The following is a 57,671-nucleotide window of genomic DNA, read 5'->3' as shown; positions in this document are numbered from 1 at the left end:
AATAAAGCCATAATAAAGTTGCAAGTAAAAACTTGCTGTTTTATAAATTATATAAACTCTTTCTTTTTCATTTCTCTTCCATAAAACAACTGACTCCCCCTCAGTTGTTTTATTTTTTTATTCACCTATAATTTTCACCTATTACGGTGTAGTTGAGGCAAAAGGCGTGTAAATCTCAATCCTTTTAATCAGATATAACCCATTATCCGGATAGGTACTACAAATATAACCCTATCACTACCGCTCATTATAATTAAAGGATAAGAACCTATGAATCACTCGAAATCTTTTTTCCATCATGAATCGCTTAAATTAAACTATCACTCAATCCTGTGACAATACTAGGACTCCGCATAAGAATCAATCCTAAATCATTCCTCCCATGACGAAAACATTCTATCTGAATTCTGAATCCTTGAGATCAAGGTTAATAAAAATATCCTGTTTCCTGTGTACCCTATGATGCCGTGTAGGACCTTAAAAATCTAGATTTATTTAATGCTTACTACTCTTTGATTGAATCCCCTCTTTAGTTAAAGGAGATCCCTTAAACTAAAACTAAAAAAAACTCCCATTCACTTATGAATTAGGAGTTCGTATCCATTTTCTTGTCTGGCAACTCTCGCATCACAGTGGTAAAGTTCAATAACTGTTCATTACCCTTGTGATTCCTCAGTTCTTTTCATTTTCCACCTATGATAACCGCCCGTTGTTGCCTTTCCTTTAATTCTCGATAAATAAAAAAAAAAACACCCCGAAGGATGTTAATTGGCTATTTGGAGCGGGTGAAGAGAATCGAACTCTCACAGTCAGCTTGGAAGGCTGAAGTTCTACCATTAAACTACACCCGCATTTATTTATGGCCTAGCGACGTCCTACTCTCGCACTTGCGTACTACCCTCGGCGCTAAGGAGCTTAACTTCTGTGTTCGGTATGGGAACAGGTGTGCCCTCCTTGCCCTTATCACTAGACCTTCTGTCAGATTTCATCAATCTCACAAAACTAGATATCTTCTGCTTACTTCTTCTTGTCCGGCAACTCTCGCATCACAGTGGTAAAGTTCAATAACTGTTCATCACCTTCGTGATTCCTCAGTTCTTTTCACTTTCTGCCTGTGATAACCGCTCGTTTTTGCCTTTCCTATTTAGTTAAGTCCTCGATCGATTAGTATCAGTCCGCTTCATCTGTCACCAAACTTCCACTCCTGACCTATCTACCTCGTCGTCTTCAAGGGATCTTACTTCTTTCGAATGGGAAATCTCATCTTGAGGGGGGCTTCACGCTTAGATGCTTTCAGCGTTTATCCCTTCCACACGTAGCTACCCAGCTATGCTCCTGGCAGAACAACTGGTACACCAGCGGTGTGTCCATCCCGGTCCTCTCGTACTAAGGACAGCTCCTCTCAAATTTCCTACGCCCACGACGGATAGGGACCGAACTGTCTCACGACGTTCTGAACCCAGCTCGCGTACCGCTTTAATGGGCGAACAGCCCAACCCTTGGGACCGACTACAGCCCCAGGATGCGATGAGCCGACATCGAGGTGCCAAACCTCCCCGTCGATGTGAACTCTTGGGGGAGATCAGCCTGTTATCCCCGGGGTAGCTTTTATCCGTTGAGCGACGGCCCTTCCATTCGGTACCGCCGGATCACTAAGCCCGACTTTCGTCCCTGCTCGACTTGTTGGTCTCGCAGTCAAGCTCCCTTCTGCCTTTACACTCTTCGAATGATTTCCAACCATTCTGAGGGAACCTTTGGGCGCCTCCGTTACTCTTTGGGAGGCGACCGCCCCAGTCAAACTGCCCACCTGACACTGTCCCCTGACCAGCTCATGGCCACGGGTTAGAACCCCAGTAACACAAGGGTAGTATCCCAACAGCGACTCCTCCAAGACTGGCGTCCTGGTCTCTTCGTCTCCTACCTATCCTGTACATGTGTCACCAGTGCTCAATATCAAGCTACAGTAAAGCTCCACGGGGTCTTTCCGTCCTGTCGCGGGTAACCTGCATCTTCACAGGTACTATGATTTCACCGAGTCTCTTGTTGAGACAGCGCCCAGATCGTTACGCCTTTCGTGCGGGTCGGAACTTACCCGACAAGGAATTTCGCTACCTTAGGACCGTTATAGTTACGGCCGCCGTTTACTGGGGCTTCAATTCAAAGCTTCGCTTGCGCTAACCTCTCCTCTTAACCTTCCAGCACCGGGCAGGCGTCAGCCCCTATACATCACCTTGCGGTTTAGCAGAGACCTGTGTTTTTGATAAACAGTCGCCTGGGCCTTTTCACTGCGGCTTGCTTTCACAAGCACCCCTTCTCCCGAAGTTACGGGGTCATTTTGCCGAGTTCCTTAACAAGAGTTCTCTCGCTCATCTTAGGATTCTCTCCTCGCCTACCTGTGTCGGTTATCGGTACGGGCACCTAATAAATTATCCCTAGAAGCTTTTCTTGGAAGCGTGACATCAGCTGACTTCACCCTTTCGGGCTTTCGGCATCACAGCTCAATGTTTCGCCATGCGGATTTGCCTACATGACCACCTCACTGCTTACACGTGAATCCATTCACACGCTCAACTTAGCCTTCTCCGTCACTCCTTCAGTTTATTAAGTGGTACAGGAATCTCTACCTGTTGTCCATCGGCTACGCCTTTCGGCCTCACCTTAGGTCCCGACTTACCCAGGGCGGACGAGCCTTCCCCTGGAAACCTTAGGCTTTCGATGGATAGGATTCTCACCTATCTTTCGCTACTCACACCGGCATTCTCACTTCTAACCGCTCCACAGCTCCTTCCGGTACTGCTTCTGTGCTGTTAGAACGCTCTCCTACCACTGACACTTCGTGTCAATCCGCAGCTTCGGCGGTCCGTTTAGCCCCGGTACATTTTCGGCGCAGAGTCACTCGACTAGTGAGCTATTACGCACTCTTTAAAGGATGGCTGCTTCTAAGCCAACCTCCTAGTTGTCTGTGCATCTCCACATCCTTTTCCACTTAACGGACACTTGGGGGCCTTAGCTGGCGGTCTGGGCTCTTTCCCTTTTGACCATGGACCTTATCACCCACAGTCTGACTCCCGATCATATCTATCTGGCATTCGGAGTTTGATTGAGATCAGTACCCCGAGGTGGGGCCATCACCCATTCAGTGCTCTACCTCCAGTAGACTCTTATCGAGGCTAGCCCTAAAGCTATTTCGGAGAGAACCAGCTATATCCGTGTTCGATTGGAATTTCACCCCTAGCCACAAGTCATCCAAGCACTTTTCAACGTGCCCTGGTTCGGCCCTCCAGTCAGTGTTACCTGACCTTCAGCCTGCTCATGGCTAGCTCACACGGTTTCGGGTCTACAACATCGTACTCCTCGCCCTATTCAGACTCGCTTTCGCTTCGGCTCCGTCTCTTCAACTTAACCTTGCACGATATCGTAACTCGCCGGTTCATTCTACAAAAGGCACGCCATCACCCTTTAACGGGCTCTGACTAGTTGTAGGCACACGGTTTCAGGTTCTCTTTCACTCCCCTTCCGGGGTTCTTTTCACCTTTCCCTCACGGTACTGGTTCACTATCGGTCACTAGGTAGTATTTAGCCTTACGAGATGGTCCTCGTTGCTTCCGACGGGATTTCTCGTGTCCCGCCGTACTCAGGATCCCTTCCCTGCTTCACACAATTTCACCTACGGGACTCTCACCCCCTCCGGTTGGCCTTCCCAGACCATTCGGCTATCATGTTCAGTCATTTCTGAAGGTCCTTCTACCCCGGATTACTCCGGTTTGGGCTCCTCCCTGTTCGCTCGCCGCTACTTGGGGAATCGATGTTTCTTTCTTTTCCTCCAGGTACTTAGATGTTTCAGTTCCCTGGGTCTGTCTCCTCTATGGCTATTGATTCACCATACGGTGCTAGCGTATGACCACTAGCGGGTTTCCCCATTCGGATATCCCCGGCTCTTTGCTTACTTACAGCTCCCCGAGGCGTTTCGCCGTTTGTCGCGTCCTTCTTCGACTCCTAGTGCCTAGGCATCCTCCGTGCGCCCTTTATTACTTAACTTTTCTTCTTCAGAAGATATCTAGTTTTCAAAGATCAATTCTAGGAAAATCGAAATTCTCCCAAAACTAAACAGAACGTCTCTTTCTCCATAGAAAGGAGGTGATCCATCCCCACCTTCCGGTAGGGATACCTTGTTACGACTTCACCCCAATCATCTACCCCACCTTAGGCAGCTCCCTCCTTGCGGTTAGGCCACTGACTTCGGGTGTTGTAAACTCTCGTGGTGTGACGGGCGGTGTGTACAAGACCCGGGAACGTATTCACCGCGACATTCTGATTCGCGATTACTAGCGATTCCAACTTCATGTAGGCGAGTTGCAGCCTACAATCCGAACTGAGATTGGCTTTATGAGGTTTGCTCCACGTCACCGCTTCGCTTCTCTTTGTACCAACCATTGTAGCACGTGTGTAGCCCAGGTCATAAGGGGCATGATGATTTGACGTCATCCCCACCTTCCTCCAGTTTGTCACTGGCAGTCTCGTTAGAGTCCCCATCTCACTGCTGGCAACTAACGACAGGGGTTGCGCTCGTTGCGGGACTTAACCCAACATCTCACGACACGAGCTGACGACAACCATGCACCACCTGTATCCATTGTCCCCGAAGGGAACCCTCTATCTCTAGAGGCGTCAATGGTATGTCAAGACCTGGTAAGGTTCTTCGCGTTGCTTCGAATTAAACCACATGCTCCACCGCTTGTGCGGGTCCCCGTCAATTCCTTTGAGTTTCAGTCTTGCGACCGTACTCCCCAGGCGGAGTGCTTAATGCGTTAACTTCAGCACTGAGGTTCGACCCCCAACACTTAGCACTCATCGTTTACGGCGTGGACTACCAGGGTATCTAATCCTGTTTGCTCCCCACGCTTTCGCGCCTCAGTGTCAGTTGCAGACCAGGAAGCCGCCTTCGCCACTGGTGTTCCTCCATATCTCTACGCATTTCACCGCTACACATGGAATTCCACTTCCCTCTTCTGCACTCAAGTCAACCAGTTTCCAATGACCCTCCACGGTTAAGCCGTGGGCTTTCACATCAGACTTAATTAACCACCTGCGCGCTCTTTACGCCCAATAATTCCGGATAACGCTTGCCACCTACGTATTACCGCGGCTGCTGGCACGTAGTTAGCCGTGGCTTTCTCATAAGGTACCGTCAATTGATAGTCATTTCCTCCTATCACCTTTCTTCCCTTATAACAGAATTTTACAACCCGAAGGCCTTCTTCATTCACGCGGCGTTGCTCGGTCAGGCTTTCGCCCATTGCCGAAGATTCCCTACTGCTGCCTCCCGCAGGAGTCTGGGCCGTGTCTCAGTCCCAGTGTGGCCGTTCACCCTCTCAGGTCGGCTACGCATCGTCGCCTTGGTAGGCCTTTACCCCACCAACTAGCTAATGCGCCGCAGGCTCATCCATCAGTGATGCCAGGAGCATCTTTAAACTTTCGTCCTATCCGGTATTAGCGATCGTTTCCAATCGTTATCCCCGTCTGATGGGTAGATCACCTACGTGTTACTCACCCGTTCGCCGCTTCCCACCGAAGTGGTTCGCTCGACTTGCATGTATTAGGCACGCCGCCAGCGTTCATCCTGAGCCAGGATCAAACTCTCCATATTAGTTTTATTTCCTTAGCTTGCGAAATTTCTTTCGCTTAATGATTCTTGACGTTCTGTTTAGTTTTCAAAGAACTTCTTTCGCCTCTTGGCGACTTCTTTATCTTACCACATTCGACTTTTTCTGTCAAATGTTTTTTATCTTTTTAGTAAGAATTTGTGTCCGCCTCTCTTGGCGACTTTTCTATTTTATCAGGTTTAACTTCTTTTGTCAAACACTTTTTAACTTTTTTTGTTTTCTTTTCCATCGCCCTTTTAGCGACTCATTTATAATACCATTCCACTCATTTAATGTCAAACAGTTTTTTGATATTTTTTAAAATTATCTTCTCTCTCATAAAAAATGCACCAAACGTGTTATAAAAGCTAACACACTTAGTGCACGATATCAATTCTTTTTAACCGTAGGAATATTTTCTACCTTCCTTACATGATTAAGCTCTAACTAATTTTGCTACACACTCAATGTGCGCTGTCTGAGGGAACATGTCAACGGGTTGAACAACTTCCAATTTATAGCCTCCATCTATAAGAACACGCAAGTCTCTAGCAAGTGTCGAGGAGTCACAAGATACATAAACAATACGATCAGGGGCCGCCTCTAACATTGTATCTAATAATGATCGATCACACCCCTTACGTGGAGGGTCAACAACGATAACGTCAGGTACAATCCCGTTCTCAATCCATGCAGGAATAATTTCTTCAGACTTTCCTACAGCAAATTGGGTATTTTCAAAACCATTTAACCGGGCATTCATTTTCGCATCTTCAATTGCCTCAGGAATAATTTCAACACCATACACCTGTTTAGCATGCTGCGCTAAGAATAAGGTAATTGTACCAATTCCACAATATGCATCAAAGACAATCTCATTCCCCGATAATTGGGCATATTCAACAGCTTTTGAATACAATGTCTCCGTTTGAATCGGATTGACTTGATAAAAAGAACGCGGTGAAATAGCAAAACGAATTCCATTCATTTCATCATAAATATAAGGTTCCCCATATAAAATACGTGTCTCGTCTCCAAAAATAACATTCGTGACTTTAGGATTCACATTTTGAGCGATACTTTTAATCTTAGGGTATTTACTCACTAGCCTTTGAATAAGCAACTCACTATTTGGAATTTCATGCGTTCTTGTCACGAGCGTTACCATGATTTCTTCCGTTTTAAATCCTACGCGTACAATAACATGACGTAAAACTCCAAGGTTTAATGATTCATTATACGGATCAATCTCTAATTCCTGACACAATTGTCTCATTGTTTCTACAATTTGATCTGAGATATCTGTTTGGATTAAACACGACTGCATATTAATTATTTCATGGCTCCGTTTTTGATAGAATCCCGCTACCACTTTTCCATCCGCATACCCAAATGGAACCTGCGTCTTATTACGGTATCGACTAGGATTTTGCATTCCGATTGTCGGTAATACATTTGCATCTTCAATATGACCTATTCTTTTTAAATGATTAACCACTGTGTCATGCTTCATTTTAAGTTGTCCTTCATAACTTAAATGTTGAACTTGACATCCACCACATTGCTTGTATATTCCACATTCTGGTTTAACACGTTCCCCGCTCGTTACAAAATAATCAACTGCACGGCCAAAGGCATACGTTTTTTTTACTAATGTCACCTTCATATTGATTTCTTCACCGACAAGTGCATTAGCGACAAACACTGGAAATCCATCGACACGCGCTACACCTAATCCATCATGCGTTAAACTTTCAATCTTTACATCATAGTACTCATTTTTTTGAACCGGCACTATCTTCTTCGTCATTTCTATCACCTATACCTCTCGTTGTCATAAGAAGAGGGAGACGTATTGTCTCCCCCCCCTATTTATTGCCATACAAATGATTGCGTATTTTTATCATAGGCTCCCCAACTTGGATAATCGGAAATTTCCGTTGGTTTGATTGCCTGATCAACTTCTAAATAAGGAATATCACCTAAGGCTTCTTCTTCCTCCGCCGTCAAAACTGTCAACGCCTCAATGCGGGCATCAAAAGCTTCCTTTTCTTCTTTATAACGGTATTCATATTCACCTGTCTTCTTGTTGTAATCTTTTGGCATGACTTTAATGTTATTTTTAGCACGGTCGATGTTTTCCTGTGTTGGATATTCTTCAGCATGAGCAACGATTTGTTCGACGATATCTAATCGGTGTTGCTTATAATATTCCAATTCTTGCTCGCGGTTGGCATCAGTTAATGCTTTTACATCTCCAGTCGATACGACTAATTGAAATGAATACTCCTGTGATTTATCCCCAATCTCATCTAACATTTTTGTGGCTGTTGCCTCTGCCGCCGCTCGTGCAGTCTCAACATCTACTCCATCATTTACCTGAACGTTTACGTAAACAACGGGCCCTTGAACAGTTACCTTTACTTCATTAACCCCTGATTGCTGCGCCCCTTTTTCCTCAGCAGCCGCTATAACAGAGTCGCTAATTGACTCTAAATTTTCCGTACGGTACCCATACACCGGACGTCCCGCTACGGATAACGGATCTAAATAAAAATATTTTAAAAGATGAAATCCGAATAAAACTGTCAGTACTGCTAAAATACCGATATAGCTATAAAGTATTACCCGTTTTTTCGGTAATTTGGGTCCCTTAGTCGGTTCCTTAACTTCTTCCTTTGCCATACAGTCACTTCCTTTACTGTTTATTCACTCATTTTAAATATTCTTTATTATACCATTAAAATCCTGTAAAACCTAGTCAGATTAACATTCAGCAAAATGTTTTGCTAGTCCCCCCTGAGCCGTTTCACGATATTTCGCCATTAAATCAAGCCCTGTCTCTTTCATCGTTTGCATCACTTGATCTAATGTAATGGTATGATAACCATCGGTTAACATCGCATATTTAGCTGCATCATAGGCACGCTTTGCCGCAACCGCATTACGTTCAATGCATGGAACTTGAACATACCCATAGACAGGGTCACATGTCATTCCTAAATGATGTTCTAATCCAATCTCAGCTGCATATTCACAATGTAAATTAGAGGCACCTTTTAGAAAGGCAACCGCCGCCGCTGCCATTGAACAAGCTGATCCTACTTCCCCCTGGCATCCAACCTCAGCCCCGGAGATAGACGCATTTGTTTTAATTAAATTTCCTACCAGTCCCGCAACCGCTAATGCATCAATTAATTGTTCATCCGTATATCCTTCCTCTTCTTGTAAGGCAAATAAAACGCCTGGAATAACACCTGATGCTCCACACGTTGGGGCCGTTACAACAACATCTCCACATGCATTTTGCTCTGAGACAGCCAATGCATAAGAATAAATTAAAATAGATAATTCTCCCTTATTTGCCTTTGCCTGTTCATAAAAATTTTTCGCGCGACGTGGATAATTTAGTTTCCCCGGCAAAGTCCCCTCAGCAACTAGACCATTCATCAGTGTTTCACGCATTATTTTAAGAATTTCTCCTAGATACTCCTTAATGTCTGGTTCATATTGATAAACATAATCTGATAACGTCCAATTATTTTTTCTACAAACTTCTAACACCTCATTCATGCTCGAATGTGGATAAATAGTTGGGACTTCATCTCGAGCCTGACCCTCTTCAATGATCGATCCCCCACCAATTGAGTAAACAGTCCATGAACCTAATTCTTTCTCGTTCTCATCATACGCAATAAACTTCATCGCATTCGGATGAAAGGGACGAAAATCTTCTGGCTTCCACGTTATTTTAACTGGTTTAGGCTCCATCGTTTTTATAATAATATAATCCGTTAAATGACCCTCACCTGTTGCAGCTAAACTACCGTATAAAATGGCCTCAAAAGACGCCGCTTCCTTATAACGATTCATAAACACCTTTGCCGCTCGTGCGGGTCCCATTGTATGAGAACTAGATGGCCCATTCCCTACTTTATATAATTCACGTAAACTTTCCATACTTTTACCTCACTCCTTAACTCACTTAAACACTCAGATAAACTTATTATGAACCTAACTCAATTTTTAATTCTAACATCGCATCTCGAAGCGTTGCTGCTGTTTCAAAATCAAGTGCTTTCGCTGCTTCTTTCATTTCACGCTCTAATTTTTTCATTAATTTTTCTTTTTCTTTACGAGACATCTTCGTATCATATTTAGCCTCTTTTTCTACAACCTCTGTTGCACGAATAAGATCTCGAACATCCTTATGGACAGTCATTGGAATAATACCATGATCCTCGTTGTATTTTTCCTGAATCTCACGACGTCGCGCTGTCTCATCCATGGCGCGTCGCATTGACCCTGTTATTTTATCTGCATATAAAATAACACGTCCTTGTGCGTTACGGGCAGCACGTCCAATTGTTTGAATAAGGGAACGGTCACTACGTAAAAATCCCTCTTTATCCGCATCTAAAATCGCAACTAAAGAAACTTCAGGAATGTCAAGCCCCTCTCGTAAAAGGTTAATTCCAACTAGCACATCATAAGTTCCAATACGTAAATCGCGAATAATTTCAATACGTTCAAGTGTTTTTATTTCTGAATGTAAATAAGCCACTTTAATTCCTAATTCTTTTAAATAATTTGTTAACTCTTCAGACATCTTAATCGTTAACGTCGTCACAAGAACGCGTTCGTTTTTCTCTATACGCTTATAAATTTCACTGACTAAATGATCGATTTGCCCTCGACTTGGATGCAATTCAATAACCGGATCCAATAATCCAGTTGGTCTAATAATTTGCTCAATAACCTTATCCGTGCGGGCCAGTTCATAGTCACCCGGCGTCGCCGATACGTAAATGGCCTGATGAATTTTATCCTCAAACTCATTAAATTGTAATGGGCGGTTATCTAACGCTGATGGCAATCGGAATCCGTGATTAACTAACGTCTCTTTACGAGCGCGATCCCCATTGTACATTCCCCTTACCTGTGGCAACGTCACGTGCGACTCATCGGCCACTAACAACCAATCCTCAGGGAAAAAATCAAGTAGACAATAAGGTGTTGCTCCACGTTCACGTAACGACAATGGACCCGAGTAGTTTTCCACACCTGAACAGAATCCCATTTCAGCCATCATTTCTAAATCATATCTTGTTCGTTGCTCAATCCGTTGAGCCTCGAGTAACTTACCCTCTGATTCAAAATACTTCACTTGTTGCTCAAGTTCTTCTTCAATATTTTTTAACGCAATCTTCATTCGCTCTTCTCCGGTTACGAAGTGTGACGCTGGGAAGATGACAACATGTTTACGTTCACTTAAGACTTCCCCTGTTATCGTATCAATTTCGCGAATACGGTCAACTTCTTCCCCAAAAAACTCTATTCGGATTGCATTCTTTTCAGTTGCAATCGGTAAAATTTCTACAATATCGCCACGAACCCTAAATGTTCCCCGGTGAAAATCAATGTCATTTCGTTGATATTGGATTCGAACTAATTCATTCAACAAATCATTTCGTTCCATCTCCATTCCTACACGAATAGATACCATCATCTTTTTATACTCTTCAGGGTCCCCAATCCCGTAAATACATGAAACTGAAGCAACGACAATAACATCATTACGTTCTAAAAGCGCTGCTGTTGCAGAGTGACGTAGCTTATCAATTTCATCATTGGTCTTGGCATCCTTTTCGATAAACGTATCCGATGAAGGAACATAGGCCTCCGGTTGATAATAATCATAGTAACTCACAAAGTATTCGACTGCATTATTCGGAAAAAACTCTTTTAACTCACTATAAAGTTGTCCGGCTAACGTCTTATTATGAGCCAAAACAAGGGTTGGTTTATTTACCTGTTGTACGACATTCGCAATTGTAAATGTTTTCCCTGTCCCAGTTGCACCTAATAAAACCTGTTCCTTAACACCGGACTCTATATTTTCTACTAATGATTTAATTGCCTGTGGTTGATCGCCGGATGGCGAATACTTTGAGACAATTTCAAACTTACCCTTTTTCATAAAAAGTCACCTCGCATGAACTCATTATACCACCTTTTTCAACTAAGAACTAAAGTAATTCTATGGACCTTACATTTAAATACAATCAATTTCTCCTCTTTCCAAATAAAAAAGAGGGGTCTCCCCCTCTCTATTAAGTATTCTGTAAAACTTCTAATGCCTTTTTAAATTGTGTATCAAATGCCTTATCTCTAATTTTATCTCTTAAGGCTAATGTTAATTGACTCGCCGTCTTATTATCAATGATACCTGTTTCTGCTATATTATTATCCTTTTGAAACTGTTTCACTGCTGATACTGTCGAATCATCAAAATATCCATCCGTTCGGTCAACTGAATAACCGAGCGTATTTAAAATATTTTGTGCATTTGCGATGGCCGGGTTTACTTGATCAAACTCCAACTCTTTTCCATTCTCGAGATACACTTGATAATAATTATAAAATTCAGGTGCTTCAACTTCAACGGTTGGGGTTACCCCTTTTTCATTAATCCAATTATTATCTGGTGTTTTCCATACTTGGGTCGTAATCTTAAGTGATGAATGATCATCAAGTGGCATCGATACCTGCACAGTTCCCTTTCCATATGATGTTGTTCCGACTACCTCATATCCACCCGCTTCTTTCATCGCGGCAGAAAAGATTTCAGAGGCTGATGCGCTTCCCTCATTAATTAAGGTAACAACCGGATAGTTCTTACCTTCACTTTCCGTTTCATAACTCACTGAACTTCCATCTCGCGATTCAATCGTTGTAATCACTTTACCCGGCGGTAAAATATAATCGACCATCTCGACCACGCTCGTTAAATATCCTCCGGAATTATTTCTTAAATCAACAATGAGGCCTGTCATCCCTTGCCCCTCTAATTCCTCAATTGCGGTTTTAAATTCCTGTGCTGTATTTTCACCGAATGTTGTAATTTGAAGATATCCAATTGCCTGACCCTCTTCTGTGATTAACTCAGATTTAACTGTCTCTTGATCAATGGCCTTACGCGTTACCTCAATATAAATTAAATCAGGATTATCATTGCGAGATATTCCCAAAGTTACTGTTGAGTTCACAGGGCCTTTAATCTTATTCGTGACTTCCTGCAACGTTTGACCCACTACATTTTCGCCATCCACTTCAACAACTAAGTCATTCGCTAATATTCCAGCCTCATCCGCCGGCGAATCAGGGAATGGTGAAACAATCATTGTATACCCATTGACAGTGGTCACCTCACACCCAATTCCTGAATAAGTATCCTCTAAATGCTCCACAAAATTTTCGTAATCCGTCATCGTAAAATAAGTTGAATGTGGGTCGTCTAAGGCATTAATCATTCCTGAGATGGCTCCGTCAATTAACGCCTGACTATCGCCCTCATAAAAATAATGATAGGATTTGAGTGCCTCATATACCTGATTAATTGAAGCAATCTCCCCATAATTAGACGGTGAGATAATAGAATCTGATTTCTTCTCTGGAAAAATCAATGACAATAACAAAGTCACCACTGCACCTAAACAAAAGCTTCCAATCAGTAGAAACCCGTTTTTATGCTTCATATCATCACTCCTTTTTTTATTTCATAATCTCTATCCTGTAATCATCTTTCATATGTGAAATTCGTCGGATGTTTTAGTATAACTCCTATTTTACCAATTTTTATATTCTTTGTCATTCCAAGAAAATAGGATAAATTCACAAATCCTGCAATTCAAACCATTTACCCATTTTTTCTAACCCTTGTAATCACTTCAAGTTTATGGATGCATTCTAACTGTTCAGTCAATCATTTAATGAAGATTAAGCATCCTTATCTAATCAAAACTGGATGTTCCTATGAAAAGTCGCTTTTTACTTATATAGTATGGAACAATTTATAAATTTATTTCATTTTAAAGATGATTTATTACAAATGACTACGTTCGATCCCTCATCGATTAAATAAAAAAAGTACCTCATTGAGAAATAGGCGTCGTCTTTTTGAACGCTCTATATTCTCAATTCAAGGGTACCTTTTTATCTCACAACTTTGGCGAAAATAATCGTCATAATCTTATACTAACATCTGGCACGCCATTAAAGCCCCTACCATGATGATGGGAAATTAATATATTTTCTTGGGTTAACGGCATGTGGATAATTATAATATCCTTCATACATTTCAAAATGTAAATGCGCTCCAAAGGAATTTCCTGTATTCCCCATCGTTCCTAATTGGGTTCCTCGTGCAACTTGTTGCCCAACTGAAACATACGGTGCTGAGTGCATGTGAGCATATACAGTTGTCATTGTTTTCCCATTGATATTGTGAGTAATCATTACGTGATTTCCATATGCACTATGCCAACCTGCACGAATAACAGTTCCCGCTTGTGCAGCATACACCGGCGTTGATGTATCCCCATAGTTGGCTAAGTCAATTCCCGTATGGTTACTATAACACATAAATTCGCAACTTACATATCCACGGGCCAATGGAATCATAAACCCTGATCCCGTAACAACCCCACCACTTGAAGAACTGCCATTACTTGAAGAGTTTCCTGATGATACAGGAGGCGGTGGTGTCTGCTCTAAAATTTTCTTCTGCTCTTCAGCAATTTCAATAATTTCTGAAGCTGATAAACGTTCACTTTCTAATTCTTGCATTTGTTTAGCCAAGTCACGTTTTTGTTGCTCTAACTTTTGTTGATAAGCGTCTAACGTTTCACGTTCCTTCTCTAGCGAATCCTTGCTTTCAGCTAACTCCTGTTGTTGAACCTTCAAAGTCGCAAGTAACGCTTGCTGCTGACTGACTAAAAGACTTAGTTCATCCATCGATTGAGCATCGCTTTGTGCAAAGTGATTAATGACACGTAATTGGCGAATAAAATCAACTAAACTGTTAGATTCAGATAACATCTGTAACACTAAATTTCCACGTGAAAATCTCTGTGACATATGCATTCTTTGCGCCACAACTTTTTTTAAGGCTTCCACCTCTTCATCTAATCTTTTAGCTTCCTCTTCACCTGACTTAATTTCAGTTTCTTTTTGGGAGATTTTCTTCTCAAATTCAGAAATAGCACTTTCTGTTTGTGAGATTTTCTGAACAGTTGTCCCCATATCCCCCTCAACAATCTCTATTTCATCTTGAAGTTTGGATTCTCTGCCCTTAATTTCAGAAATTTGGTCTTGCGCCTCACTAATAATAGCATTACATTCTTCCTTCGTTTTACACGATTTCGATGCCTCTACTATTGTGGGCATCGTAGGAATCAATCCCAACGCTAAAGACAGGCACAATCCCATTTTTATAAATGGCTTCTTCATCTCCTATATCCCTCCTTTTTCAATAACTCTATCTATTAAATTTTTAAAGAATACTTGATGACTGCGAAGAAACTACCAAGTAGACTGATGACGATTGACATTAATCCGACAATTGTTCCTAATTCATAAACAGTTGGGAACGGTGTAGCCATTTGAAGCATTGGAATAACTAGTACTCCTCCAAAAATATGATATAAAAATTGGTAACCATACATCGTTAGCAAAATAGGAACGACAGCCCCTAAAACACCGATAATAACACCTTCAATTAAAAACGGAACCGTCACATGAGCAACTGATGCACCTACTAGCTTCATAATTTTCAATTCATTTTGACGTGCATAAATCGTTAATTTAATTGTATTTTGAATTAAAAATACTGCTAATACGAGTAAAATCAAAACAATAACTGATAACGTTTGACGGATGATTGTTGTAATATTGGTAAAAGCAGATAACTCTGATTCTTCACCGTAATTCACGTATCCAACACCATCAATTTCCTTAATTGCCTTCGCTACCTCGTCAACATTTTTCACATCGTCAACCGAAACAATGCCTGTATCGGGTAATGGATTTCCATCACTTGTATTTTCAAAAAAGTCTGCTAACTCAGGATCATTCTCACCGATTCGCTCAATAAACTCCGTGTATTCTTCCTCTTTGGTTATATGATTAACTTCCGAAACGTGCGCTTGAGACTGTATTGCTTGAATCGAGGAAGCAATTTGCTCATCCGTCGCATCTTGAGAAAATTCAATAAAGATCTTAATTTCGTTTTCAACCTGTTCTGTAAAATTTTTAGTATTGTAAGCGAACAGAACGAAAAAAGAACATAAGCTAAGAGTAATAGTTAACGTTACAATTGATGAAATGGACATAAATAAGTTATTCCAAATATTTTTAAATCCATCGCGAATGTAGCGAAAAATTTGTCTAATTATTTTCATAATATCCCCTCACTTCATCGCTAAATATAGTCCCATGATCGATCGTCACTACACGACAATCTTGGCCAAATATTAATTCATGGTCATGAGTTGCCATGATGACCGTCTTTCCTTGCTTGTTTAACTCTTTCAGAATATTAACAATTTGTATTGAATTGTCTGGATCTAAATTTCCCGTTGGTTCATCAGCAATAATAATATCTGGATTATTCGCAATAGCGCGTGCAATCGCTACACGTTGTTGCTCTCCTCCTGACAATTGGTTAGGATAAAATAATAATTTTCCCTCAAGACCAACTAACGTTAATGCATCGAGTGCCTTTTGGCGAACCTCCTCCTTAGGAAGGCCAATAGCCTCTAAGGCGAACGCTACATTTTGATAAACGGTCATTTTTTTTAATAATTTAAAGTCTTGAAAGACGACACCTATTTGCCGACGCAATTTAGGAATTTTAAAGCGACTTAGACGAGTAATTTCAATTCCATTAACCTTAATTTCTCCACCTGTAGCTTTTTCCTGACAATTAATCATTTTTAAAAAAGAAGATTTCCCGGCACCACTCGGTCCAATGACGAATAAAAACTCGCCTGATTCGATTTGAATATTTATATTATGAAGTCCGATAACTCCATTTGCATACTTTTTACTAACGTTTGTAAATTCGATCATTATCTTCCCACCTATCTCTAAACGTCTTTTTTCATTATAGCACAACTATCTGACAGTTTCATTTTCAATACGCCAATTCCCAACAAATACTATCCTAACCATTGCCCCATATTTCATCCCTAATCGATTTCCATTTTAACATAATCGCATTTATCTTAATATAAAATGTCGAATAATTGATTTATATTTCATCCTTTTTTACACCCTTTATACATAATACTTAATTATTTACATAAAAAAAGTGGAGGGTCACCTGATAGGTGGCCTTCCACTTTTTAATTAGGATAAACTAAATGTTTATCTTCAATTTGGTTTAATGTATTTTCTAAAAATGCGTTTGCTTCATATTTAGCGGCCGGTAAATTCATATCTAAATAATTACCACAATCTCTAGCACTTGCTCCCGGAACTTCCCCTTCATAATTCGCAATAAAATTAAAAGTTTCTGTAATAAGGTTAACCACGTCACGTGAATCTAAATCACCTTTTAAAATTAAATAAAAACCTGTTCGGCACCCCATAGGCCCAAAATAAATCGTTTGATCCGCTGCTTGCGGATGATTTCTTAAGAAGGTAGCAGCTAAATGTTCAATCGTATGAATTTCAGCCGTATTCATGACAGGTTCTCGATTCGGAAGTTTAGTTCGAATATCAAATGTTGTAATAACCTCTTCTCCAACGACATCTTTTCGTGATACATAAATTCCACGTAATAAATCTTCATGATTGACTGTAAAGCTCGGAATTTTTTTCATAAACGGTTCACTCCTCTTAAAGTTAATCTAACGTGCCCTTATTATACACTCTACCGTTTTTTATAACCATCCCAAAATGCACTTATCCACAAAATACCACTGTTATAAACTTTTTCTTAAATACGCATCAATAAATCCATCTAAATCCCCATCCATAACTGCTTGTACATTTCCAACTTCATATGAAGTACGGTGGTCTTTTACTAATGAATAAGGATGAAAAACATAGGAACGGATCTGACTTCCCCATCCAATATCTTTCACCTCACCACGAATTTTTGCTAACTCCGCTTCTTGTTCCTCTAGTTTTCGTTGATAAAGCTTAGACTTTAACATCTCCATGGCAGCTTCACGATTTTTAATCTGTGAACGTTGATTTTGACAGGTCACAATTGTATTCGTTGGTAAGTGGGTAATTCGAACAGCAGAATCTGTTGTATTAATATGTTGTCCTCCAGCCCCACTTGCACGGTAAGTATCTATTTTTAAATCCTCGCTACGAATTTCAATATCAATATCACCAGAAAACTCAGGCATTACATCACACGAACAAAAAGAGGTATGTCTACGTCCACCTGAATCAAAAGGTGAAATACGTACTAAACGATGAACCCCACGTTCCGCCTTGAAGTACCCAAATGCATTTGTTCCTTTAATTTTGATCGTCACACTTTTAATTCCCGCTTCTTCTCCTACTAAGTAATCTAAAACTTCCACTTTAAATCCTTTTCGTTCAGCATAGCGTGTATACATACGATAAAGCATCTCTGCCCAATCTTGAGATTCTGTTCCTCCAGCACCTGGATGTAACTCTAAAATAGCATTATTACCATCATATGGGCCACTCAATAAAATTTCCAATTCAAAGGCGTTCAATTTTTCACTCACCTCATGAATTTGTGCCTCAAGTTCTGACTGTAAATCCTCATCGGCCTCTTCTAAAATTAACTCAAAAGCAATTCCAAGCTCTTCTACTTCCGATTGTAAATTATAAAACGAAGAAATCTTCTCCTTCAATGCATTAGCCGCATTAATAACCTCTTGCGCCTTTCTTCGATCGTCCCAGAAACCAACCTCTTGCATTGTTTGTTCATATTCTTTTATTTGATTCTCTTTTTCAGCTACGTTTAATGACTCTTTAAACTGTAAAATGCGCTCAGACATTTTCTTTATTTCAGATCGTATTTCATGAATTTCCATTCTAATCACCTCTTTTTATTCGCTATAATCTCACTTTTACGCGCTAAGAAGCAGTGACTTTTAATATGATCAAAAATCACTGCTCCCCCGATATACGTTATATACGATACTTGTCTTATCAACTACTCATTTTGACCGCAACAATGCTTATATTTTTTCCCACTTCCACACGAGCATTCTTCATTACGACCTACCTTTTTAGACACGCGTGTCAATGGACGTTTCTTCTCATCTTTTGGTGCATTAGTCGCCGTTGGCTTAGCTACCTCTTCGCGTTGTAAATTTTGACGAATTTCAGCTCGAATAATATAGCGTGTTACGTCATCCTCAATACGTTCAATTAAACGATTGAACATTTCAAATCCTTCACTTTGATATTCATGTAATGGATTAATTTGCCCATATGAGCGTAAATGAATTCCCTGACGTAAGGCGTCCATCGCATCGATATGATTCATCCAATGAGTATCCACTACACGTAACACAATAACCTTTTGGAATTCATGGAAAACAGACGCATCAATCGATTTTTCTTTTAGGCGATAATCTTCTTTTACAAGATTAGTCACATATTCAATTAATTGCTCCTCTGTTTTCCCTTCAATAGCTGCACGTGTTACTTTATTAACAGGGAAGAAGTTAGTATTTAGATAAACAAGTAATCCTTCGTAATTATACTCTTGTTCTCCCTTTGACTTCTCGTGCTCAGAGTGTGAGAAGTTATGAACTAATCGTGTAACCGATGAGTTTACCATTCCAAAAATAATATCGGTTAAATCTTCTGTTTCTAGAATATCTTGACGTTGTCCATAGATAACCTCACGTTGACGGCGAATGACATCATCATATTCTAGTAAGTTTTTACGCATATCATAGTTATTACCTTCTACGCGTTTTTGTGCCGATTCTACTGCCTTTGTAACCATTTTGCTCTCAATTGGCTCATTTTCATCCATACCCAATTTATCCACCATTGCATGCATACGATCTGATCCAAATCGGCGCATTAATTCATCTTGGAATGACAGATAAAAGCGAGTATATCCAGGATCTCCTTGACGCCCCGAGCGTCCACGCAATTGGTTATCAATACGACGAGATTCATGGCGCTCCGTCCCAATAACGGCCAATCCACCTAATTCCTTAACTTCATCTGTTAATTTAATATCCGTTCCTCGACCCGCCATATTGGTTGCAATCGTGACAGACCCTTTCTTCCCTGCATCCATAATAATTTCTGCTTCGCGTTCATGATTCTTCGCATTTAAAACGTTGTGCGGAATTCCCTTACGCTTTAATAACTGTGAAATATACTCCGATGTCTCGACCGCTACAGTTCCAAGTAAAACTGGCTGTCCCTTTTTATGGCGTTCGATTACATCTGCAACAACGGCATTAAACTTAGCATTCATATCCTTATAAACTAAATCTGGTGCATCTAAACGGGCAATCGGACGATTAGTCGGAATTTCCACGACCATCATATTATAAATATTTCGGAACTCTTCCTCTTCTGTCTTCGCTGTCCCTGTCATTCCTGATAACTTACTATATAATCTGAAAAGATTTTGGAACGTAATTGTTGCTAACGTCGATGTTTCTTGCTTAATTGAAACTCCCTCTTTTGCTTGAATGGCCTGATGTAAACCTTCAGAGTAGGCACGTCCCTTCATTAAACGACCTGTAAACTGGTCAACAATCACAATTTCGTCCTCTTGGATAACATAATCCACATCGCGCGCCATAATGTAATTTGCCTTTAATGCATTATTGATATGATGTAACAACACTGCATGTTTAATATCGTATAAATTATCAATTCGGAAAGCTTTTTCCGCCTTCTCAATTCCTCCCTCATTTAATTGGATATTTTTCGTTTTAATATCAATTGTATAGTCTTCTTCGTCCTTTAAACCTTTAACAAAATGGTCAGCGTGTACGTATAAATTAGCCGTACGTTTCTGCCCACCTGAAATAATTAATGGTGTACGTGCCTCATCAATTAAGATTGAGTCTACCTCATCCACAATGGCATAATTTAATTTACGTTGTACCATTTGCTTTGCATACAACACCATGTGATCACGTAAATAGTCAAAACCTAGTTCATTGTTTGTTGAGTAAGTAATATCACATGCATATTGCGCCTTTTTCTCTTCTGAAGTCATCCCCGTTAAATTTAAACCAACCGTTAAGCCCAGCCATCGATAAAGCTCTCCCATCTCGCGCGCATCACGGCTTGCTAAATATTCATTTACCGTAATAATATGAACACCTTTTCCATCTAATGCATTTAAGTACGCAGGCATAGTTGAGGTTAATGTTTTTCCTTCCCCCGTTTTCATCTCGGCGATATTTCCACCATGTAAGGCAATCCCACCAATAATCTGAACCTTATAAGGAGTCATTCCTAAAACGCGTGTTGACGCCTCACGAACAACCGCAAATGCCTCAACTAATAAATCATCTAACGTTTCTCCCTTTTCAATTCGTTCTTTAAACTCTAAAGTTTTATGTTTTAATTGCTCGTCTGTTAGACCTTGCATATGAGGTTCTAACGCAATGACCGCATCCGCTATTTTATCCGCACGCTTTAATACTTTTACACTTGGATCTAACATTTTCTTGATTGCCGAAATCATCATCATCGCTCCTTGTCTATGTCTTACTAGGCTTATACTAGCTAATACTCTGTTATTAACATAATGTTACCACTTTTGACTAAACATGTACACAAAAAAACCTGTTCGGAACATAACTTTACCTAATTTTTGTCATTTCATTCGGGAGATTTTCTCTAAAACCCTACATCCCCACAGAATCTATCATTTTTCACAAGCATAAAAAAAGACTACCGCGTAAGATAGTCTTTTTTGTTAATTCACTATTATTAATTATTCGTCTCAATCACAGCGTATTTTCCATCATTACGACGATAAACGACACAAACAGCATCAACAGCCATATCACGATAGACATAGAAGTCATGTCCTAATAATTCTAATTGCATAATTGCTTCTTCAACGTCCATTGGTTTTAAATGAACATTTTTAACTTTGTACGGTACTTCATCTTCTTCGTTATAAACCGTATCCGGATCATCAATAGTAATGAAGTAATCGCTAATACCCTCACGTTCACGAATTTTTTTGTTTGCTTTTGTTTTGTGACGACGAATTTGACGTTCTAATTTATCCACAACAAGATCAATCGCTGCATATAAATCATCACTTTCTTCCTCTGCTCGTAGGATGAACTGATTCCCTGGAATAGTCACTTCTACTTTCTGAATCACATCATAGATTTTAATATACACGCGAGCCTCTAAATCCGGATTTGTAGGTAAGAATCGTTGTAAGCTTCCCACTTTTTCCTCGATATAATTTTTAATAGCATCTGTTGCGTTGAAACGATTAGCTCCCCTAATTTGAATTCTCATTAGAATCACTCCTATCTATCTGATGTACCTCTATTATAATATAAATCCTTCATTTAAGAAAGCGTTTTCCGTATTTTGTCGAACACTTAAGTGCTTCCTCAAACGTGGAAAATAACAGTGTGAGATATGACTCAACTATTAAAAAGAGATTCATTTCATTTTAAGCAAAACAAAACAATTATATACCAGTAAAGCGCTTATAAAAATCTATAATCGGTTACTTTTTAATAAACTTTAATCGTCCGTTCATCCTGTTCGGTTGATAACACTAATCTAATTTGTCCAATTTGAATTTTAGAAAAAAATTTTTCTAGCTGTTCTAATAATACATCGCTCCACGGATAGGGACCCTCCCCTGACATGTCTAAAATCGTAACCGATTTATAACTTCTAAACTGCTTTCTAATCTCCTTGACATATTGGGGAATAAAAAGTTGTAGTAACACTAAATCTCCCTGATCCAGTCGTTCAAGAACAGATAGGAGCCATTCATTTTGTTCAAAAAGACAATGATTTTCCCCAATTTTTAGATTCCGTTTACACTTAGAGCATAGACACGGATCGTTAAGCGCAAAAATATCTTGAAGATTATGAATCGTTATTAATTGAAAACAGACGAGACACCTCATTTATAATCCTCCTTTAATAACTTCTGCCTTCTCGCATGGTTATTCATCTCACGAATCTGGCGTCGTGCAGACTCCATTGCCAAAGTAATTCCATAATGAAAAAATACGATTTCACCGTGTGGGTACATAGGATTTCTGCCAACACGCCCACTAATCTGAACAAGTGCACTCTCTTCGAACACCTCATGTTCTGTCGAAAAAATGGCCACATCAATATTTGCAATTGTTACCCCTCTTTCTAAAATCATCGTCGTAATCAAAAATTGACCCTTTCCCTCTTTAAAGTTTTTAACTTTTGCTAATCTATTTTCATCGCTTGAAAAAACAAACTCTACTTCTAATGCAAAACACTTCCTTATAGCCTCCTGTAAAAGGTACCCCATTTCAATTGTTGGAACAAATAACAATGCGCGTCTATTTAACATTAACTGTTTATTAAACCACTTTTTAATCACGCGTGGTAATCTCCTTTTCTTTAAAAAACGTGAAAGGTTTCCTGAGAAGCAGTATTTAGGAATATCTAATGCATGTAAATGATATCGAGCTGGAATTAAACAACATTTTAATCGTCCTCTTTTAATTAGCCTCTGATCCGTCTTAGAGGGGGTCGCCGACAAATAAATCGTTGCACACCCCGTTTTACATGCCTTTTGGGCTAATCTTGGTAACATCTCATCAAATGTATAAGGAAAGGCATCCACCTCATCGATAATTAGTAAATCAAATGCCTGATAAAATCGAATTAACTGATGCGTCGTCGTTACAACAATATCCCCATAGATATTTTTCTCCTCAGAATTTCCATGAAGCCCTACTACACGTGCATATGGAAAAGCTCGTTTAATTCGAGGAATCAAATCAACAACAACATCGGCACGTGGAATAGCCCAACATACACGCTTTTTTTGCAACAACGCCAATGAAATTGTCTCGAACATCATTTCAGTTTTTCCAGCACCACAAACCGCCCAAATCATTCCAATTCCTGAAGAGTTCAATATTCCTTTTGCAAAATCAGATGCTCGTTGTTGTAAAAAGGATAACTGGAAATCTTGATTTAATATCTCCGATTTTTCTGTAATTGGAGCAGGTACGATTGAACGATATAGATATTGTGCATCATCGATCATTTTAAAATCCAAACACTGTCTACAGTATTTAACCGGCTTCTCTTTATAGATAAAGGTCGCAAACCAATCCTCTGATTGATTTAAACAACGTTCACAACGTTTTCCCTGAATCCCTTTGACTCTGACAACTTCACTTTCTTTAATAATCCCCTGTTTAAATAATTCTAAATATTCATCCTCTAACCATTCCCGACCACTGACATCTATCATGAAAACACCTCCATCATACAATACGATGAGTAGAGACAAAATCCTTTTTTAAAATTTATAATAATAAAAAAAACTCCCATTCACTTATGAATTAGGAGTTCGCATCCATTTTCTTGTCTGGCAACTCTCTCATCACAGTGGTAAAGTTCAATAACCGTTCATTACCCTTGTGATTCCTCAGTTCTTTTCACTTTCTGCCTGTGGTAACCGCTCGTTGTTGCCTTTCCTTTAATTCTCGATAAATAAAAAAACACCCCGAAGGATGTTAATTGGCTATTTGGAGCGGGTGAAGAGAATCGAACTCTCACAGTCAGCTTGGAAGGCTGAAGTTCTACCATTAAACTACACCCGCATTTTTTTCGGCCTAGCGACGTCCTACTCTCGCACTTGCGTACTACCCTCGGCGCTAAGGAGCTTAACTTCTGTGTTCGGTATGGGAACAGGTGTGCCCTCCTTGCCCTTATCACTAGACCTTCTGTCAGATCTTATCAATCTCACAAAACTAGATATCTTCTGCTTACTTCCTCTTGTCCGGCAACTCTCGCATCACAGTGGTAAAGTTCAATAACTGTTCATCACCTTCGTGATTCCTCAGTTCTTTTCACTTTCTGCCTGTGATAACCGCTCGTTTTTGCCTTTCCTATTTAGTTAAGTCCTCGATCGATTAGTATCAGTCCGCTTCATCTGTCACCAAACTTCCACTCCTGACCTATCTACCTCGTCGTCTTCAAGGGATCTTACTTCTTTCGAATGGGAAATCTCATCTTGAGGGGGGCTTCACGCTTAGATGCTTTCAGCGTTTATCCCTTCCACACGTAGCTACCCAGCTATGCTCCTGGCAGAACAACTGGTACACCAGCGGTGTGTCCATCCCGGTCCTCTCGTACTAAGGACAGCTCCTCTCAAATTTCCTACGCCCACGACGGATAGGGACCGAACTGTCTCACGACGTTCTGAACCCAGCTCGCGTACCGCTTTAATGGGCGAACAGCCCAACCCTTGGGACCGACTACAGCCCCAGGATGCGATGAGCCGACATCGAGGTGCCAAACCTCCCCGTCGATGTGAACTCTTGGGGGAGATCAGCCTGTTATCCCCGGGGTAGCTTTTATCCGTTGAGCGACGGCCCTTCCATTCGGTACCGCCGGATCACTAAGCCCGACTTTCGTCCCTGCTCGACTTGTAGGTCTCGCAGTCAAGCTCCCTTCTGCCTTTACACTCTTCGAATGATTTCCAACCATTCTGAGGGAACCTTTGGGCGCCTCCGTTACTCTTTGGGAGGCGACCGCCCCAGTCAAACTGCCCACCTGACACTGTCCCCTGACCAGCTCATGGCCACGGGTTAGAACCCCAGTAACACAAGGGTAGTATCCCAACAGCGACTCCTCCAAGACTGGCGTCCTGGTCTCTTCGTCTCCTACCTATCCTGTACATGTGTCACCAGTGCTCAATATCAAGCTACAGTAAAGCTCCACGGGGTCTTTCCGTCCTGTCGCGGGTAACCTGCATCTTCACAGGTACTATGATTTCACCGAGTCTCTTGTTGAGACAGCGCCCAGATCGTTACGCCTTTCGTGCGGGTCGGAACTTACCCGACAAGGAATTTCGCTACCTTAGGACCGTTATAGTTACGGCCGCCGTTTACTGGGGCTTCAATTCAAAGCTTCGCTTGCGCTAACCTCTCCTCTTAACCTTCCAGCACCGGGCAGGCGTCAGCCCCTATACATCACCTTGCGGTTTAGCAGAGACCTGTGTTTTTGATAAACAGTCGCCTGGGCCTTTTCACTGCGGCTTGCTTTCACAAGCACCCCTTCTCCCGAAGTTACGGGGTCATTTTGCCGAGTTCCTTAACAAGAGTTCTCTCGCTCATCTTAGGATTCTCTCCTCGCCTACCTGTGTCGGTTATCGGTACGGGCACCTAATAAATTATCCCTAGAAGCTTTTCTTGGAAGCGTGACATCAGCTGACTTCACCCTTTCGGGCTTTCGGCATCACAGCTCAATGTTTCGCCATGCGGATTTGCCTACATGACCACCTCACTGCTTACACGTGAATCCATTCACACGCTCAACTTAGCCTTCTCCGTCACTCCTTCAGTTTATTAAGTGGTACAGGAATCTCTACCTGTTGTCCATCGGCTATGCCTTTCGGCCTCACCTTAGGTCCCGACTTACCCAGGGCGGACGAGCCTTCCCCTGGAAACCTTAGGCTTTCGATGGATAGGATTCTCACCTATCTTTCGCTACTCACACCGGCATTCTCACTTCTAACCGCTCCACAGCTCCTTCCGGTACTGCTTCTGTGCTGTTAGAACGCTCTCCTACCACTGACACTTCGTGTCAATCCGCAGCTTCGGCGGTCCGTTTAGCCCCGGTACATTTTCGGCGCAGAGTCACTCGACTAGTGAGCTATTACGCACTCTTTAAAGGATGGCTGCTTCTAAGCCAACCTCCTAGTTGTCTGTGCATCTCCACATCCTTTTCCACTTAACGGACACTTGGGGGCCTTAGCTGGCGGTCTGGGCTCTTTCCCTTTTGACCATGGACCTTATCACCCACAGTCTGACTCCCGATCATATCTATCTGGCATTCGGAGTTTGATTGAGATCAGTACCCCGAGGTGGGGCCATCACCCATTCAGTGCTCTACCTCCAGTAGACTCTTATCGAGGCTAGCCCTAAAGCTATTTCGGAGAGAACCAGCTATATCCGTGTTCGATTGGAATTTCACCCCTAGCCACAAGTCATCCAAGCACTTTTCAACGTGCCCTGGTTCGGCCCTCCAGTCAGTGTTACCTGACCTTCAGCCTGCTCATGGCTAGCTCACACGGTTTCGGGTCTACAACATCGTACTCCTCGCCCTATTCAGACTCGCTTTCGCTTCGGCTCCGTCTCTTCAACTTAACCTTGCACGATATCGTAACTCGCCGGTTCATTCTACAAAAGGCACGCCATCACCCTTTAACGGGCTCTGACTAGTTGTAGGCACACGGTTTCAGGTTCTCTTTCACTCCCCTTCCGGGGTTCTTTTCACCTTTCCCTCACGGTACTGGTTCACTATCGGTCACTAGGTAGTATTTAGCCTTACGAGATGGTCCTCGTTGCTTCCGACGGGATTTCTCGTGTCCCGCCGTACTCAGGATCCCTTCCCTGCTTCACACAATTTCACCTACGGGACTCTCACCCCCTCCGGTTGGCCTTCCCAGACCATTCGGCTATCATGTTCAGTCATTTCTGAAGGTCCTTCTACCCCGGATTACTCCGGTTTGGGCTCCTCCCTGTTCGCTCGCCGCTACTTGGGGAATCGATGTTTCTTTCTTTTCCTCCAGGTACTTAGATGTTTCAGTTCCCTGGGTCTGTCTCCTCTATGGCTATTGATTCACCATACGGTGCTAGCGTATGACCACTAGCGGGTTTCCCCATTCGGATATCCCCGGCTCTTTGCTTACTTACAGCTCCCCGAGGCGTTTCGCCGTTTGTCGCGTCCTTCTTCGACTCCTAGTGCCTAGGCATCCTCCGTGCGCCCTTTATTACTTAACTTTTCTTCTTCAGAAGATATCTAGTTTTCAAAGATCAATTCTAGGAAAATCGAAATTCTCCCAAAACTAAACAGAACGTCTCTTTCTCCATAGAAAGGAGGTGATCCATCCCCACCTTCCGGTAGGGATACCTTGTTACGACTTCACCCCAATCATCTACCCCACCTTAGGCAGCTCCCTCCTTGCGGTTAGGCCACTGACTTCGGGTGTTGTAAACTCTCGTGGTGTGACGGGCGGTGTGTACAAGACCCGGGAACGTATTCACCGCGACATTCTGATTCGCGATTACTAGCGATTCCAACTTCATGTAGGCGAGTTGCAGTCTACAATCCGAACTGAGATTGGCTTTATGAGGTTTGCTCCACGTCACCGCTTCGCTTCTCTTTGTACCAACCATTGTAGCACGTGTGTAGCCCAGGTCATAAGGGGCATGATGATTTGACGTCATCCCCACCTTCCTCCAGTTTGTCACTGGCAGTCTCGTTAGAGTCCCCATCTTACTGCTGGCAACTAACGACAGGGGTTGCGCTCGTTGCGGGACTTAACCCAACATCTCACGACACGAGCTGACGACAACCATGCACCACCTGTATCCATTGTCCCCGAAGGGAACCCTCTATCTCTAGAGGCGTCAATGGTATGTCAAGACCTGGTAAGGTTCTTCGCGTTGCTTCGAATTAAACCACATGCTCCACCGCTTGTGCGGGTCCCCGTCAATTCCTTTGAGTTTCAGTCTTGCGACCGTACTCCCCAGGCGGAGTGCTTAATGCGTTAACTTCAGCACTGAGGTTCGACCCCCAACACTTAGCACTCATCGTTTACGGCGTGGACTACCAGGGTATCTAATCCTGTTTGCTCCCCACGCTTTCGCGCCTCAGTGTCAGTTGCAGACCAGGAAGCCGCCTTCGCCACTGGTGTTCCTCCATATCTCTACGCATTTCACCGCTACACATGGAATTCCACTTCCCTCTTCTGCACTCAAGTCAACCAGTTTCCAATGACCCTCCACGGTTAAGCCGTGGGCTTTCACATCAGACTTAATTAACCACCTGCGCGCTCTTTACGCCCAATAATTCCGGATAACGCTTGCCACCTACGTATTACCGCGGCTGCTGGCACGTAGTTAGCCGTGGCTTTCTCATAAGGTACCGTCAATTGATAGTCATTTCCTCCTATCACCTTTCTTCCCTTATAACAGAATTTTACAACCCGAAGGCCTTCTTCATTCACGCGGCGTTGCTCGGTCAGGCTTTCGCCCATTGCCGAAGATTCCCTACTGCTGCCTCCCGTAGGAGTCTGGGCCGTGTCTCAGTCCCAGTGTGGCCGTTCACCCTCTCAGGTCGGCTACGCATCGTCGCCTTGGTAGGCCTTTACCCCACCAACTAGCTAATGCGCCGCAGGCTCATCCATCAGTGATGCCAGGAGCATCTTTAAACTTTCGTCCTATCCGGTATTAGCGATCGTTTCCAATCGTTGTCCCCGTCTGATGGGCAGATCACCTACGTGTTACTCACCCGTTCGCCGCTTCCCACCGAAGTGGTTCGCTCGACTTGCATGTATTAGGCACGCCGCCAGCGTTCATCCTGAGCCAGGATCAAACTCTCCATAATTGTTTGTTTCCTTAGCTTGCGAAATTTCTTTCGCTCATGATTCTTGACGTTCTGTTTAGTTTTCAAAGAACTTCTCTCGCCTTTTGACGACTTCTTTATCTTACCGCATTCGACTTTTTCTGTCAAATGTTTTTTTATCTTTTTTTGTAAGATTTCTTGTCTACCTCTCTTGGCGACTCGTCTATAATAGCATTCTAGAACTTTATTGTCAATCAGTTTTTATAAAAAACATAAATATTATACTAGTATTTTTTCTAAAGACCTTTCTTTTGTTAAATGGATTCTTCATCTTATGATTAACAAAATGCCCTACGGACTAGACAAGAAACCTAACCGTAGGGCACCTCTTATTCGTTATGATTAATCATGTTTTACCCAACCGATTGCCACTGCACCTGGTCCTCCATGGACAGCTACAACTAAAGAAATTGGGTAAATTTTAATTGTATGATTTGGATAGACTGCTTGTAACTCTGTTTGAACAAGTTTAGCCCCTTCCTCATTACCGATATGCATGACAACTAGTTGATAATCTTCGGTTAATTGTGCTTCCTTTCCAATTTCAACTAATCGTTTAAGCGACTTTTTAAAAGTACGAATCTTCTCAATCGCCTGTAACGTTCCATCCGGCTTCATTTGACAGATCGGTTTAATCTGTAAAAGACTTCCAAGAGCCGCCTCAACGTTAGACAGACGCCCTCCCTTACGTAGGTTAGTTAAATCATAAATTGATGCATAAAATTCACTATTTTCACGCATCATTTCTAGATAACTAAGAATTTCAGAGACACTTGCCCCTTCTTTTGCCTTTTTAGCGGCATTTACTGCAAGCATTCCTTGGGTATATGTCACGGTACGTGAATCAAAAACATGAATATGCTCCGGATTTACCATTTCAGCACATGTCTTAGCAGTTTGATGACTTCCGCTTAATTGACTTGAAATATTAATGTGGATGATATCCTCATAACCTTGTGCAAATAATGATTCATATAATTCTATTGTTGCTCCTGGTGATGGTTGTGAAGTCGTAGGTAAACCATCATAGTTTTCACAACGCTCCATAAACTGTTCTACCGACATATCTTTAAACTCTCGATATGATTCTGTGCCAAAAACGATTGAAATATAATTTACATGTATATCAAATTCTTTTAACTCTTCTACAGGAATACATCCCGTACTATCTGAAACGATTGCTATTTTAGTCATATCTTTTTACCTCCCAAATAATTACCATTAAATTTCGTAATGATCAGGCATCCAGCAAGCTCCTACTCCGCCTCTTCCAAAATGGATGGCCATTACAGGACCAATTTCATTTCCAACGTGAACTTCCACTTGATCTCCACATGCCTCTTGCATTAATTGCTTTAACTCATTTGCGCCTTCTAATGCATTTACATGCGTAATTCTTACAATTTGTTTACCTGAACTTTTAACATCTTCGCGTAACTTCTCCACAATCCATTTAAAAACACGCTTCTTTGTTCGTACCTTATCAAAAACATCTAATTTTCCATTCGATAGGCCAATAATCGGTTTTATATTTAATAGGTTTCCTATACTTGCGGCCGTTTTTGAGAGGCGTCCAGTACGAACCAGAGTATTTAAATCATCTACATACAAATACATTGGACCATGAGTTTTATAAAATTCAACAACATTAATAATTTCTGAAAGATTGCTCCCAGACTCTAAAAGTTGGCATACACGTAAAACGATATTTTCTACTCCAATTGATGCCGTATTTGTATCAATCACTTTAATTTTGTCTTGCGCCCCCTCGACCATTGTACTAGCAATTCTTGCAGAATTCACAGTCCCGCTGACATTATTTGTGCAGAATAACCCTAAAATATAGTCGTATTCCTTAAGTAATTTTGTATACAATTGGACAAATTCTTCAGGAGCAGGTTGAGACGTTGAATAAGTTGCCCCTTCATCAATCATTTGAAATAATTTTTTATTATTTATTTCCTTTTGTTCGGCATATGCCTTATCATTAACAATTACGTTTAAATATCCATAATAGACATTTGGGTAACGTTGCAAATCGGCCGCCGTTAAATTTGTAAGACTGTCTGTTACAATAGCTACTTTCATAATCCACCTCTTTATTATATCTTTTCATTATTATACCATAAACAATATTCCCTTAAAGAAATGACTTTCACAATGTTTAGTTTTATATTCAAATCTTTTCTTTAATTTTAATGAAAAAACAGAAAAAGTCAACTGTAGCAGTACATTCATTCTAATAAAAAGAATACGATTGTTATTAATCTATTTTAATCAAGGATTTAATGAATGGGAAATTTCTTGTCATTCTAATAAGATCACATTTTTAATAAAATATCCTTCATACTTTTCCCCCTTTCCTAGGGCTTATTCACCAATGTCTAATTTTTAACCCTTATCTTTTATTAAAGAATCTCTTTTATGTTATAATTAAAGCAAACTAATTGAGGTGATATATTGGAACATTATTTAATGATTGCACATGACGGACAACATGAAATTATTGTTGAAAAATCACGTTTTATTTGTCATGTTAAACGTGTTTATACTGATCAGGAAGCAGTAGAGTTTATTAAAAAAATTAAAAAAGATCATTGGAATGCTACTCACAATTGTTCCGCTTACCAGATTGGTGACTTTAACGAAATTCAACGTTCAAATGATGATGGTGAACCGAGCGGTACTGCAGGTATCCCGATGCTTGAGGTATTACGAAAGCAAAATCTTAAAAATTGTGCCGTTGTAGTGACTCGCTATTTTGGTGGAGTGAAACTAGGCGCCGGTGGTCTAATTAGAACTTATGGAAAATCAGTTTCTGAAACAATAAAGACACTAGGTCTTGTTGAAAGAAAAACAATGAAAACAATGTTTATTAACACTGACTATAATCTCCTTGGGACACTCCAAAACCGTTTAGAAGGGAGTAACTATCTCCTAAGCCAAGTTCACTATACCGATAAAATATCCTTAGAAGTTTTAATCGATATAGATAGTGAAGAACAATTTACGTCTTGGATAGTCGATATTACACATGGTAAAGCAACAATTGTTGCAGGCGAAGTTTCCTTCAAAGAAATCCCTTATCAACCTTAAAACAAAAACCATAAACAAGATGTACCTCTATCCTCTTTATAACCTGATGAGGAAAGTATAACTACTCGTTGTTTATGGTTTTTTTTTATTAATTTTTTTTACCTTGAACATAGTTTTGATATGCCATAAATCCTTGTTCAACTTTATTGACTGCCGGGTGATAATATTTAACATGTTTGATAGATGTAGGTAGGTACTGTTGTTTCACATAATGATTAGGATAATCGTGAGGATATTTATAGTTTATACCATATCCTAGGTCTTCCGCCCCCGCATAATGACTATCTCTTAAATGATTCGGGATACTGCCTATATTTCCCCTTTTTAAGTCCGATAGGGCCTTATCAATGGCGACAACAGCAGAATTTGATTTAGGGCTATTTGAAAGTAAAATAACTGCCTGCGCTAATGGAATACGGGCTTCGGGAAACCCCAATTGTAATGCTGCATCTGTACAACTTTTTACTATACTTATCGCCTGTGGATAAGCCAAACCAATATCCTCAGCTGCAATAACTAAAAGACGGCGACAGATAGACAGTAAATCTCCTACCTGAATAAGACGCGCTAGATAGTGGATAGCTGCATCAGCATCACTCCCACGAATTGATTTTTGAAAAGCGCTAAGTGTATCGTAATGTTGATCACCAAACCGATCATAGGAAAATCCTGCTGTAACAGTACTTTTCTTAACTAAATCTAAATTCAATATGAATCCCTCAGTTTTACAATTAGGGTACAATGCAATCTCTAATGCATTTAACCCCTTTCTGAGATCTCCATTACAGAGGTTTGCAATATATTTAATGGCCTCATCATCACACTCAAAAGGATAAATAAAAAATTCATCCTCTACTAATTGAATCGCACGTTTTAATCCCTCTTCAATTTCTTGAGGGGTTAATGGTTTAAATTCCAAAATAGTCGATCGACTTAGAATGGCGCTAAAAATAGTAAAATAAGGATTTTCGGTTGTACTAGCAATTAAAGTAATTTGCCCATTTTCAATATATTTTAATAACGTTTGCTGTTGTTTCTTATTAAAATTCTGAATTTCATCTAGATATAAAAGAATACCATTCATTCCATCTAATGTATCTAAATCTTTAATAATATTTCTAATATCCTCTGTTTTAGCATCCGTTGCATTTAACTTATAAATCTTCTTTTTAGATATCTTCGCAATTATATTAGCAACAGTCGTTTTTCCCGTTCCACTAGGTCCATAAAATATTAGATTAGGAATATGATTAACCTCAATCAGTTTTCTTAGTATTTGATTTTCCCCAATTAAATGTTGTTGTCCTACTACCTCATCTAATGTTTGGGGTCGAATTAAATCTGCCAATGGTTTCATTACTTCACCTACCCGTATCAACTAGTATAATTAACATAGCTATTCCCCTTTGAAAAAAAGCCTCAGACAAAGGTCTGAAGCTTTTTTCATTTAACGACGACGAATTTTATCAATATGATCAAGCATAATTCCGGTTCCCACAACAACACAATGTAAAGGATTATCAGCTACAAAGACCGGTACATGTAATTCATCTGCTAATAGACGATCTAATCCATGTAACAATGCTCCACCACCGGTTAATACAATCCCTTTATTCATAATATCCGCTGATAGTTCAGGAGGTGTTTGTTCAAGTACGTTTTTAGCAGCATGTACGATAATGCGAACCGATTCACGTAATGATTCTTCAACTTCCGTTGATGAAATTGTTATTGTACGTGGTAACCCTGATACTAAATCACGTCCACGAACTTCTAACTCTTCTTCACGTCCCTCTGGATAAACTGTCGCTACACTTATCTTAATCTCTTCAGCCGTTCGATCCCCAATTAATAGCTTATAATTTGTTTTAATATAATCCACAATGTCTTGATCAAATCGGTTACCTGCAATTTTAATAGATGCAGACGTAACAATATCCCCTAATGATAATACGGCGATATCCGCTGTTCCACCACCAACGTCAATAACCATGTTTCCTGATGGTTTTGAGATATCCATTCCAGCACCTAAAGCTGCAATCTTAGGTTCTTCCTCAATGAAAACCTCACGCGCCCCACATTTTTCTGCGGCTTCTCTAATGGCGTTTTTTTCCACTAATGTAATATTAGTTGGACAACAAATCATAATTCGCGGCTGTGAAAGCACTCCTTTAATATTCAATGAATTGATAAAATGTTTTAACATCATCTCTGTTGCTGCAATGTCTGCAATAACTCCGTCTTTCATTGGTCGGACAACCTCAATTTTTCCAGGTGTACGCCCAAGCATTTGACGTGCCTCTTCACCGGCCGCAATCATACGTCCCGTTTGTGCATCCATTGAAACAACTGATGGTTCCTCTAAAACAATTCCTTTACCTTTTTCATATATTAATACGTTAGCAGTACCCAAGTCAATTCCAATATCTTTTGAAAATAGCATACTTTCCTTCCTCCAAACTAATTTTTCAGTATTAGTATGTCTAAATAATTCATCACTATTTTATATTTTATCACAATTATATAGGTACGACCATATCTTTTCCAGTTGAAAAAAATATTTTTCAACAAAAAAATACACTAAATTACATTAGTGTATTTTTTATTATGGTTAATCCATAAAAATCTATACTACTATTCTTATGAATTAAATTTTATTATTTAATAACTCCAGCTATTAAAGAGAGTTTTATAAATCACCTAATTTAGTATTAATCACATCTTCAGGATTAAGTTTATTATTATCTTTCATCACTTCAAAGTGAACAACATTTCCTGAATCTGGCTCTAATTGTGATGTACCTGTCTTACCAATTACATCACCTTGTTCAATATCATCACCAGCTTTTACAGTTACATCGTAAACGCCAGTGTAGATAGTTTTAACTCCGTTTTCATGTTCAACTGTTACTACTGTTCCTTTTAATACCTCATCTTTTACAGTTAAAACTTTCCCAGATAAAGCTGATAAAACGTCCACTTCTTTATTATTAGAATTTTTTAAACTTACACCTTTAGACTCATGAGTATATTTAGTTTCACCTACTGTATAACTAAATAAACTTTTCATTTGCTCTTTTGTATCAGCTTCCTGATCGTAATACGATTTTGCTACTTCTACATTTTTTCCCTCTAAAGGAGATTTAACTGTTTCCTGTAATAACGCAACTGTTTTAGCATCAGTTGTTTTATTTACTGCAGTTGTTTCATCACCTTTTGTACCTACTGTTTCTTGATTCCCATTAGCAGGATTAGAGACTGTTTGATCCCCATTAATTCCTGTTAACCATAATTGCACGCCTGCAAATGTAGCAGATGCTCCTAGTAATACTACAAGTGCGAAGCTAATTGGATCAATCTTCTTAAATAATTTTTTGTTTTTTAACTTTGTCATTCTTTCTTTTGTTTTCATATGATCATCACCTCACCGTTATGATGATCACTTTTGGTAAATCTTATTCAATTCTAGTTAAAATTTTCCGTTATTTTAACATTTTGGTAATAATATTTTAGGATATCATCGTACTTTTTCCCCTGCTTTGCTAATTCATTTGCGCCATATTGACTCATTCCGACACCATGTCCATACCCAAATGTCGTAATAATGACTTTATTATTACTAAATTTAATTTTAAAATCTGCAGAACGTAATCCTAGAATTTCTCGAAACTCTCGACCAGAATACACCTTATCGCCTACTAAAATCTCGTTAATATTTTGTCCGGCCGTTTTATTAAGAATAACAAAACTATCTTGCTTTAAGTTATTATTATTAAATTTATTTCTAAGTTCCTGAATTGTAAATTCGGTTTCTACCTCATAATTAGGTGCGGTCTTATCCCATTCACTGTTAACACTTTTTAAATAAGGATAGGCCGTAGACCAATAATCTTCCGCATTTTCAGTAAAACCATTACTGATAGAAAAATAAAATGGTTTGATTAACTGATCCTCATAAGTAATTACCTGTCCGGCAGTTTCTGATACGGCTTGCGATACCTTATTATAATACTCATCAAATTTATCCTGCCATTTTTCCTTAAGTTGTTCCGTATCTAAATATACTTGGTGTTTCACTGTATCATGTATACGATCCTGTGATTCTAATAACTGAATTGTATAAGTTCTAGCGGCAACAGCCTGGGCTTTAAGGGCCTCAATATTGTATAAAGCTGGCATCTCCCCCGAAACAACACCTATTAGATAGGTTTCTAAGGGAATATCTATTTCCTCATTTTTAGATTCTCTAAAAACCGTTACCACTTGCTCGCCCTTATTCTCCTCTTTATTAGTGGCAATCATATTTTCCTTAACCCCTTCATTATTATCCTTCGATGAGGAGTCCATGGCCTCAGTAACTTTCCCGCCACCATCGTTATTTAATTGGTGAATCATTTGAAATGAAAATGGAATACAAATTAATGTTAAAATAAAGGCCACGAATCCTATAATAATTTTTTTCATAATATCACCTATCTTTTATAAAATACACCCTTTTCAAATGTATGCATAAGATAGAATAATATACCATTAATTAAAATATTTGTTTCAATAGATAAAATATATCTGTAAAATAGTCTAAAAAAAGCTTACTAAGACTAACTGTTATAATTAAATATAAAAGGACAATTGTGTATCTATCACTCCCTCTTTTAAATAAAGACTCTAAACGTAATGACAATATTAATTTAAATACGATGGGTAGCATTAAAATATACCAAATAATCATAAAGTATGCTTGAAAATTCATTATACTCCTCCCTCATAGTCTGATTATTATATTCGGTTCATCAATCATTTTATTAACGGAATTAAACTTATATATTATTTTTTCAATTTCTTATTTACTTGATAAGATAAATCTTTGGAGCGTAGATTACTCCTTATACAAGAATGAATACCTTGGATTATCTTCGAATTGTGGATATTTGAATTCCATAGGTAGTAATTTAAATTATCCTATAACTGTAACTATTTTCTTTAGTTAAACAAAATAAAAAATCGAAATTGAGTTAAAAGGGAGGCCTAAGGCCTCCCTTTTAAGATTATTTTTTTTCACCAACTCGTATTTGGTTGAGAAGTTTCACGATTTCCATTTCAGATTTAATTAAATCTTCACGGCTCTTTGCATTTTGTTTTTGACGTTCCTTACGCTCTAATTCCATCTTAGCACGTGCAACGTCAATATCTTCTGCCATCATTGCATCATTTGATAATACATTAATATGGTTATTTGAAATTTCAAAAATACCACTATCAATGGCAACATATGAAGACTCACCGTTCATCTCGATGCGTAATTCACCGACTCCTAGCGGTGTCATCATCGGAATATGGTTATATAAAACAGCAAAGTCACCATCAATTCCTCGGGCAAAAACGCGCTCCGCTTCTCCATCGAATACAAGCTTATCTGGTGTTACCACGCGAATAGTCATCACTGACATAGTACCACCTCACACTATTTCATCTTATTAGCTTTTTCGATAGCTTGCTCGATTGTACCAACTAAACGGAATGCTTCCTCTGGTAAATCATCGTGTTTTCCATCAAGAATTTCTTTAAATGCACGAACCGTCTCAGCAACAGGAACATAAGATCCTTTAAGTCCTGTAAATTGTTCCGCAACATGGAAACTTTGCGATAAGAATAATTGTACACGGCGTGCGCGGTGCACGATTTTTTTATCCTCGTCGCTTAATTCATCCATACCTAAGATGGCAATGATATCTTGTAATTCACGATATCGTTGTAACATCATCTGAACACGACGTGCAACATCATAATGTTCTTGACCTACAATATCTGGTGATAATGCACGCGATGATGATGCTAACGGGTCCACGGCAGGGTAAATCCCCATTGCAGCAATACGACGCTCAAGGTTAGTTGTTGCATCTAAGTGAGCAAAGGTTGTCGCTGGTGCTGGATCGGTATAGTCATCCGCTGGTACATATACCGCTTGAATTGAAGTAATCGATCCTTGTTTTGTAGAGGTAATACGTTCCTGAAGTTGCCCCATTTCAGTTGCCAATGTTGGTTGATAACCTACGGCTGAAGGCATACGTCCAAGTAACGCCGAAACCTCAGAACCAGCTTGAGTAAAACGGAAAATATTATCAATAAATAATAATACGTCTTGTTTCATTTCATCACGGAAATACTCAGCCATTGTTAATCCTGTTAATGCTACACGTAAACGTGCACCAGGTGGTTCATTCATCTGTCCAAAAACCATGGCCGTTTTATTAATTACTCCAGATTCCGTCATTTCATGGTATAGGTCATTCCCCTCACGAGTACGTTCTCCTACTCCAGCAAATACTGAAATCCCACCATGTTCTTGGGCTACGTTATTGATTAATTCTTGGATTAATACCGTTTTTCCTACTCCGGCTCCTCCGAATAAACCAATTTTTCCACCTTTAATATATGGTGCTAATAAGTCTACTACCTTAATACCAGTTTCAAGAATTTCAACTGTTGTTGATAACTCGTCAAATTTAGGAGCTTCTTTATGAATTCCCTCATGTGGTGTACCTGCTGGCACTTCTCCCTTATTATCTACTGGTTGTCCTAATACGTTAAAAATACGTCCCAATGTGGCCTCTCCAACTGGAACACTGATTGCATTTCCTGTATCAACAACTTCTAATCCACGAACTAACCCATCTGTTGCGTCCATTGCGACGGTACGTACAACCCCATCACCAAGCTGCACTGCAACTTCAAGTGTTAATGATTTACGTTCCCCACCAACTTCATAATCAACAGTTAAGGCATTGTAAATAGCAGGAAGATGTTCTAAATCAAACTTTACATCTACTACCGGTCCGATGACGGCTACAATATGACCTGTTGCCATTTATGATGACCTCCTTTTATTCTAAGGCTGAAGCTCCACCAACAATTTCAGTAATCTCTTGCGTAATTGCTGCTTGCCTTGCTCTATTATAAACTAACTGTAAATCCGTAATAATTTCTAATGCATTATCGGTTGCATTTTGCATTGCATTCATTCGAGATGCATGCTCCGAAAGCTTAGCTGTAATCGCTATTCCATAAATTGTTCCCTCGAGATATTTTGGTAAAATAGCGTTGATAACTTCCTCTTCATTTGGTTCAAATGAGTATTGAGCTCTTGTCTTTTCAGTGTCTTTTGGAGCCAATGGAAGTATTTGTTTTTTGGCAGGTTCCTGTGAGATTTTCGATAAATAGTTATTATAAATAATAACAACCTCGCTAAGAACACCGTCCATATAATCACCAATCACTTTATCCACAACTGGTTTTATATCCTGATATACGATATCATCTGGTACAAATACAAATTGATTTTCAATCTTTAGATCAGAGCGTTTTGCATAATCGAATCCCTTGCTCCCAATCATATAAAGTTTATATTCATTGTTCGCATGAGAGTTAATTTCTTGCTGCATAAGCTTAAGAACATTCCCATTATATCCCCCGGCTAATCCACGGTCAGAGGTAATAATCAGGTAGCCGGTACATTTTTTTTCACACTTTGGTTTAAAAAAGGGATGATGACTCATTGTTGACGTACTAGAAATATTTCTAACAATGTCCTCAAGTGTCTCCATATAATGATGATAATTTTTTGTTTTTGCTTCGGATTTTGTTAACTTTGCAGCTGATACCATTTGCATGGCTTTAGTAATTTGACTCGTACTTTGAGTCGAAGTAATCTTATCTTTTATATCACGCATTGATTGAGCCATACTTATCCACCGCCCTTCTATTAATTAAAAACGGCTTTAAAGCTCTCAAGTGCTTCGTTTAATAAATCAGTGTCAGGTAAATCCTTTGTATCTCTAATATGTGATAAAATTTGTGGACGTTCATTGTCTAAGAATGTATAGAATTCTTTCTCGAAACGACCAATATCAGAAACTTCGATACTATCTAAGAATCCGTTAACCAACGCATAAATAATGCATACTTGTTTTTCCACAGGGATTGGTTGATGCACCCCCTGTTTTAAAACTTCAACAGTTCTTTCACCACGAGCTAATCTAGCACGAGTTGCATCATCTAAGTCTGATCCAAACTGAGCAAATGACTCTAATTCACGATAAGACGCTAAATCAAGACGTAACGTTCCGGCAACTTTTTTCATCGCTTTAATTTGGGCTGATCCCCCTACACGCGAAACTGATAACCCTGCATCAATAGCCGGACGAATTCCAGAATGGAAATAATCTGATTTTAAGAAAATTTGCCCATCTGTAATTGAAATTACATTGGTTGCAACATATGCCGATAAATCTCCAGCCTTAGTTTCAATAAATGGTAAGGCTGTAATCGAACCTGCACCAAGCTCATCATTTAACTTCGCTGCACGCTCTAATAAACGTGAATGTAAGTAGAATACATCCCCTGGATATGCCTCACGACCTGGTGGACGACGTAATAATAATGATAATTCACGATAAGCAGCTGCTTGTTTTGATAAATCATCATAAATAATTAAAACGTGTTTTCCTTGATACATAAATTCTTCTGCCATTGTTACACCTGAATATGGTGCAATGTATAGCATTGGAGATGGTGAAGATGCAGCTGCAGAAACAACAATTGTATAATTCATAGCATCATGTTTTTTTAATGTCTCTACAACAGAGTTAACAGTAGATTCCTTTTGACCAATTGCTACATAAATACAAATAACATCTTGTCCCTTTTGATTTAAAATCGTATCAACCGCAATTGCCGTTTTCCCTGTCTGACGGTCACCGATAATTAACTCACGTTGTCCACGACCGATAGGAACAAGGGCATCAATTGCCTTAATCCCTGTTTGGAGTGGTTCGTGAACCGATTTACGCGCCATTACCCCTGTAGCCTTAACTTCAGTTGGACGGAATTTAGTTGTTTCGATTGGTCCAAGACCATCGATTGGATTTCCTAAAGCGTCAACAACACGACCAATTAAGGCATCCCCTACAGGAACTGACATGATACGTCCAGTACGTTTAACTTCGTCACCTTCGCTAATTGAACGATATTCTCCTAAAATGATAACCCCTACGTTATCCTCTTCAAGGTTTTGCGCCATTCCAACGGCACCTGAGGCAAATTCAATAATTTCACCAGACATAACATTTTGTAGGCCATGAACACGAGCGATTCCGTCCCCTACCGTTAAAACTGTACCAGTTTCAGTTATATCTAATACTTGCTCATAATTTTTAATTTGATCGCGCAAAATTGCACTAATTTCTTCTGGTCTGATGGCCACCAATGCTCACCTCTATTCTATTTTAACTCAACATTTAATAAGTTATTTTTTAAGTTTTTCAATTGTAATTTAATTGAGTTATCGTATACAACGTCACCTAAACTAACTTTATATCCCCCAAGCAAAGTTGGGTCGATTACAACATTAAGTTTAATTTTTTTATTTAATTTTTTTGTAAAGGTATAGGTAAGGCGCGTCAGTTGCTCCTTACTTAAATCAACTGCACTATAGACAGTTCCTTCCAAAATTCCTAGGTGTTGATTTACTAATTGATTATAAGCAACCATTATTTCATTTAATAAACTAATACGGTCCTTATCAATTAAAACCATTAAAAAATTAACTAAAATTTGTGATGCATCTTTTGAAAAAACATTTTTTATCAAGTTCTTTTTATCATCCTTTGATAATTTAGGAAGTGTTAAAATTTCCATAAATTGTGGTTGTTCTTTCATAAGTGAACAAATGACACCAAAATCTTGTTTAATATCTTCTAATACTTTATCATCACCCGCAGCATCAAATAATGCATGTGCATAAGTGGAAGCGATTTTACTCATGACTTCCACCCACTTTAGCAACGAACTGATCAAATAATTCATTATGAACATCTGCATCAATTTCTTTTTCAATCATTTTTTCAGCTGAAGATACCGCTAATTCAACGATATCTGAACGAATTTTCGAATATACTGCTTTACGTTCCTGTTCAATATCAGCAGCTGCCTTAGATAATTTTTGTTGAGCTTCTTTACGAGCATTTGACACAATTTCATCATGCATGTGTTGTGCCTGTTTTTTAGAGTTTTCAACAATTTCACGCGCTTCTTCACGTGCAACTTGCACCTGAGCCTCAGCTGATTTCTTTAAGGCAATCGCATCTGATTTTAGCATTTCTGCACGGTTGATCTCTTGAGAAACTAATTCTTGACGTTTACGTAAGAATTCCTTCATAGGAGCCCATGCAAAATATTTAATCACCAGGAATAAAAGTAACGTTGATACTATTTGCAACGTAAAATTGACTAAGTCTGGCATGATATAGATTTGCAAGTCGGTTGCCCCCTTTCTTATCTATGTATAGTATACAATTCTATCAAATAGGTTTTAGGTGAATTATAACATATTAACAAGTGGATTAATGAATAATAAGATGATCGCTACAACGAATCCGTAAATTGCTGATGTTTCGGCAATCGCTTGACCTAAAATCATCATTTGCATTACATCACCTTTAGCTTCTGGTTGACGTCCAACTGCTGCAGCCGCTTGTCCCGCTGCATTACCTTGTCCAATACCTGTCCCGATCCCTGAACATACTGCTAATCCAGCACCTACTGCTGACATACCTAATACAAACGCCTCATTTGAAATTGAAGATGCAACTGTTTCTAAAAACATAATTAAATTCCTCCTAATTTAACTTTTTTGTTTTTTTATTATTAACTATTCCATTGCTCCTTGTGACCAAATCATAGTTAACATGATGAAGATTAATGTTTGAATCACACCCGAGAATACATCAAAGTATCCATGTAACGCAGGTGCAATTAATGGCGAGAACCATCCAAGTGCCTGATAAATAAGCGACATAATGATACCACCACTCAAGATATTTCCGAATAAACGGAATGATAATGAAATTGGTTTTGCGAGCTCACCAGTAATGTTCAAAGGTAATAAAAATGGAAAATCTCCAAGGTATGTATCGTATAGATATCCTCCAATTCCCTTTGCCTTAATTCCTGACCCTATCATAACAACAATCGTGATAACGGCTAACGCCAATGTCACATTGTAATCAGATGTAGGTGCACTAAGCCCCAACAATCCTAATAGGTTGGCACAAACAAGATAGGCTGCCAATGTTCCTATAAATGGAGCAAAATTTAGATGTTTTAACCCCATCGTTTGTTCCACTAGACCCTCAATACCTGTTACTAATAATTCTAGTAACAATACGATACCTTTAGAAGGCTTAGTCGGATCGGCCTTTTTCACTGCATTTCCGCAAATGATAAAGAATACCGATAAAACTAATACTAAAACAACCGAATTGAATACGGTCGGATTTACAATGGACTTCATTTCTGTTCCCGGATTGAATATTTTAAACAACCCCGTCCCATCACTTTCTCCAATTGCAATCTTCATTAGTAGTGGATTCATTCTTACCCTCCTTTCGCGAGAAATATTTTTTAAGAAGGTGATTCCATCTTCTAATCTGGCCGATATGAACTATCGGGGGTTAATATAATCCATAATGTAGGACTACACTAACTATATATTCAACAATGATTACTTTCCGTTTTTTCCATAACCAAACGTAAAGAAACCATCAGTTTGAATCGCAAATCTTACCATAGAAACTCCAATAATTCCTGCAATAAATGCTTCAGTACCTAGTAATAGGACAATACTTACGAGAGTTCCAGCGTAAATAATTAAACGAACTAGCAAGTTCATTTGCATTGTTTTTCTTACACCACTTTCCTGTTGGTCTAAGGCATTTTTAGCGCCAACAACAATTAGTCTAAAATTAATTAAGTTAGCTATTACGCCCACCCAATAACCAATTAATACATTAATCATCGGCATATTGAATATCATTGAAACAACAGCGATTAAAAATGTAAACAAAAATGCTAATTGAATTACGCGTTTAGGTATAACTCGGATTGGATCATTTTGTAACTGACTCAAGTTTTATCCCTCTTATCCATTTTAATTATTAACAAGTAGACACTTTTAATTCCACTAAATACGCCAACAAATACTAATACGAGTAAGAATAATGGAGATGTCCCCAACCATTTATCTAGATATTTTCCAATAAATAGTCCTACAAAAATATTAGCAATCATTGTAATACCTACTTGAGATAGAAGTGACATCCACTTCATAGCTCTAACAACCTTAGATGGCTGACTCATTATTTAGTCCCAAAAATACGGTCGCCAGCATCTCCAAGACCTGGAACAATATATCCCTTATCATTTAGTTTCTCATCTAAAGAAGCCAAATAAATCGTTACATCTGGATGTGCTTCATTTACCGCTTTAACTCCTTCTGGAGCCCCAACTAAACATACTAATTTAATATTTTTAGCCCCTCGTTGCTTAATAGAGTTAATAGCAGCAATTGCTGAACCTCCTGTAGCTAACATTGGGTCGACAATAAAGATATCACGTTGATCTAACTCATCCGGAAACTTAGCAAAATACTCTACCGGTTGCAACGTTTCTTCATCACGAAAAATCCCGATGTGTCCAATACGCGCTGAAGGAATCATTTTTAAAATTCCGTCCACCATTCCTAAACCAGCTCGTAGAATAGGAACAACAACCATTTTCTTACCAGCAATGACATTGGCCTTTGTTGTAGCTACAGGTGTTTCAATTTCAACTTGCTCCAATGGCAAATCACGCGTAATTTCATACACCATTAACCCACCAATCTCGTTAATCATTTGACGAAATTGAGTTGTCGGTGTATCTTTCTGGCGAATTTGAGTTAATTTGTGTTGAATTAATGGGTGATCTAAAATATTAACTTTAATCACACGGTTCACCTCTCATTTTTCATATTTCAATAATAAGTAATTCTACAACTTTTTTAATCCGTTTTCAACAGATTATTCCAAGAGATACCTCAAGCAATTCAAGGAAATAACGTTTATATTTCTTCATCATAAATAAACTAGGATAGTCTACCCTAAAGTATTAAAAAAGAAATATAAAAAAGAAATCCTTAGTACAGGATTTCTTAGACGTTTTCGTAATCAGAGATTTTTTTAAGACGTGCTGTATGATGTGCACCCATAAAATCAGTTGTTAACCAAACCGATACAATCTCTCTCGCTAATCCTGGACCAATCACGCGGCCTCCCATGGCTAGTACATTTGAATCATTGTGTTCTCTTGTCGCCTTAGCCGAAAATAAATCATGGACTAATGCACAACGAATCCCTTTGACCTTATTAGCTGCAATACTAATTCCAATACCGGTCCCACAGATTAAAATTCCGCGATCAAACTGTCCGGCTGCTACGGCTTCCGATACTTTAAAGGCATAATCTGGATAATCCACAGCACATTCATCATAGCAACCAAAATCTTCAAATTCAACATTCATTCCCTTTAATAATTCTAAGATGTCTTGCTTTAAATTAAATCCACCGTGATCACATGCAATAGCTACCTTCATAAGTAATGCTCCTTTTATTCTGTAAAATAATTCTATATTCTCAATTATATCATATTTTTAAAAATAAGGTTAAGTTTTATTAAAAATTTATCCCGCCACCGAATTAACAAAAAAAATAAGAAGGGACTTTTTTTGTTCCTTCTTATACATCTTTTTATCGTATTATTCAAATTTTATAGTCATCAATTTCACATCATCAGACTCCGGAATTCCAGGTATCTTTAAGGGAGCCGTTCTTTTCATCTCACCAAATCCTAACAATGAAAATAATTGAGTAGCGTAAGGATGAGAAGCAATAGCTACCAATTGATTTACATTTTTATCTTTAGCTGAATGATATAATTCAAAAAACATATTAACTAACAGATCTGGAATAACTTGTTGATTATAAATGAAATAGCGAATAATTCCAATGTTGTTAAAATCCTCGAATGAAACCATTCCCCAAACCTTATTATCATCTTTAATTAAAATGGACTGTTCAAGAATATGTGAATTAACCTCTTCTAAATCTGTTACTTCTTTAATAAAATCTATTACTTGATTGTAGTCTGTTTGTTCATAACGTTTTATTATTGTGTTAGTTACCATAAAAAAATCCCCCTTTACTAAACATCCTATGCTTAATAAAGAGGGAATATGCTTATATAGGTGTATTTATATGATTTAAAGGTAGGACGGTTTTAATTATGAATCACTAAAAATTAATACTCGTCCTCGTATAAATACCAATTTTCCTTTTTTGTATCTTCCGCCGAAACATAACTTTCAGTTTCTTTATCACCAAAGAAATTATCAAAAACCTCAGAAATATACGATTTGAATTTTTTTTCTTGGAACGCTTCTTGCGTCGTTTCCATTGCATTATATTGATTATTCCAATTACTTTGATCTTCTGATTCATTCGATACTGCATTTGGACCTAAACATAAATCCGGATTCATAAAGCACCACCAGTTATTACCTCGACCTTCTCCGATAGTAATAACTAAACTTTCATAGTATCCTTGTTCATAAGTTTCACCGTTATATTGCTTTTCAGGAAATAAGTGCGCACCATAACTAACTTCAAACCCATTCTCATAGTTAATCGTATCTAATACATGAGAAACTGTCGCTTCTATTTGTCCAATATTACTTGTAATAAATTCACGTGTTGATTCTACTGTTTCAAATGACGCCTTATTTGATGCTAAATACTCGTCCATTGCATAACGAACCATTTTTTTAGCCTGTTGATCCTCATATCTATTTGAATTAGGAATAATACGGATACGAATAGCTGTATCATTTACGACTACCTGTGCATTATTTCCTTGAGGTTCAGCCTTACCAATCTGATATACTGTTACCATCATAATTAATGTTAATACCACAATAATTGTTGTTTTTTGATTCATATTAAACACCGTCCCTTTCACTGATAACTCATTATGGACGATATTTTAAAAATTATACGTGTAATTTCATATTTTTTTATTTTTTATTTAAAAATTTATAAATATCTTCTGCCGGAATAGCTCCCTCTCTCAATATTTTATATTCGGAGGTGGTGCAATCTAAAATGGTCGAAGGGACCCCCGCCTCTGTCTCACCTATATCAAAAACATAAGGAACCTGATTCATAATAGGATTACTTTTTTCAACTTTTGTAGGACTAGGTTCACCTGATACGTTAGCACTGGTTGTCGCCAAAGGACCTAATTGGTTTAATAACTGTATTGATACCGGATGGTTGGGAATTCTAACGCCTATCGTCTGTTTCCCGCGAGTAATTTCTTTACATAATGACTTACAACAATTTAAAACTAGCGTCAACGCCCCCGGTAAAAACCTATCAACTAATCCTTCAATATCACTTGATAGAGGACCTACAATTTCCTCCAATTGTTTTTTATTCGCGCATAAGACAATTAACGATTTATCCGTTGGACGTTGTTTTATTTCAAAAATTTCTTGAATGGCTTGGGGAGAATAGATACTGGCCCCTATTCCATAGACTGTATCGGTTGGAAAAACAATAATATCTTCTTGCGTCACACGAGCTAACGCATCACTAAGTTCATGATAATGATAAATCATACTAGAAAGGACTCCTTATATTATAATTTGTTCTACCTTAGAATTTTTTAAAAAAGACCCCCTAATAAATAGGAGCCTTTCTTATAATCTTCTTAATTTAGTTATTAATAATAATCGTCATTCGATCTTTCCCATTCAAATCCTTTAAAGTTTCAAATTTAGAATGTGGAAAGTGCTCTTTAATTAATTGAGCCATAGCTTCTTTATGATTATATGCATGTTCAAAAGCAATAATATTTTTCTCATTAACCACCTTATGGGCATCCCTTAAAATTTGACGATAAAACTTTAAACCGTCTTCTCCGCCGAATAATGCTAAATGTGGTTCATTATCTTTTACAAAAGGATCAACCTCTTCAGTTAATGGAATATATGGCGGATTAGAAACCAAAATATCAAATTTTAATCCACGTTCAATCAATGGCTGTAACATATCTCCTTGGTAAAAAGTAACATTCGCCCCTAATTGATTGGCATTTTGTTTAGCAACCTCTAAAGCGGCTTCCGACAACTCAGTCACGGTCACTTCCATATTAGGCTCTTCAACAGCTAGTGTTACCCCAATCGCACCACTTCCTGTTCCTACATCTACCACTTTAACCTTTGATCCATTAAAAACATCATCATACGTAGATAGTACATTTGCAACTAATTCCTCTGTTTCAAAACGTGGAATTAAAACGTCGTCATTTACAATAAATTTATGACCAAAGAAAGTCTCATATCCCATAATATGTTGAACTGGGATATTATCCTCTACATATAGATGCACATCATGTTCAAATTTTTCAACTTGTTCCTGTGGAACAACCATATTCATATCTGCTAAAATTTCATAACTTTCCTTTTGCGTAGCATCCATTAATAGCAATTTAACTGCTGAGTCTTCTTTTCCATTTTCAAGGGCGAATTTTTCTCCCCAGTTTAAAAGTTCACGCATTGTTTTCATATTATCACCGTCTTCTTAAAATCAACCTCATTTTACTCTAAAATAATATAACATGCAAATAAAAATTATCTTTATTACTAAAATTCTCTACCAATCCAGGAATTTTATTATGGTACTAATCTGTTTTAAACTATTAAACTCCTGTCACACCTTATCAATTTCTACATATATTAATGTTAGATGGAGCAAGATAACAAGCTAACTCTTTATATAAAATGATACTAAAATCAAATTTCATATAAATATTTAATTTTTTTTAAAAAAGGTGTTTAAGAATCTCAATAGCTGTTCATAATATTATTGTCCGTAAGACGAGAAACTTACGGGCATACTCTTCCCCCCATATAAAACTTTATTTCATTACTCATTTCTCTCCCCAATTTTTAAAGTTTTATTTTTCATACTCTCTCCTTATAATTCTCTCCCAAAGTATTTTAATACTTTATTTTCTCCCCAGTATGGCAAAGACTTTTTCGGAGCCTACTCTCATCCCCCCCTTGAGAGACTCGGGAGAAAGATAATCATATAATTCCCCCATTATATGATTATCCTCCTTTTAACTATAAAAGTCCCCCCTTTTATAGTTAGATTAAATTTAAAAAGCGCCCCTCCCCCGGGCGTTTTTTTTTCTGCACGTTTAAACTGAGTATTAGTTCCATCCCACACTTATCTCCCCACGCACAACAATAAACTATCCCTTCTAAATTTAAAAGCGAGGTCGACATCAATGATGTAAACCTCGCCTTTATTATCATTCAAAAAAGTTAAGTTAGCCACGGTTTATTCCCATGGTTTTAATTAATCTTGTGCAGCTAATTTACGCTTTTGTTCTTCGGTAATTAATGCTTCAATAACAGGCTCTAACTTTCCTTCCATTACTCGATCAAGCTGTTGGATTGTAAATCCAATGCGGTGATCTGTGACACGATTTTGTGGATAGTTATATGTTCTAATTTTTTCCGAACGTTCACCTGTACCAATTTTAGAACGACGTTCTTCACCCTCGGCCTCAAGGCGCTCCTGTAAAATAGAATCATAAATACGTGCTTTTAAAACTTTTAAGGCATTTGCCTTATTTTCATGTTGAGATTTTCCATCCTGACATGAAACAACAATTCCAGTAGGCACGTGAGTTAATCGTACAGCCGATTTTGTCGTATTTACAGATTGCCCACCAGGTCCTGATGAACAGAATGTATCTACACGAATATCATTCATACTTACCTCGATATCCACATCCTCAGCTTCTGGCATAACTAAAACAGTTGCTGTTGAGGTATGAATTCTTCCTTGAGATTCTGTTGCAGGAACACGTTGAACACGATGAGCACCTGATTCATATTTCATATGAGAGTAGACACTTTCACCCGAAATCATAAATTCAACTTGCGACATTCCTCCAGATTCTGAATAATCAACATTCATCACCTGGATTTTCCAACCTTTTAACTCTGAATATTTTGTATACATACGATATAAGTCTGCCGCGAAGATATTAGCCTCATCTCCTCCAGCAGCTCCTCGAATTTCTACAATTACGTTCTTTTCATCATTTGGATCTTTAGGAATTAATAAAATTTCTAAACGTTCCTCTAATGCAGGAATTTTTGGTTTTAATTCTTCTAATTCTAACTCAGCCATTTCACTAATTTCAGGGTCTGAATCTTTAACCATTTCTTTTAAATCTTCAATTGAAGCTGCAATTTCTTTATATTCAGTATATACATTAACTGTCTCTTCAAGTCCACGTTGTTCTTTTGATAACTCAGTTAACTTCTTAATATCAGTAACGATTGCAGGATCAGCCATCATCTCGTTAATTTTTTCATAACGCTCTAAGATTGCCTCTAAACGTTCAAACATAGTCAAATCCTCCTCTAATTATTCATTCCTAATTATAATATAAGTACCACCTGTCGTCAAAATGTGTTTTATATAAAGATACGATATATGGGTATTAAAACTCTAAACATTAGGAATATTTGGTGAATCTGGAACATTAACTAGATTTTCAAAACGACTTATTTCTTTTCTAAAGGCTAGTTTCACAGTTCCCACAGCACCACTACGGTGTTTAGCAAAGATAACCTCTACGATATTATCATTCAACTCAGGATCTTTCTTATAATAATCCTCACGATATAGGAAAGTAACAATATCTGCATCCTGCTCGATACTTCCAGATTCCCTTAAGTCTGACATCATTGGTCTTTTATCTTCCCTATTTTCGACCTGACGTGATAATTGGGATAAAGCAATGACAGGAATCTTGAGTTCACGAGCCATTTCCTTTAACATACGTGAAATTTCTGAGACTTCCTGTTGTCGATTACCTCCGCTTGACTTACTTCCTGATAAAAGCTGTAAATAATCAATCATAACTAGGCCAAGTCCTCTTTGTTGATGTAATTGACGGCATTTAGCACGTAACTCACCCACACGTATACCTGGTGTATCATCAATATAAATTCCTAAATTACTTAATACATCCGTTGCGATTTTCAAAGATCGCCAATCGGCCCCCTCTAAATTACCCGTTTTTAAACGGTGAGCCTCAATTCTACCCTCAGCACTTACTAAACGGGAAACTAATTGATCGGCTCCCATCTCCAGACTAAAAATAGCAACATTAATATGATTTAATTTTGCGACGTTTTGAGCAATATTCAAGGCAAACGCCGTTTTTCCCATCGCTGGACGAGCAGCAACAATAATTAAGTCATTATTTTGTAACCCGGACGTCATATGATCTAAAGCTGTAAACCCCGTTGTTAACCCAGTAACTTCCCCAGTAGATTGGGATAAACGTTCTACATTCTTAATAAAGTCAATAATAACATTATCGATTTGCTTGAAATCTGATCCTTGATTTAAACGTGCAAGTCCGGAAAATTGTTGTTCGGCTGTATCAATTAAATCCTGAGTTGAAGTTTCAGGGTCATATCCCTGTTCAATTAATCCCTGAGCACGATTAATAATTAATCTCGAAATTGATTTTTCTAAAACCATTTCAACATAATGCTCAGTGTGGGCAGTAGTCGCGACACTTTCATAAATCGTTAAAAGGTATTCCACACCACCTATTTCTGAAATCCTCTTATGATCTTGCAAATATGCAGCTACTGTCGTCACGTCTACACCTATATTTTGCTCAAGTAATGTGAGCATCGCCTCGTAAATAATACGATGGCGATGATGATAAAAATCATCTGGTTGTAATTTTAGCTTTACATCCTCACACACTTTTTCATCCAATAACATAGCGCCAAGTATTGCTTGCTCTGCATCAGTACTATGGGGCATTTGACGATTTGACGATTCTATCACAACATAACCAACTTTCTATCTAGATAATACAATTATATTTGATTTCTTTACTTCTCCTTAATTTGAACAGAAATTGTAGCAACAACCTCTGGATGTAAATGAATAGGAACACGTGCCATCCCAAGACCGCGAATTGGTTCTTCTAGCTCCATCTTACGTTTATCTAATTTAATCCCAAATTGTTTTTGAAATTCTTCTGCAATCGCCTTTGTGCTAACTGATCCAAAGACACGACCATGATCTCCAGCTTTCACTTTCACAATAACAGTCTTTTGTTCTAATTCCACTTTTAACTTTTTAGCTTCTTCTAATCGTAGCTCAGCTTGTTTCTCTTCCTCCGCCTGTTGAAGCTTTAACTTATTCATATTAGCTGGAGTTGCGTCCATGGCTTTATTTTGTTTAATTAAAAAGTTCGCAAATCCATTCGGGAAATCTTTTACTTCTCCTTTTTTACCTTTACCTTTTACATCTTCTAACATAATTACTTTCATTGAGATTCACCGCTTTCTTCTATTTCTTTTACAATAACTTCTTTTAATAATAAAACTGCATCTTGTGTACTACTACTTCGAATTTGGGTTGCTGCATTATTTAAATGCCCACCACCACCTAATTGCTCCATTAAAACTTGAACATTGACATCTCCTAACGATCGTGCACTTATACCGATATGTTGCTCGTCAATACGTGAAATAACAAATGAAGCTTTAATATTTTGAACATTTAATAATTCATCTGCTGTCTGCGCTATTTGAACCTTTTCAAGTACCAATTCATCATCCGCCGACGCAATAATAAATTCATCCTTAAATATTTCTGCTCTTTCGATTAAATGAGCCTTACTATAATAATTTTCTAACGGGGTTCTTAACAACTGCTGCACTAACTTCTCTTCCGCACCTTTTTGTTTTAATATAGCGGCGGTTTCATATGTTCGTCGCCCGGTATGATAAGAAAATCTTCGCGTATCCACAATAATTCCCGCTAGCATAATGGATGCTTCTAATGGAGTCATTTTAATTTTTTGTGAATAGTAATCAAACATATCCACAACTAATTCAACGGTTGAAGAAGCATATGGTTCTGCAAATGATAATACCGAATCAATAACATTTACACCTCGTCGATGATGATCAAATACCGCGATTTTCTTTGCTTTTGGCAGTAAAGCTGGCTCTATAACCATTTTAGGATCCTGCGTATCTGCTACAACGAGTAATGTATTTTTCGTCATTAATTCAATTGCCATCTCACTTGAAATAAAATACTTCTTAAGATTTTCATCTTTAAATATTTCATCCACAAAGTTTTTAGCTGTCTTATCTAACTCCTCTAATTTTAAAACGATATAAGCTTCTTTTTTTGATGCAATTCCCATGCGTAACAATCCAATACTTGCCCCGATTGCGTCAACATCTGGATACCTGTGCCCCATAATAATTACACGGTCACTATCTCGAACCAAACGTTCATACGCCTGTGCGTTAACCCGAGCACGGACACGGTTTCTTTTTTCTACTGGATTCGTCTTTCCACCATAGAATAAGAACTTATCATCGGTCGCAATCTTAATCGCTACTTGGTCTCCACCCCGACTTAAAGCTAAATCTAGCATATAATTAGCTTGTTGACCTAATTCCGAAAAACTATCGTAACCCGTTGCCAATCCAATACTAATCGTCAACATTACATCCTTCTCTTTAGCAGCTTCACGTACTTTATCAATAATTGTAAATTTCGTTTCACGCAATTGCTGCAAAACAACCGATGGCATCATTAATATAAATCGATCTGTTGCCGTTGCTCGAATATATATTTTATGTTTATCGGCCCACTGCATAATGATAGAAACTATCTTTCCGTGAAACTCACTCTTTTCTTGCTCATTCAAATTATGAAAAACCTCATCATAATTATCCATAACCAACATTCCTATAACAGGATGTTCATTTTGATATTTTTGCGAAAGCGTCGTATACTCAGTATCATTCGTAAAGTACATTAACCTCTCATTTTTCATATGTAACACGCGATATGTTTCCTGATTGATAGTTACACTAAATTTTTCGTCGTCACTAAGAGCACGATTATATAACTGTTCACTCAGATGCGTTAATCCCTTATCGTGCAAATCCTGATTGAAAATCTGTTTTAAATAGGTATTAAACCATACAACTTCATAGGCATCATCATATAGAAGAATTCCAACTGGTAATTGATTAAATGCAGTTTCTCCGGCATGTTTCACTCGATATGAAATAGACTCAATCCTTTTCAGCACATTTTCCTTATAGTGAAAATATGCGTTCAATCGATAAATTATATCCCCTACAAAGTATAGGAAAATAATAAGCGAAATGACATCTGATCGATAGTAGGCATATCCCCCACTCAATATTAAAAACACAGTAGAAATCGCCATGTATCCCAGATGATCTTGATACTCATCTAGCCACTTCCTCAATTTCTTCACCATATCACCTCATTTCAATAACTAATTCTCTAAAACCAATTTATCACGATAGTTGAAAAAGGCATCCATTATTCCTAACATCTCAATAAATATGGAAAACCCTAATAGTAGCATTAGAATAACTGTGAGAATACCTAGTCCAATTTTAGAGCGAGACTTAAAATATAATAGAATAACAATAATTCCTTGCAAAACGTATAACATATTAATTATGGCCATAACATTAATCAAAATATAATCTACTGTTGGGATAGATAAAACAGTTTTTATAAGTTGACCAATGACTAAAACTATAATTAATGTAGGTCCTACCTGAATATTATGTATATTCTGTTTCTTAAATTTCAAAGGGGAAATACCCAGTTTTTTTAAAATCAAAATGGCAACCGTATCACTCAAAAAAACGGACATCGTCCCCATTAAAATTACAATCGTCGGAAATAGTGTCGCCATCAAATCTATAGAACGTTGTAACTCCTCTATAATAGCCGTATAGTCACTAGGTAACGTATTAGCTATAGATTGAATCATAACCTCTATTTCTCCTGTCATCTGCGTGACGGATTCTTTAACATTTAAGCCACTAACAAAATAAATCGTAATTGGGAATGAAAGAACCGAAATAATTACCGCATTCAAGATACGTTGCCAATACGGCCAACTTTTAACCATACCAATACCAATAATGGTCCCCATTACCCCGTAATTTAATGTCGTTATTACACCATAAATTGAACCAAATAAAAAAGTCCCACAAAAACATCCAATACATAATAACAATATATCCCGAATACGGCCTACAGTTACGGAGTAGATAATAATAGGGATAGGTAATAGAATTGACATGATCGTTGGAAAAACTCCCATATTGTATAAAACAAATAAAAGCATATACATAGAGAGCATAACCGCGGCATTAGTGAGTGACCTTATCTTCATCTAAAAACTCCCTTCATAAATGCCAATTACCTCCTCTATTATACCACAATTTAGGATAATTACTATTCTCTTCTCAAATCATTAAATTTTGTAAAAATTGTCTAAACCATTATATTTTACTTATTCAAAAAATACGCGCTTGAATAATATATTATTGAAATGAGGGTTCTTAAAAGACTTCATTTCAACAAATTCAATAACATCCATTTCACCATTATATACATTACTAAAAAAATATTTCATATAAAAATTTAATCAAACGATATAAAAAATTTATTAATTAAATAATATATCCTCCTACTCTAATCTATAGTTTATTTACTACAACTTCTAAATTATACATCATCAATTTAACAATCCTCCATTCAAACCTACTAGATAACATTTAACACCCAATCGTTTGATTAAATAAATAGAATATTTAATGACTAACATACTCTAATTATTATAGCCTACTATCAATGACAATAAACATTTAAAAATTATAATAAACTACACATAAAGCTACCTATCCAACATACCCTAACCACTACATTCTCTCTATCCACAACACAAATCCTACACCCATTCATCCCAATCCCTTTCACTACACTCTGACCACTCTCTAACCATCATTCCCTCTCTATCCACAACACAAATCCTACACCCATTCATCCCAATCTCTTTACTACCATCTAACCACTTTCTAACTATCAATCCCCCTATCCACACCATAAAACTTGCATCCATTCATCCCAATCCCTTTACCAAACTCTAACCACTTTCTAACTATCAATCTCTCTATCCACATCATAAATCCTACATTCATTTACTCTAAGACATTTACTATAATCTGACCACTCTCTAACTATCAATCCCTCTATCCACATCATAAATCCTACATTCATTTACTCTAAGACATTTACTATAATCTGACCACTCTCTAACTATCATTCTCTCTATCCACACCATAAAACTTACATCCATTCATTCCAATCCCTTTACCAAACTCTAACCACTTTCTAACTATCAATTCCCCTATCCACACCATAAATCCTACATTCATTTACTCTAAGACATTTACTATAATCTAACCACTCTCTAACTATCATTCTCTCTATCCACACCATAAAACTTACATCCATTCATTCCAATCCCTTTACCAAACTCTAACCACTTTCTAACTATCAATCTCTCTATCCACACCATAAATCCTACATTCATTTACTCTAAGACATTTACTATAATCTGACCACTCTCTAACTATCAATCCCTCTATCCACATCATAAATCCTACATTCATTTACTCTAAGACATTTACTATAATCTGACCACTCTCTAACTATCAATCCCTCTATCCACATCATAAATCCTACATTCATTTACTCTAAGACATTTACTATAATCTGACTACTCTCTAACTATCAATCCCTCTATCCACATCATAAATCCTACATTCATTTACTCTAAGATATTTACCAAACTCTAACCACTTTCTAACTATCAATCCCTCTATCCACACCATAAATCCTACATTCATTTACTCTAAGACATTTACCAAACTCTAACTATCATTCCCCCTATACACACCATAAAATTTACATCCATATGATAGAAAAGCAAAAAAGATTTATAGAAAAAACTCTGTATAAGCCTATCACAATTTTAAGTGTGTGAATTAAATATTCTAATAAACTAACCTTTAAAAATATCATCAATACCATTTAAATAAAAAAGATGATTTCAGTAAAATTCTAAAATCATCTTTTTTATTTATGTTAACCATAAATGTTCCTTCTGGGTATCTAACACCATCTCACGAAATTCATCATAAATTAAATCTTCAAATCAACTCATCATCACATGCACACAAGTCAGCAATTAATGCCTATAGCAAGGATATAAAACAAGAAAGATATGTGTATTTAACTGAAGATAAACTATTTTTTATTTTTATGGAGAATAGCTTATTTTTTTATCTTTTTAGGTATATAATAAATATCGTAATTTATTATATATATCCTATTATAGGGGGGAACTAGCTATGGAAAATAAAAATTCATATAATCCATTCCGACTATTGAGTAATGTACATTTAACAGAAGATATGAGTTGCTGTACGGACACTTACTTACTAGATCGATCTACAATGAAATGTGAAGAACAAAGTAAGCAGATGTCTGTTAGTCAGTCAGAAGAAAACGAAAAATAAAACTATACCGTCACCTATTAAATTATAAAAAGCCACTTCCTAACGGAAGCGGCTTTTTACTTCAATCT

At 38.2% G+C, this 57,671-nt stretch carries 42 protein-coding genes, 2 tRNA genes and 6 rRNA genes; 1 reads left to right on the top strand and 49 read right to left on the bottom strand.

Going from position 1 to position 57,671, the window contains the following annotated elements; all coding sequences use genetic code 11:
• Positions 1–777: 777 nt before the first annotated feature.
• The 24 genes from AC6I0I_RS01935 to AC6I0I_RS01820 all read right to left on the bottom strand — a co-directional run bounded on the left by AC6I0I_RS01935 (position 778) and on the right by AC6I0I_RS01820 (position 31,169).
• Positions 778–851 (bottom strand) — tRNA-Gly (locus tag AC6I0I_RS01935).
• 11 nt (positions 852–862) lie between these two features.
• Positions 863–971 (bottom strand): 5S ribosomal RNA (gene rrf / locus AC6I0I_RS01930).
• A gap of 173 nt (positions 972–1,144) precedes the next feature.
• Positions 1,145–4,038 (bottom strand): 23S ribosomal RNA (locus AC6I0I_RS01925).
• Between the two features lie 92 nt (positions 4,039–4,130).
• A 16S ribosomal RNA gene (locus AC6I0I_RS01920) occupies positions 4,131–5,647 on the bottom strand.
• The 16S, 23S and 5S rRNA genes sit together here with 1 tRNA gene alongside, the layout of an rRNA operon.
• 431 nt (positions 5,648–6,078) lie before the next feature.
• Complete coding sequence (gene rlmD / locus AC6I0I_RS01915; protein WP_262951080.1) at positions 6,079–7,452, bottom strand: 23S rRNA (uracil(1939)-C(5))-methyltransferase RlmD; 1,374 nt, start codon at positions 7,450–7,452, stop codon at positions 6,079–6,081.
• A gap of 62 nt (positions 7,453–7,514) precedes the next feature.
• Positions 7,515–8,327 (bottom strand): hypothetical protein, encoded by an 813-nt coding sequence (locus AC6I0I_RS01910; RefSeq protein ID WP_161832605.1) that lies wholly within the window; start codon positions 8,325–8,327, stop codon positions 7,515–7,517.
• A gap of 81 nt (positions 8,328–8,408) precedes the next feature.
• Complete coding sequence (locus tag AC6I0I_RS01905; RefSeq protein WP_161832606.1) at positions 8,409–9,602, bottom strand: L-serine ammonia-lyase; 1,194 nt, start codon at positions 9,600–9,602, stop codon at positions 8,409–8,411.
• Between the two features lie 46 nt (positions 9,603–9,648).
• Positions 9,649–11,622: an excinuclease ABC subunit UvrB gene (gene uvrB, locus AC6I0I_RS01900; RefSeq protein ID WP_161832607.1), complete on the bottom strand. Its 1,974-nt coding sequence runs from the start codon at positions 11,620–11,622 to the stop codon at positions 9,649–9,651.
• A gap of 133 nt (positions 11,623–11,755) precedes the next feature.
• Positions 11,756–13,180: a S41 family peptidase gene (locus tag AC6I0I_RS01895; protein WP_161832608.1), complete on the bottom strand. Its 1,425-nt coding sequence runs from the start codon at positions 13,178–13,180 to the stop codon at positions 11,756–11,758.
• A gap of 526 nt (positions 13,181–13,706) precedes the next feature.
• Positions 13,707–14,933, bottom strand: a complete 1,227-nt coding sequence (locus tag AC6I0I_RS01890) for a murein hydrolase activator EnvC family protein (protein ID WP_237658976.1) — start codon at positions 14,931–14,933, stop codon at positions 13,707–13,709.
• 35 nt (positions 14,934–14,968) lie between these two features.
• Positions 14,969–15,883: a permease-like cell division protein FtsX gene (gene ftsX / locus AC6I0I_RS01885; protein WP_161832609.1), complete on the bottom strand. Its 915-nt coding sequence runs from the start codon at positions 15,881–15,883 to the stop codon at positions 14,969–14,971.
• On the bottom strand, positions 15,870–16,553 hold the full coding sequence (gene ftsE, locus AC6I0I_RS01880; protein WP_161832610.1) for a cell division ATP-binding protein FtsE: 684 nt from the start codon (positions 16,551–16,553) through the stop codon (positions 15,870–15,872). The genes ftsX and ftsE overlap by 14 nt, the downstream gene beginning before the upstream one ends.
• 275 nt (positions 16,554–16,828) lie before the next feature.
• Complete coding sequence (locus AC6I0I_RS01875) at positions 16,829–17,308, bottom strand: S-ribosylhomocysteine lyase (protein WP_161832611.1); 480 nt, start codon at positions 17,306–17,308, stop codon at positions 16,829–16,831.
• A gap of 102 nt (positions 17,309–17,410) precedes the next feature.
• Positions 17,411–18,508, bottom strand: coding sequence for a peptide chain release factor 2 (gene prfB / locus AC6I0I_RS01870; protein ID WP_161832612.1), 1,098 nt, complete (start codon positions 18,506–18,508; stop codon positions 17,411–17,413).
• Positions 18,509–18,630: 122 nt separating this feature from the next.
• The gene (gene secA, locus AC6I0I_RS01865; protein ID WP_445285840.1) at positions 18,631–21,153 is read right to left on the bottom strand and encodes a preprotein translocase subunit SecA; all 2,523 of its coding nucleotides are present in this window, start codon (positions 21,151–21,153) and stop codon (positions 18,631–18,633) included.
• 245 nt (positions 21,154–21,398) lie between these two features.
• Positions 21,399–21,947, bottom strand: a complete 549-nt coding sequence (gene hpf / locus AC6I0I_RS01860) for a ribosome hibernation-promoting factor, HPF/YfiA family (protein ID WP_161832614.1) — start codon at positions 21,945–21,947, stop codon at positions 21,399–21,401.
• Positions 21,948–22,171: 224 nt separating this feature from the next.
• The gene (locus tag AC6I0I_RS01855) at positions 22,172–22,576 is read right to left on the bottom strand and encodes a hypothetical protein (RefSeq protein ID WP_161832615.1); all 405 of its coding nucleotides are present in this window, start codon (positions 22,574–22,576) and stop codon (positions 22,172–22,174) included.
• Positions 22,573–23,916 carry an ATP-dependent helicase ComFA gene (locus tag AC6I0I_RS01850; RefSeq protein ID WP_161832616.1) on the bottom strand — a complete coding sequence of 448 codons (1,344 nt, stop codon included), beginning with the start codon at positions 23,914–23,916 and terminating at the stop codon, positions 22,573–22,575. The genes AC6I0I_RS01855 and AC6I0I_RS01850 overlap by 4 nt, the downstream gene beginning before the upstream one ends.
• A gap of 278 nt (positions 23,917–24,194) precedes the next feature.
• Positions 24,195–24,268: transfer RNA gene (locus AC6I0I_RS01845), tRNA-Gly, on the bottom strand.
• Between the two features lie 10 nt (positions 24,269–24,278).
• Positions 24,279–24,387 (bottom strand): 5S ribosomal RNA (gene rrf, locus AC6I0I_RS01840).
• A 173-nt stretch (positions 24,388–24,560) separates the two neighbouring features.
• Positions 24,561–27,454, bottom strand: a 23S ribosomal RNA gene (locus tag AC6I0I_RS01835).
• Positions 27,455–27,546: 92 nt separating this feature from the next.
• Positions 27,547–29,063: ribosomal RNA gene (locus AC6I0I_RS01830) — 16S ribosomal RNA — on the bottom strand.
• A 360-nt stretch (positions 29,064–29,423) separates the two neighbouring features.
• Positions 29,424–30,275 (bottom strand): DegV family protein, encoded by an 852-nt coding sequence (locus AC6I0I_RS01825; RefSeq protein ID WP_161832428.1) that lies wholly within the window; start codon positions 30,273–30,275, stop codon positions 29,424–29,426.
• A 27-nt stretch (positions 30,276–30,302) separates the two neighbouring features.
• A complete protein-coding gene (locus tag AC6I0I_RS01820) occupies positions 30,303–31,169 on the bottom strand; it encodes a DegV family protein (RefSeq protein WP_161832429.1) in 867 nt (288 codons plus the stop codon).
• Between the two features lie 372 nt (positions 31,170–31,541).
• Here AC6I0I_RS01820 and AC6I0I_RS01815 point away from each other — a divergent pair, with 372 nt between their 5' ends.
• The gene (locus AC6I0I_RS01815) at positions 31,542–32,177 is read left to right on the top strand and encodes a YigZ family protein (RefSeq protein ID WP_161832430.1); all 636 of its coding nucleotides are present in this window, start codon (positions 31,542–31,544) and stop codon (positions 32,175–32,177) included.
• 88 nt (positions 32,178–32,265) lie between these two features.
• Here the strand turns inward: AC6I0I_RS01815 and AC6I0I_RS01810 are convergent, their stop codons facing one another.
• The 25 genes from AC6I0I_RS01810 to AC6I0I_RS01690 form a co-directional block, all read right to left on the bottom strand.
• The gene (locus AC6I0I_RS01810) at positions 32,266–33,534 is read right to left on the bottom strand and encodes a replication-associated recombination protein A (RefSeq protein ID WP_161832431.1); all 1,269 of its coding nucleotides are present in this window, start codon (positions 33,532–33,534) and stop codon (positions 32,266–32,268) included.
• A 90-nt stretch (positions 33,535–33,624) separates the two neighbouring features.
• Complete coding sequence (gene mreB / locus AC6I0I_RS01805) at positions 33,625–34,620, bottom strand: rod shape-determining protein MreB (protein ID WP_161832432.1); 996 nt, start codon at positions 34,618–34,620, stop codon at positions 33,625–33,627.
• 246 nt (positions 34,621–34,866) lie between these two features.
• A complete protein-coding gene (locus AC6I0I_RS01800; protein ID WP_161832433.1) occupies positions 34,867–35,589 on the bottom strand; it encodes a M23 family metallopeptidase in 723 nt (240 codons plus the stop codon).
• A gap of 53 nt (positions 35,590–35,642) precedes the next feature.
• Entirely contained in the window at positions 35,643–36,641 is a 999-nt protein-coding gene (spoIID, locus tag AC6I0I_RS01795; RefSeq protein WP_161832434.1) for a stage II sporulation protein D, read from the bottom strand.
• 581 nt (positions 36,642–37,222) lie between these two features.
• Positions 37,223–37,624, bottom strand: a complete 402-nt coding sequence (gene atpC, locus AC6I0I_RS01790; RefSeq protein WP_161832435.1) for an ATP synthase F1 subunit epsilon — start codon at positions 37,622–37,624, stop codon at positions 37,223–37,225.
• A gap of 14 nt (positions 37,625–37,638) precedes the next feature.
• Positions 37,639–39,042 carry a F0F1 ATP synthase subunit beta gene (gene atpD, locus AC6I0I_RS01785; RefSeq protein ID WP_161832436.1) on the bottom strand — a complete coding sequence of 468 codons (1,404 nt, stop codon included), beginning with the start codon at positions 39,040–39,042 and terminating at the stop codon, positions 37,639–37,641.
• 16 nt (positions 39,043–39,058) lie between these two features.
• Positions 39,059–39,916, bottom strand: coding sequence for an ATP synthase F1 subunit gamma (gene atpG, locus AC6I0I_RS01780; protein ID WP_161832437.1), 858 nt, complete (start codon positions 39,914–39,916; stop codon positions 39,059–39,061).
• A 20-nt stretch (positions 39,917–39,936) separates the two neighbouring features.
• Positions 39,937–41,436, bottom strand: a complete 1,500-nt coding sequence (gene atpA, locus AC6I0I_RS01775; RefSeq protein ID WP_161832438.1) for a F0F1 ATP synthase subunit alpha — start codon at positions 41,434–41,436, stop codon at positions 39,937–39,939.
• A gap of 17 nt (positions 41,437–41,453) precedes the next feature.
• Complete coding sequence (locus AC6I0I_RS01770; RefSeq protein ID WP_161832439.1) at positions 41,454–41,996, bottom strand: F0F1 ATP synthase subunit delta; 543 nt, start codon at positions 41,994–41,996, stop codon at positions 41,454–41,456.
• Positions 41,989–42,489 (bottom strand): F0F1 ATP synthase subunit B, encoded by a 501-nt coding sequence (gene atpF, locus AC6I0I_RS01765; RefSeq protein WP_161832440.1) that lies wholly within the window; start codon positions 42,487–42,489, stop codon positions 41,989–41,991. The genes AC6I0I_RS01770 and atpF overlap by 8 nt, the downstream gene beginning before the upstream one ends.
• 63 nt (positions 42,490–42,552) lie before the next feature.
• Positions 42,553–42,837: an ATP synthase F0 subunit C gene (gene atpE / locus AC6I0I_RS01760; RefSeq protein ID WP_161832441.1), complete on the bottom strand. Its 285-nt coding sequence runs from the start codon at positions 42,835–42,837 to the stop codon at positions 42,553–42,555.
• A 45-nt stretch (positions 42,838–42,882) separates the two neighbouring features.
• On the bottom strand, positions 42,883–43,605 hold the full coding sequence (gene atpB, locus AC6I0I_RS01755; protein WP_161832442.1) for a F0F1 ATP synthase subunit A: 723 nt from the start codon (positions 43,603–43,605) through the stop codon (positions 42,883–42,885).
• Between the two features lie 129 nt (positions 43,606–43,734).
• Positions 43,735–44,139 carry a hypothetical protein gene (locus AC6I0I_RS01750; RefSeq protein WP_161832443.1) on the bottom strand — a complete coding sequence of 135 codons (405 nt, stop codon included), beginning with the start codon at positions 44,137–44,139 and terminating at the stop codon, positions 43,735–43,737.
• Complete coding sequence (locus tag AC6I0I_RS01745; RefSeq protein WP_237658963.1) at positions 44,136–44,339, bottom strand: AtpZ/AtpI family protein; 204 nt, start codon at positions 44,337–44,339, stop codon at positions 44,136–44,138. Before AC6I0I_RS01745 ends, AC6I0I_RS01750 begins: the two co-directional genes overlap by 4 nt.
• A 29-nt stretch (positions 44,340–44,368) precedes the next feature.
• Positions 44,369–44,998 (bottom strand): uracil phosphoribosyltransferase, encoded by a 630-nt coding sequence (gene upp / locus AC6I0I_RS01740; RefSeq protein WP_161832445.1) that lies wholly within the window; start codon positions 44,996–44,998, stop codon positions 44,369–44,371.
• A gap of 203 nt (positions 44,999–45,201) precedes the next feature.
• Positions 45,202–45,642 (bottom strand): ribose 5-phosphate isomerase B, encoded by a 441-nt coding sequence (gene rpiB, locus AC6I0I_RS01735; protein WP_161832446.1) that lies wholly within the window; start codon positions 45,640–45,642, stop codon positions 45,202–45,204.
• A gap of 162 nt (positions 45,643–45,804) precedes the next feature.
• Positions 45,805–46,233, bottom strand: a complete 429-nt coding sequence (locus AC6I0I_RS01730; RefSeq protein WP_161832447.1) for a hypothetical protein — start codon at positions 46,231–46,233, stop codon at positions 45,805–45,807.
• 113 nt (positions 46,234–46,346) lie between these two features.
• Positions 46,347–47,042 carry a stage II sporulation protein R gene (locus AC6I0I_RS01725; protein ID WP_161832448.1) on the bottom strand — a complete coding sequence of 232 codons (696 nt, stop codon included), beginning with the start codon at positions 47,040–47,042 and terminating at the stop codon, positions 46,347–46,349.
• 76 nt (positions 47,043–47,118) lie between these two features.
• The gene (locus AC6I0I_RS01720) at positions 47,119–47,724 is read right to left on the bottom strand and encodes an L-threonylcarbamoyladenylate synthase (protein WP_262950852.1); all 606 of its coding nucleotides are present in this window, start codon (positions 47,722–47,724) and stop codon (positions 47,119–47,121) included.
• A 97-nt stretch (positions 47,725–47,821) separates the two neighbouring features.
• A complete protein-coding gene (gene prmC / locus AC6I0I_RS01715; RefSeq protein WP_262950854.1) occupies positions 47,822–48,673 on the bottom strand; it encodes a peptide chain release factor N(5)-glutamine methyltransferase in 852 nt (283 codons plus the stop codon).
• A gap of 798 nt (positions 48,674–49,471) precedes the next feature.
• Complete coding sequence (prfA, locus tag AC6I0I_RS01710) at positions 49,472–50,536, bottom strand: peptide chain release factor 1 (protein WP_161832451.1); 1,065 nt, start codon at positions 50,534–50,536, stop codon at positions 49,472–49,474.
• 102 nt (positions 50,537–50,638) lie between these two features.
• Positions 50,639–52,000 carry a replicative DNA helicase gene (gene dnaB, locus AC6I0I_RS01705; RefSeq protein WP_161832452.1) on the bottom strand — a complete coding sequence of 454 codons (1,362 nt, stop codon included), beginning with the start codon at positions 51,998–52,000 and terminating at the stop codon, positions 50,639–50,641.
• 47 nt (positions 52,001–52,047) lie between these two features.
• Positions 52,048–52,491 carry a 50S ribosomal protein L9 gene (rplI, locus tag AC6I0I_RS01700; RefSeq protein WP_161832453.1) on the bottom strand — a complete coding sequence of 148 codons (444 nt, stop codon included), beginning with the start codon at positions 52,489–52,491 and terminating at the stop codon, positions 52,048–52,050.
• Complete coding sequence (locus AC6I0I_RS01695) at positions 52,488–54,473, bottom strand: DHH family phosphoesterase (RefSeq protein WP_161832454.1); 1,986 nt, start codon at positions 54,471–54,473, stop codon at positions 52,488–52,490. Before AC6I0I_RS01695 ends, rplI begins: the two co-directional genes overlap by 4 nt.
• Positions 54,474–54,494: 21 nt before the next feature.
• A complete protein-coding gene (locus AC6I0I_RS01690) occupies positions 54,495–55,412 on the bottom strand; it encodes a DUF2232 domain-containing protein (RefSeq protein WP_262953814.1) in 918 nt (305 codons plus the stop codon).
• Positions 55,413–57,671 lie beyond the last annotated feature (2,259 nt).

The sequence above is a fragment of the Turicibacter sp. St.80E1 genome (genome assembly GCF_059728495.1).
The sequence above is the reverse complement of the archived record's forward strand: the minus strand, read 5'-3'. Positions and strand labels throughout refer to the sequence as shown.

Coding starts and splice junctions, on each gene's coding strand:
- AC6I0I_RS01810 (WP_161832431.1), bottom strand. CDS start 33,534: ATGAAACCATTGGCAGATTTAATTCGACCCCAAACATTAGATGAGGTA.
- atpB (WP_161832442.1), bottom strand. CDS start 43,605: ATGAATCCACTACTAATGAAGATTGCAATTGGAGAAAGTGATGGGACG.
- prfA (WP_161832451.1), bottom strand. CDS start 50,536: ATGTTTGAACGTTTAGAGGCAATCTTAGAGCGTTATGAAAAAATTAAC.
- AC6I0I_RS01890 (WP_237658976.1), bottom strand. CDS start 14,933: ATGAAGAAGCCATTTATAAAAATGGGATTGTGCCTGTCTTTAGCGTTG.
- ftsX (WP_161832609.1), bottom strand. CDS start 15,883: ATGAAAATAATTAGACAAATTTTTCGCTACATTCGCGATGGATTTAAA.
- secA (WP_445285840.1), bottom strand. CDS start 21,153: ATGATGATTTCGGCAATCAAGAAAATGTTAGATCCAAGTGTAAAAGTA.
- AC6I0I_RS01730 (WP_161832447.1), bottom strand. CDS start 46,233: ATGGTAACTAACACAATAATAAAACGTTATGAACAAACAGACTACAAT.
- AC6I0I_RS01875 (WP_161832611.1), bottom strand. CDS start 17,308: ATGAAAAAAATTCCGAGCTTTACAGTCAATCATGAAGATTTATTACGT.
- atpD (WP_161832436.1), bottom strand. CDS start 39,042: ATGGCAACAGGTCATATTGTAGCCGTCATCGGACCGGTAGTAGATGTA.
- AC6I0I_RS01825 (WP_161832428.1), bottom strand. CDS start 30,275: ATGACTAAAATAGCAATCGTTTCAGATAGTACGGGATGTATTCCTGTA.
- AC6I0I_RS01690 (WP_262953814.1), bottom strand. CDS start 55,412: ATGAAGATAAGGTCACTCACTAATGCCGCGGTTATGCTCTCTATGTAT.
- rlmD (WP_262951080.1), bottom strand. CDS start 7,452: ATGACGAAGAAGATAGTGCCGGTTCAAAAAAATGAGTACTATGATGTA.
- AC6I0I_RS01720 (WP_262950852.1), bottom strand. CDS start 47,724: ATGATTTATCATTATCATGAACTTAGTGATGCGTTAGCTCGTGTGACG.
- atpE (WP_161832441.1), bottom strand. CDS start 42,837: ATGTTTTTAGAAACAGTTGCATCTTCAATTTCAAATGAGGCGTTTGTA.
- prfB (WP_161832612.1), bottom strand. CDS start 18,508: ATGGAAATTCATGAAATACGATCTGAAATAAAGAAAATGTCTGAGCGC.
- AC6I0I_RS01855 (WP_161832615.1), bottom strand. CDS start 22,576: ATGAGGTGTCTCGTCTGTTTTCAATTAATAACGATTCATAATCTTCAA.
- AC6I0I_RS01800 (WP_161832433.1), bottom strand. CDS start 35,589: ATGAAAACAAAAGAAAGAATGACAAAGTTAAAAAACAAAAAATTATTT.
- AC6I0I_RS01820 (WP_161832429.1), bottom strand. CDS start 31,169: ATGAAAGTAGCTATTGTAACAGACAGTCTTACAAATTTAACGGCGGCC.
- AC6I0I_RS01910 (WP_161832605.1), bottom strand. CDS start 8,327: ATGGCAAAGGAAGAAGTTAAGGAACCGACTAAGGGACCCAAATTACCG.
- uvrB (WP_161832607.1), bottom strand. CDS start 11,622: ATGAAAAAGGGTAAGTTTGAAATTGTCTCAAAGTATTCGCCATCCGGC.
- ftsE (WP_161832610.1), bottom strand. CDS start 16,553: ATGATCGAATTTACAAACGTTAGTAAAAAGTATGCAAATGGAGTTATC.
- AC6I0I_RS01770 (WP_161832439.1), bottom strand. CDS start 41,996: ATGAGTAAAATCGCTTCCACTTATGCACATGCATTATTTGATGCTGCG.
- hpf (WP_161832614.1), bottom strand. CDS start 21,947: ATGAGAATTCAAATTAGGGGAGCTAATCGTTTCAACGCAACAGATGCT.
- atpG (WP_161832437.1), bottom strand. CDS start 39,916: ATGGCTCAATCAATGCGTGATATAAAAGATAAGATTACTTCGACTCAA.
- AC6I0I_RS01895 (WP_161832608.1), bottom strand. CDS start 13,180: ATGAAGCATAAAAACGGGTTTCTACTGATTGGAAGCTTTTGTTTAGGT.
- AC6I0I_RS01745 (WP_237658963.1), bottom strand. CDS start 44,339: ATGAAGTGGATGTCACTTCTATCTCAAGTAGGTATTACAATGATTGCT.
- rplI (WP_161832453.1), bottom strand. CDS start 52,491: ATGAAAGTAATTATGTTAGAAGATGTAAAAGGTAAAGGTAAAAAAGGA.
- AC6I0I_RS01725 (WP_161832448.1), bottom strand. CDS start 47,042: ATGAATCAAAAAACAACAATTATTGTGGTATTAACATTAATTATGATG.
- spoIID (WP_161832434.1), bottom strand. CDS start 36,641: ATGAAAAAAATTATTATAGGATTCGTGGCCTTTATTTTAACATTAATT.
- prmC (WP_262950854.1), bottom strand. CDS start 48,673: ATGAAAACAATGCGTGAACTTTTAAACTGGGGAGAAAAATTCGCCCTT.
- mreB (WP_161832432.1), bottom strand. CDS start 34,620: ATGCTATTTTCAAAAGATATTGGAATTGACTTGGGTACTGCTAACGTA.
- AC6I0I_RS01850 (WP_161832616.1), bottom strand. CDS start 23,916: ATGATAGATGTCAGTGGTCGGGAATGGTTAGAGGATGAATATTTAGAA.
- atpC (WP_161832435.1), bottom strand. CDS start 37,624: ATGTCAGTGATGACTATTCGCGTGGTAACACCAGATAAGCTTGTATTC.
- rpiB (WP_161832446.1), bottom strand. CDS start 45,642: ATGAAGGTAGCTATTGCATGTGATCACGGTGGATTTAATTTAAAGCAA.
- AC6I0I_RS01905 (WP_161832606.1), bottom strand. CDS start 9,602: ATGGAAAGTTTACGTGAATTATATAAAGTAGGGAATGGGCCATCTAGT.